This is a genomic window from Parabacteroides sp. HGS0025 (assembly GCF_000969845.1).
In the GTDB taxonomy this organism is placed as follows: Bacteria; Bacteroidota; Bacteroidia; order Bacteroidales; family Tannerellaceae; genus Parabacteroides; species Parabacteroides gordonii.
In genome coordinates this window covers 4,135,783-4,193,453 of sequence record NZ_KQ033902.1, presented here as the reverse complement: position 1 = coordinate 4,193,453, position 57,671 = coordinate 4,135,783, and the positions used below count along the sequence as shown (strand labels likewise).

50 protein-coding genes (2 of these 50 only partly in view) are annotated in these 57,671 nt (G+C 46.8%); 29 read left to right on the top strand and 21 right to left on the bottom strand.

Annotated elements, in window-relative coordinates:
- Together HMPREF1212_RS26365 and HMPREF1212_RS16295 are read right to left on the bottom strand one after the other, a co-directional pair.
- Nucleotides 1-785: the beginning of a hypothetical protein gene (locus HMPREF1212_RS26365; RefSeq protein ID WP_157317035.1), read on the bottom strand. The gene continues 3,451 nt to the left of window position 1, outside the view; 785 of the gene's 4,236 nt are visible here — the first part of the coding sequence; it begins with the start codon at nucleotides 783-785; its stop codon lies beyond the left edge, outside the window.
- Between the two features lie 161 nt (nucleotides 786-946).
- Nucleotides 947-1,702: a DNA-binding domain-containing protein gene (locus tag HMPREF1212_RS16295; RefSeq protein ID WP_046150047.1), complete on the bottom strand. Its 756-nt coding sequence runs from the start codon at nucleotides 1,700-1,702 to the stop codon at nucleotides 947-949.
- Nucleotides 1,703-2,198: 496 nt separating this feature from the next.
- On the opposite strand from HMPREF1212_RS16295, the gene HMPREF1212_RS16290 reads away from it, so the two are divergent.
- The 3 genes from HMPREF1212_RS16290 (at nucleotide 2,199) to HMPREF1212_RS16280 (ending at nucleotide 4,470) form a co-directional block, all read left to right on the top strand.
- Nucleotides 2,199-3,017 carry a peptidylprolyl isomerase gene (locus HMPREF1212_RS16290; RefSeq protein WP_046150046.1) on the top strand — a complete coding sequence of 273 codons (819 nt, stop codon included), beginning with the start codon at nucleotides 2,199-2,201 and terminating at the stop codon, nucleotides 3,015-3,017.
- 77 nt (nucleotides 3,018-3,094) lie between these two features.
- A complete protein-coding gene (locus HMPREF1212_RS16285; protein ID WP_046150045.1) occupies nucleotides 3,095-3,745 on the top strand; it encodes an NAD(P)-dependent oxidoreductase in 651 nt (216 codons plus the stop codon).
- 95 nt (nucleotides 3,746-3,840) lie between these two features.
- A complete protein-coding gene (locus HMPREF1212_RS16280) occupies nucleotides 3,841-4,470 on the top strand; it encodes an HAD family hydrolase (RefSeq protein ID WP_028728839.1) in 630 nt (209 codons plus the stop codon).
- Here the strand turns inward: HMPREF1212_RS16280 and HMPREF1212_RS16275 are convergent.
- From HMPREF1212_RS16275 to HMPREF1212_RS16225, 11 genes are all read right to left on the bottom strand, one after another.
- The gene (locus HMPREF1212_RS16275; RefSeq protein WP_046150044.1) at nucleotides 4,448-6,805 is read right to left on the bottom strand and encodes a hybrid sensor histidine kinase/response regulator; all 2,358 of its coding nucleotides are present in this window, start codon (nucleotides 6,803-6,805) and stop codon (nucleotides 4,448-4,450) included. The two genes, HMPREF1212_RS16280 and HMPREF1212_RS16275, sit on opposite strands and share 23 nt — an antisense overlap.
- A gap of 16 nt (nucleotides 6,806-6,821) precedes the next feature.
- Nucleotides 6,822-7,181 carry an Hpt domain-containing protein gene (locus HMPREF1212_RS16270; RefSeq protein ID WP_046150043.1) on the bottom strand — a complete coding sequence of 120 codons (360 nt, stop codon included), beginning with the start codon at nucleotides 7,179-7,181 and terminating at the stop codon, nucleotides 6,822-6,824.
- A 279-nt stretch (nucleotides 7,182-7,460) separates the two neighbouring features.
- A complete protein-coding gene (gene galE / locus HMPREF1212_RS16265; RefSeq protein ID WP_028728842.1) occupies nucleotides 7,461-8,501 on the bottom strand; it encodes a UDP-glucose 4-epimerase GalE in 1,041 nt (346 codons plus the stop codon).
- Nucleotides 8,502-8,522: 21 nt separating this feature from the next.
- On the bottom strand, nucleotides 8,523-9,095 hold the full coding sequence (rsxA, locus tag HMPREF1212_RS16260; protein WP_028728843.1) for an electron transport complex subunit RsxA: 573 nt from the start codon (nucleotides 9,093-9,095) through the stop codon (nucleotides 8,523-8,525).
- Between the two features lie 18 nt (nucleotides 9,096-9,113).
- Nucleotides 9,114-9,698 (bottom strand): RnfABCDGE type electron transport complex subunit E, encoded by a 585-nt coding sequence (locus HMPREF1212_RS16255; protein WP_028728844.1) that lies wholly within the window; start codon nucleotides 9,696-9,698, stop codon nucleotides 9,114-9,116.
- Entirely contained in the window at nucleotides 9,691-10,326 is a 636-nt protein-coding gene (locus HMPREF1212_RS16250) for an RnfABCDGE type electron transport complex subunit G (RefSeq protein ID WP_052349874.1), read from the bottom strand. Before HMPREF1212_RS16250 ends, HMPREF1212_RS16255 begins: the two co-directional genes overlap by 8 nt.
- 2 nt (nucleotides 10,327-10,328) lie before the next feature.
- A complete protein-coding gene (locus HMPREF1212_RS16245) occupies nucleotides 10,329-11,288 on the bottom strand; it encodes an RnfABCDGE type electron transport complex subunit D (protein ID WP_028728846.1) in 960 nt (319 codons plus the stop codon).
- Nucleotides 11,289-11,299: 11 nt separating this feature from the next.
- Nucleotides 11,300-12,631 (bottom strand): electron transport complex subunit RsxC, encoded by a 1,332-nt coding sequence (gene rsxC, locus HMPREF1212_RS16240; protein ID WP_028728847.1) that lies wholly within the window; start codon nucleotides 12,629-12,631, stop codon nucleotides 11,300-11,302.
- Between the two features lie 12 nt (nucleotides 12,632-12,643).
- Entirely contained in the window at nucleotides 12,644-13,630 is a 987-nt protein-coding gene (locus tag HMPREF1212_RS16235; RefSeq protein ID WP_046150042.1) for a Fe-S cluster domain-containing protein, read from the bottom strand.
- Nucleotides 13,631-13,639: 9 nt separating this feature from the next.
- The gene (locus HMPREF1212_RS16230; RefSeq protein ID WP_046150445.1) at nucleotides 13,640-14,059 is read right to left on the bottom strand and encodes a SoxR reducing system RseC family protein; all 420 of its coding nucleotides are present in this window, start codon (nucleotides 14,057-14,059) and stop codon (nucleotides 13,640-13,642) included.
- A 100-nt stretch (nucleotides 14,060-14,159) separates the two neighbouring features.
- The gene (locus HMPREF1212_RS16225) at nucleotides 14,160-15,698 is read right to left on the bottom strand and encodes a DUF3078 domain-containing protein (RefSeq protein ID WP_028728850.1); all 1,539 of its coding nucleotides are present in this window, start codon (nucleotides 15,696-15,698) and stop codon (nucleotides 14,160-14,162) included.
- 361 nt (nucleotides 15,699-16,059) lie between these two features.
- Here HMPREF1212_RS16225 and HMPREF1212_RS16220 point away from each other — a divergent pair, with 361 nt between their 5' ends.
- The 3 genes from HMPREF1212_RS16220 (at nucleotide 16,060) to HMPREF1212_RS16210 (ending at nucleotide 20,665) form a co-directional block, all read left to right on the top strand.
- Nucleotides 16,060-17,664, top strand: coding sequence for a CTP synthase (locus tag HMPREF1212_RS16220; protein ID WP_028728851.1), 1,605 nt, complete (start codon nucleotides 16,060-16,062; stop codon nucleotides 17,662-17,664).
- 11 nt (nucleotides 17,665-17,675) lie between these two features.
- On the top strand, nucleotides 17,676-19,574 hold the full coding sequence (gene yidC, locus HMPREF1212_RS16215; protein ID WP_046150041.1) for a membrane protein insertase YidC: 1,899 nt from the start codon (nucleotides 17,676-17,678) through the stop codon (nucleotides 19,572-19,574).
- Between the two features lie 257 nt (nucleotides 19,575-19,831).
- On the top strand, nucleotides 19,832-20,665 hold the full coding sequence (locus tag HMPREF1212_RS16210; RefSeq protein WP_046150040.1) for a DUF6057 family protein: 834 nt from the start codon (nucleotides 19,832-19,834) through the stop codon (nucleotides 20,663-20,665).
- Here HMPREF1212_RS16210 and kdsB read toward each other — a convergent pair.
- Both kdsB and HMPREF1212_RS16200 read right to left on the bottom strand, forming a co-directional pair.
- Nucleotides 20,646-21,404 carry a 3-deoxy-manno-octulosonate cytidylyltransferase gene (gene kdsB, locus HMPREF1212_RS16205; protein ID WP_046150039.1) on the bottom strand — a complete coding sequence of 253 codons (759 nt, stop codon included), beginning with the start codon at nucleotides 21,402-21,404 and terminating at the stop codon, nucleotides 20,646-20,648. The genes HMPREF1212_RS16210 and kdsB overlap by 20 nt on opposite strands.
- A 26-nt stretch (nucleotides 21,405-21,430) precedes the next feature.
- Nucleotides 21,431-23,692: a monovalent cation:proton antiporter family protein gene (locus HMPREF1212_RS16200; protein WP_046150038.1), complete on the bottom strand. Its 2,262-nt coding sequence runs from the start codon at nucleotides 23,690-23,692 to the stop codon at nucleotides 21,431-21,433.
- A 70-nt stretch (nucleotides 23,693-23,762) separates the two neighbouring features.
- On the opposite strand from HMPREF1212_RS16200, the gene HMPREF1212_RS16195 reads away from it, so the two are divergent.
- Nucleotides 23,763-24,419, top strand: coding sequence for an AlbA family DNA-binding domain-containing protein (locus HMPREF1212_RS16195; protein WP_046150037.1), 657 nt, complete (start codon nucleotides 23,763-23,765; stop codon nucleotides 24,417-24,419).
- Here HMPREF1212_RS16195 and HMPREF1212_RS16190 read toward each other — a convergent pair.
- On the bottom strand, nucleotides 24,414-25,799 hold the full coding sequence (locus HMPREF1212_RS16190) for an NfeD family protein (protein ID WP_046150036.1): 1,386 nt from the start codon (nucleotides 25,797-25,799) through the stop codon (nucleotides 24,414-24,416). The genes HMPREF1212_RS16195 and HMPREF1212_RS16190 overlap by 6 nt on opposite strands.
- A gap of 262 nt (nucleotides 25,800-26,061) precedes the next feature.
- On the opposite strand from HMPREF1212_RS16190, the gene HMPREF1212_RS16185 reads away from it, so the two are divergent.
- The 6 genes from HMPREF1212_RS16185 to HMPREF1212_RS16160 all read left to right on the top strand — a co-directional run bounded on the left by HMPREF1212_RS16185 (nucleotide 26,062) and on the right by HMPREF1212_RS16160 (nucleotide 32,032).
- Entirely contained in the window at nucleotides 26,062-26,571 is a 510-nt protein-coding gene (locus HMPREF1212_RS16185; protein ID WP_028728578.1) for an RNA polymerase sigma factor, read from the top strand.
- Between the two features lie 137 nt (nucleotides 26,572-26,708).
- A complete protein-coding gene (locus HMPREF1212_RS16180; RefSeq protein WP_046150035.1) occupies nucleotides 26,709-27,731 on the top strand; it encodes a threonine aldolase family protein in 1,023 nt (340 codons plus the stop codon).
- Between the two features lie 22 nt (nucleotides 27,732-27,753).
- On the top strand, nucleotides 27,754-29,619 hold the full coding sequence (locus HMPREF1212_RS16175) for an endonuclease/exonuclease/phosphatase family protein (RefSeq protein ID WP_046150034.1): 1,866 nt from the start codon (nucleotides 27,754-27,756) through the stop codon (nucleotides 29,617-29,619).
- A 16-nt stretch (nucleotides 29,620-29,635) separates the two neighbouring features.
- A complete protein-coding gene (locus HMPREF1212_RS16170; protein ID WP_046150033.1) occupies nucleotides 29,636-31,015 on the top strand; it encodes a nucleobase:cation symporter-2 family protein in 1,380 nt (459 codons plus the stop codon).
- A gap of 8 nt (nucleotides 31,016-31,023) precedes the next feature.
- The gene (xpt, locus tag HMPREF1212_RS16165; RefSeq protein ID WP_028728582.1) at nucleotides 31,024-31,590 is read left to right on the top strand and encodes a xanthine phosphoribosyltransferase; all 567 of its coding nucleotides are present in this window, start codon (nucleotides 31,024-31,026) and stop codon (nucleotides 31,588-31,590) included.
- A 28-nt stretch (nucleotides 31,591-31,618) separates the two neighbouring features.
- Nucleotides 31,619-32,032, top strand: a complete 414-nt coding sequence (locus tag HMPREF1212_RS16160) for a PaaI family thioesterase (protein WP_028728583.1) — start codon at nucleotides 31,619-31,621, stop codon at nucleotides 32,030-32,032.
- A 12-nt stretch (nucleotides 32,033-32,044) separates the two neighbouring features.
- Here the strand turns inward: HMPREF1212_RS16160 and HMPREF1212_RS16155 are convergent, their stop codons facing one another.
- The 4 genes from HMPREF1212_RS16155 to dnaG are packed head-to-tail and all read right to left on the bottom strand — an operon-like array spanning nucleotide 32,045 to nucleotide 36,944.
- Nucleotides 32,045-32,569 (bottom strand): histidine phosphatase family protein, encoded by a 525-nt coding sequence (locus HMPREF1212_RS16155; protein WP_046150032.1) that lies wholly within the window; start codon nucleotides 32,567-32,569, stop codon nucleotides 32,045-32,047.
- 1 nt (nucleotide 32,570) lies between these two features.
- Nucleotides 32,571-33,881, bottom strand: coding sequence for an ABC transporter permease (locus HMPREF1212_RS16150; protein ID WP_046150031.1), 1,311 nt, complete (start codon nucleotides 33,879-33,881; stop codon nucleotides 32,571-32,573).
- On the bottom strand, nucleotides 33,878-34,804 hold the full coding sequence (locus HMPREF1212_RS16145; RefSeq protein ID WP_046150030.1) for an ABC transporter ATP-binding protein: 927 nt from the start codon (nucleotides 34,802-34,804) through the stop codon (nucleotides 33,878-33,880). The genes HMPREF1212_RS16150 and HMPREF1212_RS16145 overlap by 4 nt, the downstream gene beginning before the upstream one ends.
- A gap of 16 nt (nucleotides 34,805-34,820) precedes the next feature.
- Complete coding sequence (gene dnaG, locus HMPREF1212_RS16140) at nucleotides 34,821-36,944, bottom strand: DNA primase (protein ID WP_046150029.1); 2,124 nt, start codon at nucleotides 36,942-36,944, stop codon at nucleotides 34,821-34,823.
- Nucleotides 36,945-37,611: 667 nt separating this feature from the next.
- Here dnaG and HMPREF1212_RS16135 point away from each other — a divergent pair.
- The 14 genes from HMPREF1212_RS16135 to HMPREF1212_RS16070 all read left to right on the top strand — a co-directional run bounded on the left by HMPREF1212_RS16135 (nucleotide 37,612) and on the right by HMPREF1212_RS16070 (nucleotide 53,483).
- A complete protein-coding gene (locus HMPREF1212_RS16135; RefSeq protein WP_046150028.1) occupies nucleotides 37,612-38,460 on the top strand; it encodes a DUF4469 domain-containing protein in 849 nt (282 codons plus the stop codon).
- Nucleotides 38,461-38,619: 159 nt separating this feature from the next.
- On the top strand, nucleotides 38,620-39,822 hold the full coding sequence (locus HMPREF1212_RS16130) for a hypothetical protein (protein WP_046150027.1): 1,203 nt from the start codon (nucleotides 38,620-38,622) through the stop codon (nucleotides 39,820-39,822).
- 150 nt (nucleotides 39,823-39,972) lie between these two features.
- A complete protein-coding gene (locus HMPREF1212_RS16125; RefSeq protein ID WP_046150026.1) occupies nucleotides 39,973-40,887 on the top strand; it encodes a FimB/Mfa2 family fimbrial subunit in 915 nt (304 codons plus the stop codon).
- Nucleotides 40,888-40,925: 38 nt separating this feature from the next.
- Nucleotides 40,926-42,695 (top strand): Lcl domain-containing protein, encoded by a 1,770-nt coding sequence (locus tag HMPREF1212_RS16120; protein WP_046150025.1) that lies wholly within the window; start codon nucleotides 40,926-40,928, stop codon nucleotides 42,693-42,695.
- Nucleotides 42,696-42,706: 11 nt separating this feature from the next.
- Complete coding sequence (locus tag HMPREF1212_RS16115; RefSeq protein WP_046150444.1) at nucleotides 42,707-44,395, top strand: fimbrillin family protein; 1,689 nt, start codon at nucleotides 42,707-42,709, stop codon at nucleotides 44,393-44,395.
- A 24-nt stretch (nucleotides 44,396-44,419) separates the two neighbouring features.
- Entirely contained in the window at nucleotides 44,420-46,030 is a 1,611-nt protein-coding gene (locus HMPREF1212_RS16110) for a DUF4906 domain-containing protein (protein WP_046150443.1), read from the top strand.
- 31 nt (nucleotides 46,031-46,061) lie between these two features.
- The gene (locus tag HMPREF1212_RS16105) at nucleotides 46,062-46,721 is read left to right on the top strand and encodes a DUF1566 domain-containing protein (RefSeq protein ID WP_232430117.1); all 660 of its coding nucleotides are present in this window, start codon (nucleotides 46,062-46,064) and stop codon (nucleotides 46,719-46,721) included.
- Nucleotides 46,722-46,740: 19 nt separating this feature from the next.
- On the top strand, nucleotides 46,741-47,058 hold the full coding sequence (locus tag HMPREF1212_RS16100; RefSeq protein WP_046150023.1) for a hypothetical protein: 318 nt from the start codon (nucleotides 46,741-46,743) through the stop codon (nucleotides 47,056-47,058).
- 22 nt (nucleotides 47,059-47,080) lie between these two features.
- Complete coding sequence (locus tag HMPREF1212_RS16095) at nucleotides 47,081-47,359, top strand: HU family DNA-binding protein (protein WP_046150022.1); 279 nt, start codon at nucleotides 47,081-47,083, stop codon at nucleotides 47,357-47,359.
- Nucleotides 47,356-49,965 (top strand): leucine-rich repeat protein, encoded by a 2,610-nt coding sequence (locus tag HMPREF1212_RS16090; protein ID WP_046150021.1) that lies wholly within the window; start codon nucleotides 47,356-47,358, stop codon nucleotides 49,963-49,965. The genes HMPREF1212_RS16095 and HMPREF1212_RS16090 overlap by 4 nt, the downstream gene beginning before the upstream one ends.
- An 80-nt stretch (nucleotides 49,966-50,045) precedes the next feature.
- Nucleotides 50,046-51,230, top strand: a complete 1,185-nt coding sequence (locus HMPREF1212_RS16085; protein ID WP_046150020.1) for an OmpA family protein — start codon at nucleotides 50,046-50,048, stop codon at nucleotides 51,228-51,230.
- A 40-nt stretch (nucleotides 51,231-51,270) separates the two neighbouring features.
- Nucleotides 51,271-51,567: an HU family DNA-binding protein gene (locus HMPREF1212_RS16080; protein WP_046150019.1), complete on the top strand. Its 297-nt coding sequence runs from the start codon at nucleotides 51,271-51,273 to the stop codon at nucleotides 51,565-51,567.
- A gap of 4 nt (nucleotides 51,568-51,571) precedes the next feature.
- A complete protein-coding gene (locus HMPREF1212_RS16075) occupies nucleotides 51,572-52,342 on the top strand; it encodes a hypothetical protein (protein WP_046150018.1) in 771 nt (256 codons plus the stop codon).
- Nucleotides 52,343-52,376: 34 nt separating this feature from the next.
- Nucleotides 52,377-53,483: a DUF3575 domain-containing protein gene (locus HMPREF1212_RS16070; protein WP_046150017.1), complete on the top strand. Its 1,107-nt coding sequence runs from the start codon at nucleotides 52,377-52,379 to the stop codon at nucleotides 53,481-53,483.
- Nucleotides 53,484-53,495: 12 nt separating this feature from the next.
- Here HMPREF1212_RS16070 and HMPREF1212_RS16065 read toward each other — a convergent pair whose 3' ends face one another.
- Nucleotides 53,496-55,088 (bottom strand): DUF6377 domain-containing protein, encoded by a 1,593-nt coding sequence (locus HMPREF1212_RS16065; RefSeq protein ID WP_046150442.1) that lies wholly within the window; start codon nucleotides 55,086-55,088, stop codon nucleotides 53,496-53,498.
- A 206-nt stretch (nucleotides 55,089-55,294) separates the two neighbouring features.
- Between HMPREF1212_RS16065 and HMPREF1212_RS16060 the strand changes: the two genes are divergently transcribed.
- Both HMPREF1212_RS16060 and HMPREF1212_RS16055 read left to right on the top strand, forming a co-directional pair.
- Entirely contained in the window at nucleotides 55,295-57,151 is a 1,857-nt protein-coding gene (locus HMPREF1212_RS16060; protein ID WP_046150016.1) for a glycoside hydrolase family 13 protein, read from the top strand.
- A gap of 16 nt (nucleotides 57,152-57,167) precedes the next feature.
- Nucleotides 57,168-57,671, top strand: partial view of a glycoside hydrolase family 97 protein gene (locus HMPREF1212_RS16055; RefSeq protein ID WP_046150015.1) — the 5' portion only. Its footprint extends 1,707 nt past the window's final position; only the first 504 of its 2,211 coding nucleotides appear in the window; it begins with the start codon at nucleotides 57,168-57,170; its stop codon lies off the right edge, out of view.

Below are 57,671 nucleotides of genomic sequence, written 5' to 3'. Positions count from 1 at the left end.
AGATTATTGATTTTTGCACCATCTTTCAGAGAAAGAGTACCATCTTTCATAGTTAATGATGCAAGGGTTGCGTTTTTCCCTTCCAATGTTAGTGAACCAGAGTTCATTTCGATAGAAGGCAAAAAATAACCGGTATGCTTTTCTTGTTTAAAAGTGAGATCTCCCCCGTTCAGATTTATATCAAAATTGGATATACGACTATTAGCATTCATCTGATGTATGATAATAGGTCCACTTTGGGGTATAAAATTAAGTTTCATGGGATTAACAGAACTACCCGGACCTGGTCCATTTATAGCTTGACTTACTTCTAAGGTATTGGCATCAGTTTGTGATAGTACTGTGGAGTTGGGAGCATAATAATTGAATATGCTTTTCAGATCATTCAGGTCTTCAATATCAGAAAAGGTATATTGGGCTTTAAAAGAGATATTTACACCACCATTTGTATAAGAATCATACATAGTAGTATTTATCTTCTTTGTATAAGTAATATAATCACCGTTCTTACTTCCTGATTCTATAGATCCCAAAAACGTGTTATTTAGATATAATTGTTCAATTTTAAAACCTTGTCGCATTTTAATTGTGAGGTAAGTCAGAAGGGGAACTTCTGTTGTTTGGGTTATTGTAACCTCCGCTATATCATTAAGTGTTCCACCAGTATAATAATTAGAAACGGGATACGTTGAACCACTTTGTCCTTTTGCCATCACAGACGTTAACAGGAGAAATATCCCTATCCAACACGTTGTTATCCATTTTCGTAGTAAATGTTCTTTCATAAACTTTATATCTTTAAATTAATATTCTTCATATTTATGTTTCGCTATTATTGCCTCCTGCACCTTTGTCTGTTTATGCAAAGCATCTTTGCCCGCCCACGCAAAAGGTCTTTGCCTTACCGCGCAAAGGGTCTTTGCGTGATAAGGCAAAGAGGGCTTGCCTATTCGATGACGGGACGGTCGTCTTCACCGCCACCGGAGGGAGTACCTACTACGATGGTAGTGCTGACGCTGCGCGGTTCTTTTAATAATTGTGCACTTTGGCTGTATTGAGTGCAAACTGTCAAGGTATATGTATCGTCTTTCAGGCCGGCCGGTAGCAATAGGGTAAGTTCCGAAGGCTTGTTGATACTTAATTCGTCATCCACTAATTTGGTTACATTTCCTGTGCTATCGGTGAGTGTAACACCAACGGCAGGGTTGGAACCGACTACTTTCAGGTGCGAACCGCGTACAAAGAAGTTGCGTCCCGGAGTAGCGGTGCCGTCTTTTAAACCCGTTTTGCGATCTTCTACTTCGAGGATATACATTACATTTGCTTTTGTACCGAGTATCTCCACTTTTGTTTTGGCAATCTCTTCGCGCAGGAGTTTTTCTTGGGTAAACGATACGTAAACGGAGTTTGTAGCCGGATTCCATTGCCCTTTCTCTACTACTCCGACAAACTGTGCTACCGCACGGAAAATCCCGGTGTTTACACTGTAACCGTTTAATATCAGTCGCATAACTACGCGCAGAAAGAGTGTTACCACATGAACGATTGTTTCCATTCGGAGGCCGGTGTCTTCCTCCTTCATTTCTTTGTAGATTTGTTCAAGACCAGCTTTGCCGGATGATTCGAGCAGAAGGATTTTGTCGTCTTTGTTGTCGGTGGTCACGCTATTGTCGGCCAGCCAACCTTTTAATGTGTTAAGCATGCTATTAAATTTATATTGTTAATAATAGAGATATCGGTATTAAATAGGTAGAATTATGGTAGAAATAAGCCTCTATTTTACCTATTTTGGTGGAAATGGTCTGAGTTACCCTGTTTTTGTATCTTCTGATATATAACACTTTAATATTCATTGTTTATAATGCATTAGTTTTAGTAGAACTAATGCTAAAATTAGGAACACAGACGACACAGAGTACGCGGAGAAGCACGGATGGTTAAATCGAATATCCGCGTGTTTCGCGTCATCCGTGTTCTCTAATATTTTATGAATTAATTGAATATAAAGGTTTGGCTGTAACAAATAATTTATATCTTTGTTATCATTATTAACGTAGTTCTACTAAGACTATTTCATTTTTCATCTTTTAACGATCTGGTCAAATCGTCTAATAATTAAAACTTGGTAGCGATTCTCTTCGTAGCTATATAAAATAGCTATCTTTGCAGTATAGTTATTTATTAAATTCTAATCGAAAATGAAACGACACCTATTCTCCCTTTTACTTGTTTTGTTTACCCTGGCTTCCTGTGCCGATAAACCGCTCGATCCCTCTAAACCCGTTTATGTGACGGTAAAAACAACGATGGGAGACGTCACTGTCATGTTGTATGACGATACTCCGCTGCATCGTGATAATTTTATCAAACTATGCCAGTCCGGAGAGTATGAAGGAATGCTGTTCCATCGTATCATTAAAGACTTTGTCGTACAGGGTGGAGATCCGGCGAGCAAAGCGCACGAACCCGATGTTTTGTATGGCGACGGTGACGGGGGATATACTGTTCCGGCCGAAATACTTCCCAACCATTTTAATAAACGCGGTGCCTTGATCGATGCCAAGGAAAGCGACGATGTAAATATTGAACGGGCATCAGCCGGTACGCAGTTTTGTTTCGTACAGGGGAAAAAACATACCGATGCCGAACTGGACGAGAAAGAGGCACGGATTAACCAGATCCGCCGCAACTGGTTGTATTATAAATTCCTGGATCAGTTGAAGAAAGAAGATCCTTCTCTGGCTGTCGACTCGATGGAAACAGAACTGACCAACCGTGCGTTGATCATGGTTGAAGATACATTGGCAGAACTCGGCCCGTACGTGATCCCGGCTGAACACCGCGAAGTATATAAGACAGTAGGGGGAGTGCCTCACCTGGATAGTTCTGTGACCATCTTCGGAGAGGTGGTAGACGGCTTCGACATTGTAGAAAAGATGTCGCTGGTAAAGACCGATAAGAACGACCGTCCCCTTCGTGATGTAATGATCAAATCGACAAAAGTATTTCAGAAGTAACCTGTCTTTGTGCCGGGGTGGGAACAGTTGGCTACTGTATGTTGTTCTATATAAAGTAATCAAACATACATTTAGTCATGAAGAAAATAGTTATCATAGGCGCAACCGGTTATGTCGGTTCAGCCATTCTGAAAGAAGCATTAGGGAGAGGACATCAGGTTAAAGCAATTGTGCGGAATCCATCGAAACTAACGATTGTAAATCCGCGACTGACAGTGGTAGGAGGTGATGTCACCGACACCGATTTCCTGTCCCGTGAACTGGCCAAGGCGGATGCTGTGATCAGTGCATTCAATCCCGGCTGGTCTAATCCGAATATTTATGATGAAACGATAGAAGGGTACGGTTCCATTCTTTGTGCCGTAAGAAATTCCGGTGTGCACCGTTTCTTGATGGTAGGTGGTGCCGGAAGCCTGTTTGTCGCTCCGGGACGTTTGCTGATGGATGAGCCGGATGTTCCGAAGAAACTTTTACCCGGCATACGCAGCCTGGCAAAAGTATATACCGACCTTTTACTTCCGGAAAAGTCGGTCGATTGGGTATTCCTGAGTCCGGCGGCTAATATGGCTCCGGGGGAACGTACCGGTAAATTCCGTTTGGGTAAGGATGATTTGATTGTCGACGAGAGTGGCGACAGTAATATCTCCGTTGAAGATTTTGCTGTGGCTATGATCGACGAACTGGAACAGGAGAAACATCATAAGGAACGGTTTACGCTCGGGTATTGACTTGCTGTGGCGTAAGGACTGTTGTTTACACTTATTATTAGTATCTTTGTTCGGCATTACGATAGAGACAAGATAGATGTAAAAAGCACATAATTATGGCAAAGATTAAAAACATTGTATTTGATTTGGGAGGAGTCCTTATCGATCTGGATCATGGTCAGGCAGTCCGTCGTTTTAAAGAGATTGGCGTGGCAGATGCTGAACAGTTGCTGGATCCTTATGAGCAAAAAGGTATCTTCCTGGAAGTGGAGAACGGAACGATCACAGCTGAAGAGTATTGTGAAAAGCTTCGTAAGCATGCAGGAAAAGATATTCCTTATGAGGATATAAAGCATGCCTGGCTCGGATTTATTTCCGATACGCCCCAGTATAAGCTCGACTACCTGTTGAAACTCCGCGAACACTACAATGTTTATCTGTTGAGCAATACCAATCCCATCATCCAGGAAGGCTGGGCGAGGACGGATCAATTTACTCCGGCGGGTCGTCCGATCGGTGCTTATTTTGATAAAATGTACACCTCCTATGAAGTCGGAGCAACGAAGCCCGACCGCCGTATCTTTGACTATATGATCAAAGACACCGGCCTGATCCCTTCGGAAACACTCTTTGTGGATGATGGCAGCAGTAATATCGAAGTAGGACAGGCGCTTGGCTTCGTTACCTACCAACCCAAAAACGGGGAGGATTGGCGTGAAGCTGTCAATGAAACCATTTCCCCATGACACTGTAGAGTTTATCGATCTCTATAGGCTTGGGGATATGTTCGTTCATACCCGCATCCAGACTTAATTGTACATCTTCGGCGAAAGCATTGGCCGACATGGCGACGATCGGCATGTCTTTTATGTCCTTCCGGTCGAGTCGGCGGATGGCTTTTGTCGCTTCAAGGCCGTTCATCACAGGCATTTGAATATCCATGATAATCAGATCGTAGTATCCTTCCGGGGAAGCGGATACCTTATCTAACGCATCCTGTCCGTCGACGGCTGTTTCTACTACGGCTTTGGTTTCCTGTAGTAGCTCGTAGGCTATCTCACGGTTCAGTTCGTTGTCTTCCACCACCAGTATTCGTTTACCGGGGAAAGAGGTGATATCGGCAGGAACAATGCTCTGCTGTTCTTCCTCCTTCTTGTCTGTAACAAACTTTTTCATCAGATGGAATAACTTCGATTTCATGATGGGCTTGGTAATAAAGCCGTTGACTCCGGCTCTCAGGGCTTCGTTTTCGTAACCGGAGTAATCGTAAGCCGATATGATGATGATAGGAATATCCGGGCCTACACATTCCCGTATTTTCATTGTCGTTTCGATACCGTTCATTCCGGGCATCATCAGGTCTATGATAATGGCGAAATAGTTGTTGCCTTCGGTTACTTTCTGTACGGCCTCCTTACCGGAAAAGACAGAGTCAGGTTTCATACCCAGTTCCAGTAAGTTCTCGCAGGCTATTTCGCAGGAGATATCATCGTCATCCACCACCAATACCGGCAGGTCTACCAACATTTCTTTGTCGTATTCATCCAAACCTCCCAGTTTAACATGGAATGTCATGGTGAATTTGGAGCCTTTTCCGTATTCGCTTTCCACCAGGATATCGCCGTTCATCATTTGGGCGATATGGCGGCTGATAGCCATACCGAGGCCTGTTCCCTGAATATTGCGGACAGACACATCTTCCGAACGTTCGAACGGCTCGAACACTTTGTGTAAAAACTCCGGTTTCATGCCTATGCCGTTGTCTTCGACTACTATCTCGAACCGGGCGTAACCGTTATAAACGGAAGGTTTTTCTTCTACTTCTATTCGGATCTGCCCTCCTTCCGGCGTATATTTGATCGCATTTGTCAGCATGTTCATCAATGCCTGTTGTATGCGTTGTACGTCACCGATCAGGCATTCGTGTTTTACCTTGGTGTGTATGAGTAGTTTTTGTTCTTTCGTCTCAAAAGAGGATTGTACCATCACGAAGAGACTTTCCAGCAGCTCATCGAGTCTGAAACTTTCTTCCGCCAGCATGATATGTCCGCTTTCCAGTTTCGACATATCCAGCACTTCGTTGATCAGGTTCAGCAGGAGCTTGGAAGAAATGGTTATTTTCTTCAGGCAGTCGGCTATACGCTTCTGGTCGTCCATATGCAGGCTGGCTATGGCCGTCATGCCGACGATGGCGTTGATAGGGGTACGTACGTCGTGGCTCATACGGGACAGAAAGTCGGATTTGGCACGGTTGGCAGCTGTTGCGCTTTGCAAAGCTTCCTGTAAGAGTTGCCTCTGTCTTCTTTCCTCTTTGATTTCCGTTATGTCGGTTCTGGTCATTAACCAGATATTCTTTTCTTTGTCGAAATAGCTGAATCGCATTTTCTTATCGCGATGCTCGCCGTTTTCTATCATAGTACCGTATAGAATGTATTCTCCGTGCTTCCGGAGTATCGGATCGACATGAGCTATACGCATTTTCTCGGTCATTGCCTCGCTAAGCTCCGGATCCATATATTGCCGGTTGTACTCGGCAACTACGGCTTCAAAATTGCTGCTGGCGATAGGAGGAGGGGTTTCGCTTGCCGAACCGGCCGTGTACATAACGTAGCTGTTCTTCGAGGCTTCTATATAAATCACATAGTCGTACTCTGATTTAACGGCTGCTTCTATGATTTGTGATTTCCTGAAATCATTGACATTGCGGCTGGATAGAACTACCTTGTCCGGTTTACCTTCCTTGTCGAAAAGGATATCGATAAAGGCTTCGTGCCATTCAAAACCGAAATGATCGTTGCAGAAACGCATATCGAATGTTTTATGGAAACATCCTTCAGCGATCATTTTATGAAAAGCTTCAAGCGAAACGGTTTCATCCCATAAACTATGGTCGGGAGGATAGACATCGTTTTTTATGATGTTATTGAGACTGATATAATCATGCTTTGTGTTTGCAAGCTCCGGATTCATGGAGTCTTTTTGTATTTCAACACATCCGTCTTCCAGATAGATCGTCCAGATAGTATCCATGAGATACCGGTAGTCAGCCAACGATCCGTTTGGCTCAAGTCTATTTTCCATGCTGTTCGCTTTTATATCAGGCTTTATGTTCGATAATTAGTTCGCAGATCTGCTCGTATTCCACCTTCAGTTGGGCAAACAGTTCCTGTATGCCTTCCGTCTCACCGGCTCTGAGTTGTTCTGTTATGGGATTCAATATCGTTGACAGATTGGTCAGGTCGAGTGTTGCCGCCAATCCTTTTAGTGTATGGGCATGTCTGAATGCTTGGGAAATATTATTCTCTTTGAGACTTTTTTCCATCAGAGCGAAGTTTTCATCCATTGGAAATTTGGAAAGTATCCTTTCGTAAAACTGTTCATTTTCCATGAACCGGTTTAAAGCACTGTCCAGGTTAACTCCGTATGCTTGTAATTTTTCTTTATATTCGCTTGTCATGTTTTATGTAACCCTCTTTTTTGCAACGAATCTTTGGCCGGTGGCCAAATGAATTTTACAAAAGTAGATAAAAAATGAATATAGCAACTGAAAAAGCGTTATAATTCAATAGGAATAGCTTGTTTTTTCATTATTTCGCAGTTTTGACCTTCCAAAAGGACTGTTTTATTTGTTAATCTTGGTTTTTAAGCGCTGTATGTGAAAAAATAAAGGCATGAAGCTTTATATGCTCCATGCCTTTTATCGCTCGATTTTTTGTATGTAAATACGTTTGTCTTATTATTGAATACCGCGTTCACGCAGTCTTTCCTGCCACTTCCAGGCAGAGGCCAATGTGTCGGCTAATGTTTCTTTAGCAGTCCAGCCCAATACTTTGTTTGCACGTTCCGGGTTAGCCCAAACCTTTTCAATATCACCTTCGCGGCGGCCAACGATCTTATGGGGAACTTTTACGCCGGTAGCTTGTTCGAATGTGTTGATCAGTTCCAATACGGTTACACCGTTGCCGGTTCCGAGATTGAAATATTCAACATTTTCTTCCGTCTTGCCACCCAGCATACGATCCATAGCGATCACGTGTGCTTTAGCCAGGTCGACTACATTGATATAGTCGCGGATGCAGGACCCGTCGGGAGTATCGTAATCGTTGCCGAATACGCTCAATTCCTTACGGATACCCATCGCAGTCTGAGTCAGATACGGGATCAGGTTCTGAGGAACACCGTTAGGCAATTCGCCGATCTCTGCAGTCGGATGAGCACCGATCGGGTTGAAGTAGCGCAGGATGATGCTCTTGAACGGAGCATTTGCATGAATAGTATCACGGATGATCTCTTCGTTGATCTGTTTGGTATTACCATATGGTGAAGTAGCCGGTTTGATCGGAGCATCTTCCGTTACAGGCAGATTTTCCGGATCAGGCTGTCCGTAAACGGTACAGGAAGAAGAGAACACGATACCGTCGATATTGAATTCCGGCATCAGTTCCAGCAGGTTGACCAGCGTAACGACATTGTTGCGGTAGTACTTCAGCGGCTGTTGAACCGATTCGCCTACCGCCTTGCTGGCTGCGAAAAGGATGATACCGTTGATACCCGGATGTGCTTTCAATGCTTCGCGGGTTCCTTCTTTATCTTTCAAATCCAGTTTGATGAATTCAGGACGGATACCGGTGATCTTTTCAATGCCATCCAATACTTCGATATTGGAGTTCGACAGGTCGTCGATGATGACTACATCATAACCTGCATTCTGCAACTCAACTGTAGTGTGTGAGCCAATATATCCGGTTCCACCTGCTACTAAGATTTTCTTTTTCATGCTAGTCTCTATTTAGATTAATTATACGATTCCAGAGAATCCCATAAACGCCATAGCCAGCAAACCGGCTGTAATAAGCGCGATAGGGGTACCTTTCATACCTTCGGGAACACGTGTCAATGCCAACTGTTCTCTAATCCCTGCAAAGATAACTAAAGCTAGCGCAAATCCAATAGCTGTGGAGATCGCATATACAACAGATTCCAACAAATTATACTCTTTTTGTATGACAAGGATAGCCACACCTAAGATACAACAGTTCGTGGTAATCAACGGAAGGAACACACCCAATGCCTGGTAAAGAGCCGGAGAAACTTTTTTAAGAATAATTTCTACCATCTGTACCAGTGCGGCAATGATCAGGATGAAGCTGATCGTCTGCATGAACCCGAGCCCGAACCTATCCAGGATATATTTCTGAACGAGGAAGGTTACGATGGTTGCAATAGTAAGAACGAATGTTACTGCTGCCCCCATACCGGCCGCTGTCTCTACCTTTTTGGAAACACCCAGGAACGGGCAGATTCCGAGGAACTGCGCTAATACAACGTTGTTAACGAATACGGCTGCGATAAATATTAATATATATTCCATATCTTTCGTTTTTTAATATCAGGCTTTACGCAATTTGTTTACAATAGCAATCAGGTAACCCAGCGCGATGAAGGCACCCGGTGCCAATACGAAGATCAGCGAACCATATTGTTCGGGCATCAGTGTCAGGCCGAACAGTTTACCTGTCCCAAGCAGTTCGCGGGTAGCTCCCAGCAAGGTCAGTGCCAGTGTAAAGCCCAGTCCCATACCCAGTCCGTCGAATGCGGAAGGGATCACGCCGTTTTTAGCGGCGAATGCTTCTGCACGTCCCAGTACGATACAGTTTACAACGATCAACGGGATGAACAATCCCAGGCTGGCGTAGAGAGCCGGAACGAATGCTTCCATACACATCTGCACCACGGTCACGAAGGTGGCGATCACAACAATAAAAGCAGGAATACGTACCATGTCGGGGATCAGGTTCTTCAAGGCTGAAATAACCATATTGGAACAGATCAGGACGAACATGGTTGCCAGTCCCATACTCATACCGTTCAGTGCTGAGGAAGTGGTTCCCAGAGTTGGACACATACCCAGCAATAAGACAAATGTCGGGTTCTCTTTGATGATACCGTTCATCAATACTTTCATATTACTCATTGTCGTTTCCTCCCTCATTAGTGTTAGCGGTTGTTGCACCGGTTACTCCGTCAGTTCCGGCAAATGCGCTGTAAGCGCGATTCACCGCGTCCAGGAATGCACGGCTGGTGATGGTTGCTGCTGTAATAGCATCTATATCGCCACCGTCTTTAGTTACTTTTAATGCACCTCCGGCCAGGCTGCGTCCGAGAACGCTCTGTTTGTTCTTGTCCGTACTGAACCATTCCTGCATCTTGGCTCCCAGGCCGGGAGTTTCTGCGTGTTGCAATACGGAATAGTTCAACAGCTTGCCTTCCTTATCGAATCCGACGATTACTTTGATCTCGCCGCTGAATCCTTTCTTGGTGTTGCTTTCGACAGCCGCACCGACGAACTCGCCGCCTTTGGTGGCCGGATAGATCTTCAGCGAATCACCATCGGCTGTAATAGCCATATAAGCATCTTCCGACGGTTTGTTATCGAATTCCGGCGTAACAGCTTTGATAGCTGCTTCCAATGCCGCAGCTTTGGAGGCTGCAATCGGGCCGGTGGTGTACATATTTACTCCGGCTAATATCGCTCCCGCAACCAAACAGATGATGGTAAGCGACAAGAGCATGTTGGGTAATGTTGATTTTAGTTTTGCCATGCTTATTTCCCTCCAAAATGTTTAGGTTTGATATAACTGTTGATCAGCGGAGTAAATGCATTCATAATAAGAATAGCAAACGACATACCTTCCGGATAAGAACCGAACAGACGGATCACCGTAGTCAGGATACCGATACCGACACCGTAAACCAGCATGCCGTTCTTACTCATCGGCGAAGTCACATAGTCGGTTGCCATGAAGATAGCTCCCAGCATCAAACCTCCCGACAGCAGGTGAACGAACGGACTTGCATATTGTACCGGGTTAACCAGGTGCATAATGCCTGTGAATACGAATACAGTCAGCAGGATAGAAACCGGGATCTGCCAGGTGATGATCTTTCTCCATAACATGAAGGCAAGTCCCAGCAACAGAGCCAGTGCACTTACTTCACCGAGGCTACCGCCCATCTTTCCTAGCAACATATCCACCAGTGTAGGCAGTTTATCCAATGCCCCCTCATTCATCAGAGACAAAACAGTCGCACCGGTGGTTGCATCGGTGTAGGCTGTCAGCTGTCCGACTTCCGGCCAGGTTGTCATCTGTGCCGGGAAAGAGATCAGGAGGAATACACGTCCGACCAGTGCCGGGTTGAAGATATTGTTACCCAGCCCGCCAAACGACATCTTACCGATACCGATAGCCGCCAGTGCACCGATCAGGATGATCCATACAGGCAGGTTCGACGGCAGGTTGAATGCCAGCAGCACACCGGTCAGGATGGCCGAACCATCACATACGGTCGGTTCCTTTTTCATCAGGAACTTCTGGATCAGATATTCAAAGAGGACGCAGGCTACGACCGATGTTGCAGTAACGATCAGCGCACCCAGCCCGAAGTAGTAGAGGGATACCAGGAAAGCCGGAACAAGGGCAATCAGTACACCATACATATTTTTGCTTATGCTATCGCCGCCGTGGATATGGGGCGAAGGAGATACTATTAAATTATTTTCCATATTGCTCTTTATTATGACTTTCGTGCCCGTATGATACCCATTACTTTTCCTTTACCTGAACGGATATAATCCAGCAACGGACGGTTGGCCGGGCAGGTATAACTACAAGAACCGCATTCGATACAGTCGGTGATATAATTCTTTTCAGCCAGATCCCACTCTGTGAATTCAGTTGCATTCATCAGCAGGGTAGGGTTGAGGCCCATCGGACAGACGCTGACACATTTGGCACAACGTATGCAATCATATACCGGTTTACGTACGGATTCTTCTTTTGTCATTAGCAATACGCCTGAACTACCTTTGGTAACCGGTACTTCCGGACTGATCAGCGCCTTACCCATCATCGGGCCGCCACCGATTACTTTTCCTGTATTTTCAGGAACACCTCCGGCCGCTTCGATCAGTGCACTGATCGGAGTTCCCATGCGCACCAGGAAGTTGGAAGGAGTAGTAACCGCTTTACCGGTAACTGTCACGACACGTTCGAACAAAGGTTTGTTCTTCATCACCGCTTCATATACAGCGAAAGCCGTACCGACATTCTGTACCACAGCTCCGGCGGAGATAGGCAGTGCCCCACTCTTTACCTGGCGGCGTATCACAGCATCGATCAACTGTTTTTCACCTCCCTGCGGATATTGTACTTTCAGCGGCATGATCTCTATGCCTTTATAATCTTTTGCCAGTTTACCCAGATGAGCAATGGCGTCAGGCTTGTTGTTTTCAATACCGATCACAGCTTTGGTCACGTTGACTGCTTTCATCAGCAAGGTCACACCGACCAGGATCTGTTCGGCCTTTTCCATCATCAGCGAATGGTCGGAAGTCAGATACGGCTCGCATTCGACCGCATTGATGATAATGATCTCGGCTTTGCTTCCGGGAGGCGGCATCAGTTTCACCTGTGTCGGGAAAGTGGCACCACCCAGACCTACGATGCCTGCTGCGGCAATCTTGTCTACGATCTCTTTGGAAGGAAGCGGGCACTCTTTTACAAGTGTTTCGCTACGGTCGATTGTTTCTTCCCATTCGTCACCTTCTACATCGATATAGATAGCGGGACGTTTGTATCCGCTTGCGTCGAGAGCGTTATCTATCTTGTTAACCTTACCGGATACCGACGAGTGAATGTTTGCCGATACAAAACCTCCGGCCTTAGCCAGCAGTGTACCTACCTTAACCGGATCACCTTTCTTCACCACAGCCTGGGCAGGAGCCCCGATATGCTGGCTTAACGGTATAATGACCTGTTTGGGTATAGCCAGTCCGGTGATCTTTTTTCCGGCAGACAATTTATTTTCGGGTGGATGTATACCGCCGATTCGAAATGTCCTTAGCATACTATTAGATTTTTATTCGTTTAATTTATTTCTTAATGAAATCACATCTGAATCATCTTTTGCTAAATCTGATGATGTTTTTGCCTGGGATGCTGTTGTTGGCATAGCTTCGGCTTTCGGGGCCGGTGTTGCTTTAGGCGTTACAGGCTTTACTTTGTCGGCGTCCACAGTTGGAGCAGCTTCTTTACGCGGCGGGAAGTTCAGTTCGTGAATAGCACCGGTAGGACATACGGCTACACATTTGCGACACAGGCGGCATTTGCGATAGTCGATGTAAGCTACATTGTTTTCGAGCGTGATCGCTTCGAACGGGCATTCCTTCACACACTTACCGCAACCGATACAAGCATTGGCGCAGGCTTTGCGGGCGGCAGCTCCTTTGTCTTTGTTTACGCAGCTAACGAAAATACGGCGTGATTTCGGGCCTTTCTTACGCAGTTCGATAATGTTTTTCGGACAAGCTTTTACACAGGCACCGCATGAAGTACATTTATCTTCCACTACTTCCGGCAGTCCGGTAGCAGGGTTGACGTGGATCGCGTCGAAGGCACAAGCTGTTACACAATCACCATAACCCAGGCAACCGAACGTACAGTTCGTTTCGCCACCGTACAGTGAAGATGCAATGGCACAACTCTGCACGCCGTCGTAACGGTTGGTACGCGGACGGGCTTCGCAGGTTCCGTTACAGCGTACAACGGCTACCATCGGTTCGGCAGTAGCGGCTTCCATACCCAGGATAGATGCGACTTTCCCCATTGTATCGGCTCCGCCTACCGGACATAACAGTCCTTCCAGCGAATCAGCTTTTACACAGGCCGCAGCAAAACCACCGCAACCGGGATATCCGCAACCACCGCAGTTGGCTCCGGGAAGTGCCTCCTGAACCTGTGCGATACGAGGATCTTCGTATACTTCAAACTTCTTGGAGGCGGCGTAGAGGAATACTGCACCGATGGCTCCAATGGCTCCTAATGAAATAACGGCAATTAAAATCATGATATTTAATCAATTAAGTTTTTTCAAGGTAAATATAAATTTTCTTTTTAGTTTCTCGCGTAAAAAGTATAGTATGCAGTAGTAGGGAACTAATAATAATAGACCGGTTAACCCGCTGGTTGTTTCGTCCCATTGCAAGTAGTTTCCTGCTACAATGGCTGCGACTACAATGATCAACGGAAGAATAAAGGCCAGTAATACCGCTTGTAGTCCGAGCGAACTCTGACCGCATAGCGTAACTTCTTCGTTTATATGGAATCTGCCGGAATCGGGATCGTTCACTTCAATAATCTTCTCTTTCTGATCAGATGCACTGCACATACCCTTTGCGTGGCAACCGGAGCAGGCCGATTGTTGAATGATCCTGACAAAGATCGTATCGCCTTCGATCTTTTCGATTCTACCGTTGTGATTGATACTTTCGCTCATGTTTGTAATCTCGACATTGCAAAACCAGGGCAAAAGTAAGGATTATTTAGATAATATGTCACGATTAACAAAGTTTATTACAGAAATAATTGAGCTTTACTTACCATTTGTAATTAAAACCAAAGCTCAAGAGTTCGTTGATCTGTAAATAACTGTCGAAGTCTTCGTTTTTCGCGATTCCGTCGTCATAACGTAAGTTGAGTGAAATGATGGTTGAGAAGAATCGACTGATCGCCATATTCAGTCGGTTTTCAAACTCACCCTGGATACGTTGATAGTTAGTTGTATAGTTCAGACGCGAATACCAGCTAATATTCCGGCTGAACTGGAATGTCATTGTTGCATTCACAGTTGAACCGAACAAGCTTTGTTTGTACGGATAATTTTCTTCGTTATCTTTCTTCTGGAAGTGGCGTGCCAAATCAATGTCTTTATCTATGGTTCGTATGTACGTATAAGATATAGGGGCGATGTTAGCTGAAAGGGCAACTTTTTTATGCTTTGACGATGCGAACGTTTTATTCAGGTCGTACTGCATACCGAGACCGATATTGATACTGAATGGAGAAAGTAATCCAGCCAGTTTAACATCTTGATTCTCTGCATAACTGCTGAATAACTGGGTTTTGAAATCGACTTCCAGTGTATAATACCATTTATTGAAAGCCTTATAACCTAAGTTGCTGTAGATACGGAATACATCATCTCCAACCTTGTAGTCACGTAAAGTATCTTTAGGCGCTGTATATAAATTATTCTTTATTTCGAGCGAGTTCGTAAACTTTACTTTATCCTTGTTATAATTAAAGGTAAACAGTTCACGGTTTGTCAGGTTTAGCGTGCTTACACCTCCCTTATGCCAGTTGGGGGAGATATAGTTTTGTGCAAACTGAATAGCACTTTCAAAATGAGAAGTCCAGTAACGTATTTCCGGAATGAACTTTACCGGTGCATCCACATCGCTGAAATCCGCTTCGCTTTCCACCTTGATAAGTTCCGGTTTGTAATTCGTTTTCTTGATCACCTTCGCTATCACCTTGTCTTGAGGAAGATCCCTTGTCGAATAGCGGAAATAATCCGGATAATTGGACTGTACATATTTATATGCCTTGTCTTCTACCTCTTTTTTCAACTCTTCTTCTTTAAATAATGTATCAGGAGTGAACGGCAAAGGCAACTGGTCGTTTTTCTCCCAGAAGTTTTCTTTATAGAAGGTAAGATCCTTAGGCAATAGTTCACCTTTAAATACGATCGGCAGGAACAAAGGACTTACAATCACGGTATCACGGAAAGTCAGATTGTTGTCGAATATGGTAGAGGCATCCCGTACCAGGCGTGCCCAATACATGGCTTCGTCGGATATTTCCACTTCATCTTTCTTCAGGAAACGGAGCAGATTTTCAGTCGGTTTGGCCGGTGCGGAGTACGACCGGTTCTGTTTTTCAAATTGCGCCCGCAGACTTATGATATTATCCAGATCCGGATCTTCGATTTCAATCATGGGGATAGTGTCCGGCACGTCTCTCTCTGCTGCCTTATTGACATTAGCTCCAGTAATGACAGTACCCTCCTGTGCATTTGCCAGGCTTGTCAGTGATGTAAGTATAGAAAATAGAATGAAGTACCTCTTGATAACCATAATACCTTATAATTTACACTCTTTAAGTATCTAGAGTGCGAAATTAGATAAAAAGTATGAGATGTGCTAATCTTTTACATCATATAACAATCTTAACGATTCGAATAGTAAGACAGGCACGATAGTGAACGAACTAGTCTTTTTCTGGGAGGTTGTCTGTGTTTTATCATAGTGAAACACTTGTTTCATATAGGTGGAACAACTGTTTCATATAGGTGAAACAAAAGGTAGCATGGTAACTTTTCATTTCGATATCCGCTTGAAAAAATATCCCATACCCTTGCTGTCTGAACGAAAATGACTAACTTTGCAGTTTTGAAATGCGAGTGAGCAATTATAAGATAATTAAAATATTACTATCGTGGCAGATACAAAGTACATCTTCGTTACGGGCGGCGTAGTCTCTTCATTAGGTAAGGGAATTATTGCTGCATCATTGGGTAAACTCCTTCAGGCAAGAGGCTATAAGGTTACTATCCAAAAGTTTGACCCCTACATTAATATCGACCCGGGTACATTGAACCCCTATGAGCACGGTGAATGTTATGTAACCGTAGACGGACATGAAGCAGACTTGGACTTAGGACACTACGAACGTTTCCTGAATGTCCCGACTACACGGTCGAACAACATTACGACCGGCCGTATTTATCAGAGCGTAATAAATAAAGAACGTAAAGGTGATTACCTGGGTAAAACAGTACAGGTAGTTCCTCATATTACCGATGAGATCAAACGTAACGTAAAACTGTTGGGATCGAAGTATAAGTTCGATTTTGTGATCACGGAGATCGGTGGTACGGTGGGTGATATCGAGTCGCTGCCTTTCATCGAAAGCGTACGTCAGCTGAAATGGGAGTTGGGTAAGAACTGTATGTGCGTACATCTTACTTATGTACCTTACATTGCAGCTGCAAAAGAATTTAAGACTAAACCGACACAGCATTCTGTAAAACAATTGCAGGAACTGGGTATTCAGCCGGATGTGCTGGTATTGAGAACGGAACATTTGCTGAGCAACGATATTACACGCAAAGTCGCTTTGTTCTGTAATGTGGATGCCGATGCGGTTGTTCAGTCTGTAGACGTTCCGACCATTTACGAGGTTCCTTTGGTGCTTCAGCGTCAGAACATGGATGTTACCATCCTGAAGAAAATGGGACTGGAAGTGGGTCCGACTCCCGAAATGAAGCCGTGGAACGAGTTCCTTCAGAAGAAAACGAATGCAACTGAAACCGTTAAGATCGGTTTGGTTGGTAAATACGTGGAATTACAGGATGCTTATAAGTCGATCGACGAATCCTTATTGCAGGCTGCTATTTACAACGACCGCAAACTGGATCTGCATCTTTTCCATTCTGAAAAACTGAATGAGAACAATGCAGCCGAACTGTTGAAAGATATGGATGGTATCTTGATCGCTCCGGGATTCGGACAGCGGGGTATCGAAGGTAAGTTTGCCGCTTTGAAATATGCCCGCGAACATGATGTGCCTTGCCTGGGTATCTGTCTGGGTATGCAGTGTATGGTTATTGAATATGCCCGCGATGTGCTGGGTATGACGGATGCCAACTCTACGGAGATGGAACCGAATACGGAATATAAAGTGATCGACCTGATGGAAGAGCAGAAGAATGTTACCAATATGGGTGGTTCCATGCGTTTGGGTGCTTACGACTGTGTTTTGAAGAAAGGTTCGAAATCTTATGAAGCGTATGGAAAAGAACATATCCAGGAACGCCATCGTCACCGTTTCGAGTTCAATAGCCAGTATCGCGACCAGTTTGAAGCTGCCGGGATGAAATGTGTCGGTGAGAACCCGGAAACAGGATTGGTTGAAGTTGTTGAAATACCTTCACTGAAATGGTTTGTAGGTGTACAGTTCCATCCGGAATACAACAGTACGGTAGTTAATCCGAACCCGCTCTTTGTCAGCTTTGTAAAAGCCGCTATTGATAATAAATAAGAACGTTATAGATGGATAAAAACACATTATTAGGTTTTCTGCTTATTGGTATTGTTTTATTTGCATTCAGCTGGTTAAACAAACCGACGCCTGAGCAGTTGGAAGCGCAGCGCCGTTATCAGGACTCGATCGCACAGATCGAACTGGCTAAACAGCTTGATATGCAAAAAGAGGATAGCAAGAGCATTGCCGATAACTCTTTTGATAATCTGCCGGACTCTGTGAGAGAAGCCCGGCTGAAAAGTAATTTCGGGGTATTGGCCGATGCCATGACAGGTACTGACGATATTACTGTATTGGAAAATAGCCTGATCGAACTTCATGTCAGCAATAAAGGGGGACGTATCTCTTATGCCCGCCTGAAAGATTATACAACGTACGACGACAAACCGCTGATCCTTTTCGAAGGAAAAGATGCATCGCTCGACTTTACGTTGGTAACGGCAACCAACCGTGTGCTGAATACCGGTGAAATGTATTTTACTCCGGTAAAGACACAGGATCCGAATCAATTGATCATGCGCCTGAACACGGGTGAAGGCAGTTCGCTGGACTTTATCTATACGATCAAGCCGGACGATTATATGGTTCAGTTCGATATTAAGGGTTCCGGCCTGAACGGTGTATTGGCACCGAGTACAACGGCGTTGGATATGGTCTGGAAACAGAAGATCCGCCAGCAGGAGCAGGGTATTAAATATGAAAACAGATATACTGCCTTGTATTATAAATTCCTGGCTGATGGCGTTGAACAGTTGAGCGAAAGCAAAAGTGAGGATAAGAAGGTGTCAGGCCGTCTGAAATGGATCGGTTATAAGGATAAGTTCTTCTCATCCGTTATGATCTCCGGTGAAGGTTTCGAGAGTGCTACTTTCGACTCGAAGATGGTTGAGGCCGACGGTATCGTCAAAGAATTCAAGGCTGCTACGGCGGTTCCTTTCGACCTAAGAGGAAACGAACCTACAACTTTCCGTTATTTCTTCGGGCCGAATAGCTATACCTTGCTGAAATCATTCGATAAAGGGGTTCCTACCGACGATCAGTTGGATCTGGAACGTCTGGTTCCGCTGGGTGCAAGCGTATTCCGCTGGGTGAACCAGTATTTTGTTATTCCGATGTTCGACTTTCTGGGAAAATATATCAGCAGCTATGGTCTGATCATCTTCCTGATGACCATCATTGTGAAGTTGATCTTATTCCCGCTGACGTATAAATCTTATATGTCGTCTGCCAAGATGCGTGTACTTCGTCCGCAGGTAGAAGAGTTGAATGCGAAGTATCCGGGACAGGATAAGGCAGTGGAACGTCAGCGTGCGACAATGGAGCTGTATAGCAGGGCCGGGGCGAGTCCGATGGCCGGATGTATCCCGATGTTGTTGCAGATGCCGGTGTTGATCGCCTTGTTTATGTTCTTCCCGTCGGCTATCGAGCTGCGTCAGCAGAGTTTCCTTTGGGCGCATGACTTGTCTACCTATGATGCGATCTTCAGTTGGAATAAATATATTCCTATTATTACTCCGTATTTCGGTAACCATATCAGTCTGTTCTGTGTGCTGATGACGGCAACCAACATTGTATATACGAAGTATAATATGGAAATGACCAATACCGGACAACAGCAGATGCCTGGTATGAAGGCGATGATGTATATGATGCCGCTGATGTTCCTGGTGTTCTTTAACCAGTATGCATCCGGTCTTACTTACTACTACTTTATCTCCACTTTGTTTACGATCGTCCAGACACTGGTGTTCCGTTATACGATCAATGAAGATAAGTTGCTGGCTAAGTTGGAAGCAAACAAGAAGAAACCGCAGAAGAAATCCGGTTTCATGAAACGTTTGGAAGAAGCACAGCGTGCACAGCAGGAACAGTTGAAGAAGCAACAGGAGCAAAAAAAGAGAAGATAATATCTCCTCTGATATAGCAATAAATGCAAAAGGTGTGCCGGCCCTACAGGGTGCAGGCACACCTTTTGTGTTTCTAAAAAGTTGAACTTACTGATAAAAAGCTTGCATATTTTGATCGGATAATTGAATTTGAATGGGGGGGAGATCATTTTATTATATAATATTTATATATTTGCAACACTAGGCAGTAAGTCATTTTATGGTTGTTAGGTTGATGTTGACGACTTTTTTGATTGGATTCTAAATAATTAACCAAGATGAATAAGAGGGAAAGACTTTTACAAGGAGTTATAACTGGGATCTTTGTATTGTCATGTATCGTTTTTTTCCAGTTTTTCGATTCGAATCATTTGTTTGATAAAGAGCAGGTGGTGGGGTTATCATTCCTGTCGGATGCTGTGTCGGAATGTATGGATAAACCGGCATGGCTGGCTTGCGCTTTGGCGAAAACTCTTTTGTCACTGCTGGTGCCTGTTGGAGGAGGAGCTTTACTGCTTACTATTATATTGTTATTGGAGTGGTGGGTATTAACAGTCATTCTGAAGCGGTTTAATGTAGGGGAGATGGCTTTCTTATATGCTTTATTTCCTGTCGCCCTGGAATGGGGTACTTATTGCAGTCCGAGCTATCATCTGGCTTCTATCCTGTCTTTGGTTCTTGTCCTGTTGGTGTTTTGCGGTTATACACTCATTAAAAATAAATGGCTGTCGATGTTGTCGGGGTTTGCCTTGTTGTTTATTGTGTACAGCCTGGTGGGTAGCAGGTTGTTTATCTTTGTTATCCTGGTGTTGCTGTATGAGGCAGAGATTGGAGAAAAACGATGGGTTTACTGGGCTTTACTGTTGATAACGGGAACTGTATTACCCGAATTCCTGAAAAGCGTGTATTCTCTTTCTGAGGCACAGGCTTATCAATATCCGCATCCGTGGCTTCCGGCATTCTTTCCGGGTATAGCGGTCGCCGGTATATTGGTCGTTATTCAATTCAAGGCAATCCGGAACATGCGTGCCAACGTATGGTCGGTATCCGTTATGTCCGGACTGCTGATATTAATTGTGATATCTTCTGTGCTTAGCCATGCTGTTTCTTAAGGAAAGCCAGGGCTTTCTCCATATCTTCAGGTGTGTCGATACCGATTGTTTCCTGTGAGGTGATGCCGACTTTTATCTTATAGCCGTTTTCAAGCCACCGGAGTTGTTCGAGGCTTTCGGCCAATTCGAGCGATGATTGGGGCAGGCGGGTGATCTCTTTTAATGTATCGGCACGGTAGGCATATAAACCGATGTGCTTATAATAGGTATGGTTGGGCAACCATTCCCGGTAATTCTTACCTCTTAGATACGGTATGATCGATCGGCTGAAGTACATGGCTTCACTGTTTTTATTCAGAACGACTTTCGGGGAATTCGCATTGAACAGCGTTGTCTCGAAATCATCGTCCGAACGGAACGGTTTTACCAATGTGGCTATCTGTGTGCCGGCATCGGTAAAGCAGGCCTTCAGTGTTTCTATTTGTTCCGGCTGGATAAAAGGTTCGTCTCCTTGGATGTTGACAACGACATCATATCCCAGGCCTACTTTGGTATAAGCTTCGTAGCAACGGTCGGTTCCGCTCCGGTGCTGATCGGATGTCATAACGACTTCACCGCCGAAGGCTTTTACCGCAGCTTCTATGCGGGTATCGTCAGTCGCAACACATACAGCATCCAGAACATCTTTTACCTGCTCATAAACGCGTTGTATCATGGGTTTTCCGGCCATGTCGGCCAAAGGCTTCCCGGGGAAGCGGGTCGAGGCATATCTTGCCGGTATAATTCCGATAAATTTCATACTCCGTTTGTTTATATATTTATTTACTATTTCACTGTTTTTCCTTCACTGAGGCGTACTACTTTCTCATGTTCACCTACGATCCATACGATGTCGCCTTGTTCGAATACGGTCGTAGGAGGAGGGTTTTTGATGGAACGGGCGTCCCGCTCGATACCGATCACCAGGCAACCCGAATTGTCGCGTATCCCGGATGCGAGAATGGTTCGTCCGATCAGTCCGGAGCCTTCGCTGATAAAGAATTGCTCCATATTGACCTCTTTCGTTTCCTGACGGTTATTCAACGATTCCTTATAACGTTCTTCTATATAGTGCCGGAAATGGTTCAAGTCGTCGTCTGCACCGACTACGATCAATTTGTCGAACGGGTAAAGCCGCTCGTTACCGCCCGGTATATTGATACGGCGGTCGCCCCGGATAATGGTAACGATATTGACGTTGCATTTTTGCCGGAAGTTCAGTTCCATCAGGGTTTTGCCCATACTGGGTGAGTTTTGTTTCACCTCGAAGTCCGCCAGGTGAAGGTCGCGCTCCAGCAAGTGGCTGGCAAATTTCTGTTTGATGGGGGCATTACGTTCGCTTTCCATTTCCCGGGCTGTCAGATTGGTGAAGAAATGACGTTCCATCAGGATCGATTGCTTTTTAAGCCATTTGGAAAGGATCACGAGCGTTATTACTGTGGCGGCGATGGCAATCGCTATTCCTGCGGCAGCGTTCAGCAAACGTGCTATGGGGAGCATCACAAGACCTATGCATAATACAATACGTAATACGATCAGGGAAACCAACGGGCCGCGGTTGTATTTGCTGTCGTGCCAGAGTTGCTGGTATTCGGTGGAATGATTCTTTTTCATCATGATAGCCCTGAGCATCGGAGATATCATGATAAGGATCAAGACTAATGAAATCACTTCTCCCCGTATGCCAGGCAATTTGCTGATGATGAACGGTGCGACGAATTGCAGCCAGATAAAGATCAGCACCAGTGTTACGGCTGTATAAGTTCCGACAATGCGCATTAATGCTTTCAGCAGTTTATTCCAGGCACTTTTCTGCCGGATGGTATTCGAGCCGGAGGAGTAACGTTCCAGGAAGCTCATCCAGTTGGCCGGAATGGTACGTTCGGCTATTTTATAGGCAGGGCCGGCCATCCGTATCATATAAGGGGTAAAGAAAGTCGTGATGACGGAGACGGCGACAACGATCGGATAAAGGAAATTATCGGTCACGCCTAATGTCAACCCCAGGGAGGCGATGATAAAGGCGAACTCACCGATCTGTGCCAGCGAGAAACCGGATTGGATGGCCACCTTCACTGTCTGTCCGGATAACAGCACTCCGAAGCTACCGAATAATATCTGTCCGACCATCACGACGATTGTCAGTATCAGGATCGGTATTTTATATTCCCAGAGCAATACCGGATCTATCAGCATACCGACCGAAACGAAGAAGATGGCTCCGAAAAGGTCTTTTACCGGTTTGACAATATGTTCGATATGTTCCGCATCGATTGTTTCAGCCAGGATCGATCCCATCACAAAGGCTCCCAGTGCGGAGGAGAAACCGGCTTTAGTGGCGATCATCACCATGCCGAGACAAAGACCGAGACTGACGATCAGTAATGTTTCGTCGTTAAGGAATGTCCTGGCTTTTTTCAGGAAAGAAGGGATCAGGTAAATTCCCACGACAAAGCAGAAGAGCAGGAAAACGCCCAGTTTGACCACGCTGTCCAATAGCTCCATACCTTCGACGTGCTTACTGACAGCCAGGGTGGAAAGTAGCACCATCAATAAGACGGCGAAGAGGTCTTCCACCACCAGTATACCGAAGACAACGCCGGCAAACCGTTGGTTGCGTAACCCCATATCATCGAATGCCTTGAATATGATTGTAGTAGACGACATCGAGAGCATCCCGCCCAGGAAAAGGCTGTTCATGTGTCCCCAGCCCAGCGACATACCGGTGATATATCCGAACGTCATCATGCCGATCACGACCGTTATCGCTCCGATAACAGCAGTACCGCCTACCTTCATCAGTTTCTTGAAACTGAAATCCAGTCCCAGTGCGAAAAGCAGGAACACGACGCCTATATCCGCCCAGATACGGATACTTTCTACATCGGAAACTGTGGGGATTTCTTTTATAGCCGGTCCGGCCAGAATTCCGGCAACAATATAACCTAATACGACCGGTTGCTTTAATCTCTTGAAAAGCAAAGTGACAAACCCTGCAGAAATCAATATTACTGCCAGGTCAGAAATTAATGGAGGAATCTGCGACATGCTTTCATTCTTTTTCCGTTGGCAAAGTTAGACATTTATTTTAATTTTGCCGGTCAAACAGTATGCCAAAATGAAGAAGAAACATCCGATAGAAGCATTGATTGAACAGGGCGAGCATCAACAACTCGATTTTAAGTTTGAAGTAAGCGACAGCAAGAAAATTGCCCGTACTTTGTCTGCTTTTGCCAATACCGATGGCGGTCGGTTGCTGATAGGAGTGAAGGATAACGGAAATATATCCGGTGTCCGGAGTGAAGAAGAATATTATATGATAGAGGCTGCTTCGAAGATGTACACCCGTCCGGAAGTCCCTTTCGAGGCTACCCGTTGGGAGATAAACGGGAAGACGGTGCTGGAGGTTTATATAGCGCCGAGCAGTGAGAAGCCCCATCTGGCCCCTGACAAAGAAGATAAATACAAAGCCTATATCCGTGTGGCGGATGAAAATATCCTGGCTAATGAAGTACTCATGCTATCCTGGGAGAAGAAGCGTAAGCCGGACGGTACTTTGCTGAAGATCAGCAAGCCCGTCGAACGTTTGTTTGTCTATCTGGATGAACACCCATATATAAATGTAAGCCAGCTTTGCCGGATTGGCCGCGTAAATTACTACACGGCCAAGAATATTCTGAGCGATCTGTTGGCGATCGATGCCCTGCGGTATGTAGTGGTGGATAAACGCATCCTCTATCAGCGCATACCGGGAGAGGATAAGCTTTCCTTATAAATGCAGTGTTTCTACATATACCTGGGCATTCTCAAAACGCACGACTTTCACCTTCGTCCCTTTTTCGATAAAACCGGAATCGGATACCCCGTCGTATAATTCGCCGTCGATCATTACTTTCCCGGAAGGGCGGAGCACCGTAAAGGCTGTCCCTTCCTTTCCGATAAGCGGAGCGAGGGAAGGAGAGGAGTGGGCTTCCTCCAGGTCTTTGTGGAGTGCCACTTTTCGCATCAGCCCTTTGGTTCCGATCTTATTGGAAAGCCAGATCATCAGGACGAATCCGAGGCCGAGACCAACCAGTACTGTCAGGCAGGCTTCCCCGATCTCTTTGGTAGAAACACCATCAAAGTTGAAATCCGTGTTATTGAGTAAGCTGAGGGTCAGGCCGGCAATCAGGAAAATAATTCCGCTGATCCCGGCTATTCCAAAGCCGGGGATAACGAATATCTCCGCGGCTATCAGCAGCAAGCCGATGACAAATACCAGTATTTCCCAGTTCTGGGCCAGCCCGTCCAGATACAACGGGGCGAAGTAGAGGATGGCGGCGACAAGGGCAGCGGCCGACGGGAACCCTAATCCCGGCGTTTGCATTTCGAAGTAGATCCCTCCTATAATAATAATGATAAGAAGTGATTGCAACATCGGGTTCATCAGGAATCCTTTCAGGTCATCGAACCAGGATGGCTTGTATGTTTTCAGCTCATAGGTATCGTATCCGAGATATTGGGTGATCACTTCATCCGGTGTTTCTGCGATCCCGTCGCAATAATGCCATTGCAGGGCTTCGTCGGCGGTGAAGGTGAGCACTTTCCCCGTATCGATCAGGTTGGGGATAACCACGCGCTCGTCTACCATTGCTTCGGCAATCAGCGGATCTCTTTTCCATTTATAGATGGTGTCGTTCCCCTGGATGATGGTGTCTTTTCCATGTGCTTCCGCGGTAGAGCGGATCATGGAGCGCATATACGACTGATATTTATCAGGCAAAGCGGCTCCGGTTTGGTTGACGACCGTCGCAGCACCGATATTGGCCCCCTTTCTCATAAAGATTTTTTTACACGCGATTGAGATAAGAGCTCCGGCCGAAGCTGCGTTATTATCGATAAAAACGTAGACGGGAACAGGGTTGTACAGAATGGCGGTACGCATTGAATCTGCCGCTTCGAGTAATCCTCCATACGTATTCATATGGATCAGGATGGCATCGGCACCCAGTGAGTTGGCCTCTGATAAACCGTTACTAAGATAAATACGGGTTGTATTATCTATCTCCTTCTTTATATCGATCTGATAAATGAGCGGAGTGTCTTTAGCCACTGATTTAAAAGCTGTTGTCAGTAGTAAAAATAGTATCCATAAGAATCCTGAATTTTTCATCATTTTGTCTAATTGTCTATATTTTTTATACATTGTTGAAAATTGTAACTCGTAACTTGTAAATTTTGTAATTCTGCAAGTCTTAAACTTGCAAATACTGTTCATTCTCAGCGACATTTACTATAAATATATTAAGTTACGGTTTTTAATATTAATATTCCTCAAAGGGCTATTTATTTCAGGAAAAATACCTATATTTGTGCTGCCGCTCGATAGTGAGAGGCAATACTTAACCGGTATTAACCTTTTATAAATAAGTAATAATATGAATGCGTTGCAATTTCAGAAAAAATTACTGAGCATGCAAGAAAACATGATGAATTTTGCACTGATGCTCACTGCAAATCGGGATGACGCCCAAGATTTGATGCAAGACACAACGCTGAAGGTTTTAGACAATCAGGAGAAGTTTGTTGACAATATTAATTTCAAAGGATGGGTCCTGACCGTCATGCGTAACATTTTCATTAATAATTATCATAAGATAGTACGTACGCAAACAGTTGTAGACCAAGGTGTCGACTTGTATAATTTGGACGTCGTAAATGATTCGGGATTTGACTCTCCGGACGGAGCATATCAAATTCAAGAGATCACAAAGGCCATTAATGGATTGAATGATGAACTGAAAGTTCCTTTCTCAATGTTTTTGAGTGGTTATAAATATAACGAGATCGCAGACAAATTGAATGTACCACTGGGAACGGTAAAGAGCCGTATATTCTTTGCCCGCCAGGAATTACAAAAAGTTTTGAAGGATTTTCGCTTGGGATAATGGTTAATATTCTAACAAACAAGTTAATAAAAAGAAGGAGTGTCCAAACGGATACTCCTTCTTTTTTAATATATAGATCCTAAAAATGACATATTAATGAATAAATCCGTACTTTTGCCGCAAAAATCAGGAATATAATGAGAAGTTTTGCAAGTGATAACAACTCCGGCGTCCATCCGTTGATCATGGAAGCCGTGATTAAGGCAAATGAGGATCACGCAGTAGGATATGGTGATGACCCCTGGACAGCAGCCGCTGTAGCGAAGATTAAAAGTGTATTTGGTGAAGAGGTTTCTCCTTTTTTTGTTTTTAACGGAACTGGAGCCAATTCGGTCGCTTTGCAAGCTGTTACACGTCCTTTCAATAGTATATTGTGTGCTGAAACGGCACATATCAATGTCGATGAGTGTGGAGCTCCGGCAAGGATGACCGGATGTGCCGTCGTGACCATTCCGACGACAGACGGTAAACTGACTCCTGAACTCATCAAACCCCGTTTACACAATTTTGGTGTATGCCATCATTCGCAACCTAAAGCGGTCTATATTTCGCAGGTATCCGAATTGGGAACCGTTTACACGATAGAGGAGGTGAAGGCTATAGCTGATCTGTTGCATGCCCATAATATGTATCTGCATATGGATGGTGCCCGTCTGGCAAATGCCTGTGCTTATCTGAAATGTACGATGAAGCAGGTTACGGTAGACGCAGGTGTGGATATCCTGAGCTTTGGCGGAACAAAGAACGGTATGATGATGGGAGAAGCTGTCATTTCATTCCGTCCTGAGATTACGGAGAATTTGCAGTATTACAGAAAGCAGTCAGCCCAACTGGCTTCCAAGCTCCGCTATCTGTCAGCCCAGTTCATTCCCTATCTGGAGAATAACCTATGGCTTGAAAACGCCATGAAAGCTAATATCAGTGCTGCAAAACTGGCGGAAGCCCTTAAGCAATATCCTCAGATACAGTTTACGCAAAAGGTGGAAACCAACCAGATATTCTTTACAATTCCTTCCGAGCCCTTGAAGAAGCTATTGGAGCGTTATTTCTTCTATATGTGGAATGAGGAAAACAACGAGGCGCGCCTGGTAACTTCCTGGGATACGACCGGAGAAGATATCGCGCAGTTTGAACAGGACTTGAAAGAAGTGATGAAATAATAAACCACTAAAATCAAATATCATGAAACACAGTAACAGGTTAATGGCAATACTTTTTATGTTACTGCCATTATGCAGCCTTCATTCACAGGAGAATGGAGCAAGGGAGGATAATACCTTACGTATTATGAGTTATAACATCCGCAACGGAAAAGGGATGGATGATGTTACCAACTATCAGCGTACAGCTGATGTGATCAATAAAGTGCGTCCGAATGTTGTTGCCTTGCAGGAAGTGGATAGTGTGACAGGCAGGAGCGGACAGACCGATGTGTTGCGTATCCTGGGTGAAAAGACTTTGATGTACCCTACTTATGCGCCGGCCATCGATTATGATGGAGGTAAATACGGGATCGGTATGTTAAGTAAAGAAAAGCCGCTCGCTACCCGTTACCTGGCTCTGCCGGGGAGGGAAGAAGAGCGTGCCCTGTTGATCGTTGAATTTGAGAATTATATCTATTGTTGTACCCATCTTTCCCTGGCAGGGGAAGATCGTCTGGCTTCTCTGGATATCATCCGTAAGGAAGCGGCTAAAGCCAATAAACCGTTATTTATTGCCGGAGACCTGAATGCACATCCCGACTCGGAGGTAATCAAGGGAATGCAAAACGATTTCGTTATTCTTTCCAATATCAAGCAACCGACTTTCCCGGCTGATAAACCGACAGAAACAATCGACTATATTGCTGCTTATGCAAAAGATACTACCGCATTCACCCGTCTTTCCTCCTGGGTGGTAGACGAACCGGTTGCTTCGGATCACCGTCCGATCGTTACGGATATTGTTTTTGTGCAACCTGCCGCTAAGATATTCCGTACAGAACCTTATCTGCAGAATCCGGTAGGAAACGGTATCACTGTTATGTGGCAGACAACCGTACCTACTTACAGTTGGGTAGAATATGGCACGGACAAGAACCAACTAAAGAAAGCCCGTACGATTGTAGACGGACAGGTAATTTGTAATGACCTGCAAAATAAAATAAGACTGGATAATCTGGAACCGGGTAAAACCTATTATTACCGTATCTGTTCACAGGAGATCATGCTTTATCAGGCATATAAGAAAGTGTTCGGTGAAACAGCCGTTTCGGATTTCCATACATTCACGTTGCCTACCTCTTCAGAGGCTGATTTCACTGCTGTCATCTTCAATGACCTGCACAAACACTCTGAAACATTACAGGCCTTGTATAAACAGGTAAAGGATGTAGATTATGATTTCGTGATCTTCAACGGCGACTGCATCGATGATCCGGCCAACCATGACGAAGCGACTCATTTCCTTTCAGAGCTGAATGAAACAGTAGGTGCAGCTAATAAGCCTGTCTTCTATCTGCGTGGAAACCACGAGATCAGAAATGCTTATTCGATCGGACTGCGCAACCTGTTTGACTATGTAGGAGATAAAACATATGGTTCCTTTAACTGGGGAGATACCCGTATCGTTATGCTCGATTGCGGCGAAGATAAACCCGATGATCATTGGGTGTATTACGGACTGAACGACTTTTCTGCTTTGCGTGAAGCACAGGTCGGCTTCCTGAAAGAGGAAATGGCATCCAAGCCTTTCAAACAAGCGGCTAAGCGCGTCCTGATCCACCATGTGCCTATTTATGGAAAAGATGTAGACCGTTATAATCCTTGTCTGGAATTGTGGGGCGGTTTACTGGCTAAGGCTCCGTTCAATGTTTGTATCAATGCACATACGCATCGTCATGCTTACTATCCGAAAGGGGAAGCCAATAATAACAACTTTCCGGTTGTTGTAGGCGGCGGTTACCGGATGGACGGAGCAACGGTTATGGTACTTCAGAAAAAAGGAAAGGAAATGACGTTACGGGTATTGAATGCTAAAGGCGAAACCCTCCAGGATTTAAAATTGTAATATATAAAAAGTAAATATGAAGATTAACACTGAAGAGTTAGAAGAGACTATCATTCCGGTAAAAGAAACAGATCTGATTTATGGTATAGATGACCGCCCGCCTTTGAAAGAGGCTTTGTTTGCCGCTTTGCAGCATCTGCTGGCCATTTTTGTCGCCATCATCACTCCGCCTCTTATTATCGCCGGAGCATTAAAACTCGATCTCGAAACGACCGGTTTCCTGGTGTCGATGGCGCTCTTCGCCTCGGGTGTGTCAACCTTCGTGCAATGTAAGCGGATTGGCCCGGTGGGAGCCGGGCTGCTCTGTATACAAGGTACCAGTTTCTCCTTTATCGGCCCGATCATATCGGCCGGGCTGGCAGGCGGTTTGCCGCTTATCTTTGGTGTTTGTATGGCGGCTGCTCCGGTTGAAATGATTATCAGCCGTACGTTTAAGTATATGCGTTCTATCATCACCCCGCTTGTTTCGGGTATTGTGGTATTGCTGATCGGGTTGAGCCTGATCAAAGTAGGCGTGGTATCCTGTGGCGGTGGTTTTGCCGCTATGGATAACGGTACGTTCGGAAGTCTGAAGAATATAGGTGTTGCGGCAACTGTGCTGTTAAGCGTATTGTTCTTTAACCGTTGTAAGAATAAATACCTGCGCATGAGCTCCATCGTGTTGGGGTTGTGTATCGGTTACGGACTTTCTTTCGCGTTGGGAATGGTCGATATGAGTGCCGCCGCTTCCCAGAACCTGGCCGGATTCAATATCCCGATGCCTTTTAAATACGGACTGGATTTTAATATATCTTCTTTTATTGCCATCGGCCTGGTCTACCTGATCACAGCCATTGAAGCGACTGGGGATGTTACTGCCAATTCAATGATTTCCGGTAAATCCATTGAAGGAGAGGGATATCTGAAACGTGTTTCGGGCGGTGTCCTGGCAGACGGTGTAAATTCTTTTATCGCCGGTATCTTTAATTCGTTTCCAAACTCTATCTTTGCACAGAATAACGGAATTATTCAGCTTACGGGGGTAGCCAGCCGCTATGTAGGTTACTATATAGCCGGAATGCTTATCCTGTTGGGATTGTTCCCGATCGTGGGCGTAGTGTTCTCGCTGATGCCCGATCCGGTTCTGGGAGGTGCGACCCTGCTGATGTTCGGTACTGTGGCTGCGGCAGGTATCCGTATCATCGCTTCACAGGAGATCAACCGGAAGGCGACGCTGGTTCTGGCTGTCAGCCTGTCGTTGGGACTGGGAGTGGAGCTGATGCCCGATATCCTGAAAACAGCTCCGGATGCTATAAAAGGTATTTTTGCATCCGGCATTACGACCGGTGGCCTGACGGCTATTGTTGCCAATATATTCATCCGGGTGAAGGAAGATAAAGAAGATAAAACACAATAAAAAAGCAAATGGAATTACTTAAACAGCGTATTCTGCAAGACGGCAGATGTTATCCGGGAGGTATCCTGAAAGTGGATAGTTTTATTAATCACCAGATGGACCCGATGCTTCTGTATAAGGTTGCCGAAGAATTTATCAATCGATTTAAAGGAGAGCATATCAATAAGATCGTAACGATCGAAGCAAGTGGTATCGCCCCGGCTATCATGGTCGGATATATCCTGCAACTGCCTGTGGTATTTGTGAAGAAGAAGCAACCCAAGACAATGGAGAATATGCTGAGCACGGTAGTTCATTCTTTCACCAAAGACCGTGATTATTCTGTTTGTATCAGCAATAATTTTCTGACGGCAGACGACCATATCCTGTTTATCGACGACTTCCTCGCATTCGGTAATGCCGCTATGGGAATGATCGACCTGGCCGGGCAGGCAGGCGCGACGATCGCCGGTATGGGTTTTATTATCGAAAAGGCATTTCAGGATGGAGGAAAAGCTTTGCGGGAATCAGGTATCCATGTGGAAAGCTTGGCTATTATCGACAGTTTGGACGACTGCAAGATCACCATCCGCTAGAATGAGACCAACTAATTGAGTAAAAATAATGAATACAGAAGTAAAAGAAAGATTGCTTGACAGAGTGAAGACCAATCCCTATGTAAATCATCTGGGAGTACAATTCACCACTGTCGAAGACGGGATCGTTGAGGCGCGTATGCCCCTGCATGACGAACAACGCCAATACAGCGGTGTTATCCACGGTGGTGTGTTGGCTGCTCTGGCGGATACGATCGCAGGTTTTGCCGCTTATACGATGACCCCGCTGGACAAGGATGTGCTGACAGCAGAACTGAAAGTTTCTTTCCTGCGGGCAGCCTGGGGAAAAGAACTGATTGCCAGAGGCACGGTTATCAAACCCGGACGGCATGTACATTTCAGCGAGTGCGAGATTTACTGCGACGATAAGCTCGTCAGCAAAGCATCCGGCACATTCAGTGTCGTACAACCGCAGGTATAAACTAATTTGGTTTTATATCGAAAAACGCAGGCAAGCTGTGTTTTTCATAATCGGCAGCAAGAGGATATCCTCTTGCTGCCTTTTTTCTATCCGTACGATAATGGCCCGGTTGAACCCGCCGTGTCCGATGGCCAGGATACGTTTACCGGGAAATTCCGTTTGCAGGAATTGCAGAAACTCTCCGGCTCTTTTGTACAACGCCTCCACGCTTTCCACGCTTTCCGGCAGATTCTTGAAATCCATTTCATTGGCCACTTTTCCGGTATAGATTCCCCAATCCATTTCGCGGAGAAGGGGAGTCTGGACTGGCTCCAGTCCCTTGCGCCGGGCAACAGCCATAGCGGTGTCGTAACTGCGGGCCAGGTCGCTGCTGACAATTACATCTATTTCTTCCTCTTCCAACAGCTCGGCCAGTTGTTCCGCCTGCTGTTTACCCAGTTCAGACAGATGGCCGGGCATTTGTCCCTGCATGATATGCAATTTATTTTCTTCCGTCTCTCCGTGACGGCTTAATATGAGTGATATCGTTGAGTCCATCTTATTTATATTTAATCCATTTCACCATTTCTTTGATACTCGGTTTCTTTCCATACATCAGGATACCTACACGGTATATCTTGGCGGATAACCAGACAATACCGATAGCAGAAGCATATAATAAGGAAACGGATAGCAGCTTCTCCCATAAAGGTATTTCAAACGGAATACGTACCATCATAACGATCGGTGACGTGAATGGGATCATCGAACACCAGAAAGCCAACGGGCCATCCGGATTTTCCATACTGTAAATACCGGCGTACAGCGCAAAGATCATAAAGATCGTAACAGGCGCCATAAACTGCTGTGTATCTTCCTGGCTGTCTACAGCCGAACCGATAGCCGCGAATATGGATGCATACAACATATAGCCGCCAATGAAGTAGATAATAAAGGAAATACCGATCTCTGCGATATTGATCGAATTGATAATCCCCATAATCTCATTGCCTGAAGAAGACGCCAGCGCATTCGCATCCATCATCCCCATTTGAGGGCCGGCTTGCAGGGATGCCACATCGACTCCACCGGAGAACATAAAACCTCCTACGCTAACCAGTATGGTCGTGATAATCCCCCATAGGAACACTTGTGTCAGGCCGACAAAGCCTATCCCGATGATCTTTCCCATCATCAGGTCGAATGGCCGTACGGAAGAGATCATCACCTCGATGATACGGTTCGTCTTTTCCTCCATGACGCCCTGCATCACCATCGCCCCGTACATCATAATAAACATATAGATAATGAAGGTAAACACCATTCCGATCACAGAAGCTACGGTGGCCGACGAGGTACTTTCCTGCCCGTCTTCACTCCACTTGATAGTCTGTACGTTAAAGTTGATCTTGCTTTCTTTGATAATCTCTTTCAGATTGGGAATATTGAACGAAGCAAGCTTTTCGCTTTCCAGTTGTTTGCTTAATGTCTGGTTGACCAGCCGGCTCAGTTCGACAGGTACCTGCTTTTCCGAATAAAGGGTTGCTGCCTTGGGGTTGTTCAGCAGGTCATCTGTAATACTCAGGAAGGCGAATATTTCCTTGTCACTGTTCCGGCGGTAGTCGTCTAACGTCTTGTCGCTATGGACGAAGTGGAAACTTTCGTTGTTCTCAAACAGTTGGGCATATTTCCCGGTCGTATCGATAATGGCAATGTTGCGTACTTCGTCTCCTTTGATCGTGGATAACCATAACGGTACGAATACCAGTGCGGCAAACAGGAACGGAGTCAGTAACGTAAGCAGGATAAACGACTTTTTACTTACCCGGCGCAAATACTCTCTTTTGATTATAAGTCCTATTTTATTCATGCCTGTGTCGTGTTTGTACCTGATACGGTGTTAATAAATATATCGTTCATGGAAGGTAGCTCTTCTGCAAATGAAAGGATCTCAGCCTGTTCCGACAGGGCGGATAATAAGGTAGAATTGCTGATGCCTTCGGCCTTGTGTATCTGAAGTTCGCGTATCCCGCTCTGTTCCTTTTCGGAAAGTAACGTGAAGATATGTGTCTGGTCGTCCTGCAGGGAACTGTCGGAAGTGATACGCAGGGTAAACGTATTGTTGCGGAAACGGTTCCTTACTTCCGTTACATTCCCCGAAAGTACGACCTGCGACCGGTTGATCAGGGCGATATTATCGCATATCTCTTCGACCGAAGCCATATTGTGGGTAGAGAAAATAATGGTATGGCCTTTCTCCTTCAGTTCCAGGATCTCCTGTTTCAGCCGTTCTGCATTCACCGGATCGAAGCCGCTGAACGGCTCGTCGAAGATAAGCAATGCCGGTTCGTGGATAACCGTAATGATGAACTGGACTTTCTGCTGCATCCCTTTCGACAACTCTTCCAGCTTCTTGTTCCACCAGGGCATGATGTCGAACTTCTCGAACCAACGGGTAAGGCGTTTGCGGGCTTCGGGATACGATAACCCTTTCAGTTGTGCCAGGTAGATTGCCTGTTCGCCGACTTTCATCTTTTTATACAGTCCGCGTTCTTCCGGCAGGTATCCGATCTGATAGATATCTTCCGGCTGCGACTCACGTCCGTTGAAACGGACGAGCCCACTGTCGGGAGCGGTGATGCGGTTGATTATACGAATAAGGGTGGTTTTGCCGGCACCGTTAGGCCCGAGTAACCCGAATATCTTTCCTTCGGGAACCTGTATACTAACCTTGTTCAATGCAAGATGGTTGGCATACTGTTTTACCACATCTTCCGTTTCCAAAAAGTTCATAGGCTATAAGTTGTTGTTACATTTTTAATACGATACGTTCTCCCAGTTCTTTACTTAATACATTCTTTATCTCGTTCAGGTGAGTCAGCTTTTTCATCAGCTCGAATACCTGGTCTTCGTTCCCTTTCAGATGCGCTTCCTTGATCGCCAGTTGGGTTTCCTTTATCTGGTGGATGATATAAGCATCCTTGATGGCATATATTTCACGGATCACCAGCTGATCCAGTTTGTCCTCCTCCTGTTCCAGTTCGCGGTACTTGCTATGGTATTTGCTCAGCTGATACTTCTCGCTTATCAGGTTGGCGGCCAAACGGCTTACGTTCGGATCGGGATGGGCAAGGAAGTAACGGTTGGCAATGAATCCCTCGTTCTTGCATTTCTCGGCGGCTTCGTCGAGCATGCTCTTGAAGATCGGGGTATAGAAAGTCAGGTCGTCACGCTCCAGGTCGTAACGGATATAATCGGCGACATGCATAACGATATGCTCGTTCGTTTCCTCATCCACATAGTCGAACAATACCTTTTCACCATACCGCACGATATATTTCATCAATGTCACCTCATACGCCTCATAAGGCGAACGTTTCGGCTGCGGAGGCATCTGTGGCTGGGGAGGAGGCGGAGCCATCGGTGGAACCTCCATAGGGCCTGTCTCTTCCGTTGGATATTCTTCGGGTGGAGGAGGAGGCGGTATGTTATCGTCCGGCGGAAGGAAGCTCTCTGCTTCTCCCGCAACCTCTCCCGTGTATGGTTGATAGCCGGGAATATCGGTGTATTCCGGGATCGGGCTGATGTTTGCCTGTGGGGGAGGAGCCTGGGGACTTTGTCTTTCGTCTTTGCTTAACCGGATCTTATTAACCTCGTTCAGCAACACCTGTTCGTCTATTTCCATCATGCTGCTGCATTCGCGGATATAGATGGAACGGGCTATATTATCGGGGATGATGGCTACCGTGCGGATAATATCCGTGATCAGCGACGAGCGCTTGATCGGGTCGTTTCCTGCATCATCCAGTAATAAACGGGTTTTGAAGCGGATGAAGTCCGTTTCGTTTTGTTTGATAAACTCTGCAAACTGGCTCGCGTTGTGTTTACGGGCGAACGAGTCGGGGTCTTCACCGTCCGGCAAAAGAACCACTTTGACGTTCATGCCGTCTTCCAGCAGCAGGTCGATACCGCGCAGGGCAGCTTTGATACCGGCGGCATCACCGTCATACAATACGGTTATATTACTGGTGAAACGGTGTATAAGCCGTATCTGTCCCTGCGTAAGAGCCGTACCGGAAGAGGCGACTACGTTCTCTATACCTGCCTGGTGCATGGATATCACATCCGTATACCCTTCCACCAGGAAGCAACAGTCGGCTTTGACTATGGCCTGCTTGGCAAAGAAAATACCGTAGAGCTCGTTACTCTTGTGGTAAATCTCACTCTCGGGGGAGTTGACGTATTTGGCCGTCTTTTCATCCTTTTTGAGTACACGTCCGCCAAAGGCGACCACTTTACCGCTCAACGTATGAACCGGGAAAATCACACGGCCACGAAAGCGGTCGTTCACCCCTCCGTTATCGTAAGCGATTACTAGCCCGGTCTTTTCCAGAAATTCTTTTTTGTATCCGTTCTTTTTCGCTTCTTTGTAAAGGGCATCCCGTTGGTCGAGGCTGTAACCCAACTGGAATTTACGGATGGTGTCTTCGCGGAATCCTCGTTCGGCAAAGTAGCGCAGTCCGACCGTTTTCCCTTCTATGTGTTCGTATAGTTGGGTGGTAAAGTATTGCTGCGCCCAGCTATTGACGATCAGCATACTTTCGCGGTCGCTTTTCCTTTGCTTCTCCTTGTCGGTCAGTTCCCGTTCCTGTATCTCGATGTTATATTTCTTGGCCAGGTAACGCAGGGCGTCGAAATAGTTCAACTGTTCATGCTTCATAATGAAGTGGACAGCCGTACCGCCTTCGCCGCAGGCAAAACACTTACAGATATTTTTGGCCGGAGAGACGTAGAAAGAGGGTGTTTTATCCGTATGAAACGGACATAATCCTACATAGTTTACCCCTCGTTTGCGTAGGGTAACGAATTCTGAAACAACATCCACAATGTTTGCAGCGTCAAGTATCCGGTCTATGGTAGGTTGATCGATCATTTAATTTATTTCCTTCCTTATATAATGGGTCACAAATGTAGCGAATTTATTTGGAACGGTATCATGTTAAATATTCAATTTAGGAGATGATAATATATTATATACTATATATGGAAGAGACATATTTCCCGTTAAAAGGCTTTATCCTGTATTTCATGCTATGGAGAGAAATTGCCATAGTTCATTAAAAACTGTGTCAAGATTGCGCAAAGATATATAAAAAATTTGATTATCATACAAACTGGCAATTAAAATTCATCGCGTGAGAGTAATTAGTGAGCAAATATGACCTTATTTGTTTATTTTTTTCATACTTAGAGGGTACCAAAAGGAGTTTTTTTAGCTATTGTCTATCTCCCGATTTTCTATCTAACTTATCTGTGGTTAATAATATATGATTGTTTGTGGACTTTGATTTTCAGTTGTTTTACCATAGTTTTTAATGGACTAAGTCATTTTATTTATGTTATGTTCAAGCACTAGGACATACGAGGTTACGTTTTACGACAGACCATCCTGATAGCAAAAAAAGGGAAAGAATCCGGTTGTTTTTCACCAGCTTTTCTACTCAGGAGCTACTGATATAAACGTATTATCCTCTAAATCCCGGCTAATTCGTAAACCGGAAATATAAAAAAAGATATCAGTAATTAAAAAACAGACAGTTATGGCAAAAGACCCGACACAGAAGGCGAAGCTCACGCTCAAAGCCCTCGACCTGACATTTACTCAGGACGTCACAAACGATCGTTACCTGCAACCCAAGTTGCAAAAATGTCTGAAAATGCGCGACTTGGCCAGCGAAGTAGCGGCCCTCAGTACCCGCCAGGAAGACGTGGACGAAATTACCCGCACGGGTAACCTGCTGATGGAGCGCATGATGTGGTACCTCTCTTCCGGTTATAGCGTCAGTACCTTGCTGGGCTATTTCCGCCCCACCTCCCAGGGTGTTTTCCTCGAAAGCGAACTCATGTCGGCTCCCGACCGTAAACGTATTAAGCTCGGCGTGGCCTACTCCATGAGCCAGGAAATGCGTCAGGCGTTCGACGAAGCCGAGATAGATGTCGATATACAGATGTCTGTGGCCGGTCCGCAACTGTTTATGGTGGTCAGTGCACAAGACGCACAAAATCCCGCAGCCGCCGCCCGTGGCGAAGGCATGCCGATCAGCGCCGGGCAGACCTGCGTTATTAAAGGCAAACATATCAAGGTGGGCGGTGAAGGCAGCCAGATCGGTGTCACCATCCGGCGCACCGACGGCGATTCGGGCGAAACATTCTTCTTCCCCGTTTCGAAACTTTATCCCAACACCCCTACGCAGGTAGGCTTCGTGCTGCCCGCCACCGTTCCTGATGGCTCTGTCTGGAGCGTTATGCTCTGCACACAGCTAGGCGGCAACGGCTCTTCCCTGGTGAAAGAGCCCCGTACGGCAACGATGTCGGACAATTTTGTGGTAGGCGATGTGGCCGATACCCCTGGTGGAGGCGGTGAAGACGACAGACCGGTAATCGAATAACGCAAGGAAAATCGAGCGCGCTTCTCTAGCCGGGGAGAGCACACATCTCTAGCTAGGGAGAGCGAGTCGCTCTAACCAGAGGGAGCGCTCCACTCAAAAATAATCGAACATTTTTAAGTTACACTATTATTAATATCAAGCAAAGTAAAACAAATGAAAATGAAAACAGTTTTTCTGTCGATGCTGGCGATAGCGGCATTGGCTAGTTGTTCAAAACAAGATTTTATCGACCCGCCCAGTCCTAACCCGCAGGAGGGTGAAAAAATGCTGGTAAACATCACCCTTAGCAGCGGAGAGATAACAAAGGCTTCAGGAGCTGCTACAACAGCTGAAGACAAGACTATCAGCAATGTCACCGTATTCTTCCTGAATGCAACGGACCAGATCGTTTCCAGACAATATGTGACAGGAGCCAGTTTAACGGACGATCCGGATAATGCGGGAGTAAAAAAGGCAACTGTAGAAACAAGAACTACGGCTACTAAAATGATGGTAATTGCAAATATCGGAGAAGATCGTACAGCGACTGGCGGAACTCTTAACGTAGCTACCAGAAGCCAACTGGTCAATGTGGTACAAGACTTGGTGAATACCGATAATCCGCCGCTTCCGGTTCAGGTAAAAGGTGATGTTCTTATGTCGGGTGAAGGAAACGTTTCAGAGATGGTAGCCGATCCGGCAGGGGGTGCTTCCACTGCAACAGCAGCAGTTACTTTAGATTACATCGCAGCTAAAATCACATTGTCAAAGATCGAATTAGGAGCTCAAGTACTGGGAGTGTATGGTACGGATTTCAAATTCACACGTGCTTTTTTGTTGAATGTGCAGACCAAATCTCATTATTTCCCTACTGCTAACAGCTATATCCCCGATCCGAAAGCGTATGCAAACGGAGTCGCATGGGAGGCTGCCTGGGGTACAGATCCCGGTTATCCTGTTGTTGCAGACTTCAATCAGGCTCTTAATTTTCCTGATATGACCACAGCCAAAACAGACATTGCTCACTGGTATGTTTTTGAAAATGATCCGGCTACAGTTGCTCCGACAGAGCATCCGACAATCCTTGCGGTAGAGGTAGAATGGACAAAAACAAAGGCTGACGATGTTGCTGGTGTAGCAGAGGAAAAAGTAATGAAAATGTTCAACGTTATCTTTGCACCTGGTGATAAAGGCGTAATTAAAGCGGGACAAGCTTATAATGTAGCCTTGACATTCAATGGCGACTTCCGTCCGGAAAGTGACGGTGGTAACGGTGGTGGTGGTGACGATAACCCGGATCAGCCGAACATCAGTGCGAATGTGTCTATCAGTGTGACTCCGGCGGACTGGACAGACACACCTACAGAGAAACCATTTGAGTAATCTCCTCTAAAAGAAGATCTGTTAAAAGCACGTACTGTCATGGCGGCTTTTGCAGATCTTCCTCTCTCACCCCCTCCGCGCATACTATTTGCTCAGGGCGGAATATCCTTGGCATCATAGCCGGTACATGATCTGTAATTAAATAATAAAATGAACGAAAACAAACACACATATCCCGGTTCCCCCCTATGGCGGTTGCAATATCTGTTGCTGCTACTCTTTGCCGTGCTGTTCCTCACGGTCACAGGTTGTTGGAGGGATAGTTTGCCCGGTAAAAGACAATTGAAATTCAATTTTCACAGCGCTTCGCAGGCCGGTAACGACGCTATCCGCGAGATAGAACTGTTTGTATTCGACGATCAACAGCAATTGATCAACCGTGCCACCGGTACGATCGGCGAGACCATCTCGCTCGACTGTCCCTCCACCCGGTCCCTCCACTGCATAGCATGGGGCAACAGCAACGATAAAAGCCTCAGGCTTCCGGCGCTGCAACCAGGCGACCTGCTCGACGGAGCATACCTCGCCCTCACACCGCTTTCGTCCGTAAAGGCTGAAACGCAATACCTCAATACGCCCCCCGACCTGTTTAGGGGAGCCATCGACACAGACAACAAAACGATCGCCCGCGGAGCGTCCTTCACGATGGAAATGCGACCCGCCACGGCGTCGATACATATAACGATCAGCGGACTGTCCAGAGCCACCGGCACAACAGACGGCAACTACACCGTCGAGGTGAGCCGAACGGCCGCCCGCATCGACTTCGAAGGAACCCCCGGAGGCACCGCCGTCCATCAGGTTACGGGCTCTTTCAATTCCCAAAAAGAATACATCGTCCCATCCTTCCGTGTCTTCCCGCCACCCGATGGCAAAGGAATAAAGATCGCCGTCTTTCACAACGGGAAACTGCTGAAAGAATTCACGCAGACAAGCAACCGACAACCGCTTGTCCCCGTGGCAGGCCAGGAGCTGATGCTACCGATCGCTTTCAATGCCGACGGCAGCGCAGAGATAAAACCGCCCGGCTGGGTATCGAGCGACGTCGATGTAACTTACCAGTAAGATATAGAAGAATCATTCAGATAAAAAACAAACAAGATATGCACACGACACATTCACACCTGTTGAAACTAGGAAAGGCAGCCGCTCTGTGCGCCGCCCTCTTCTTATGCGCTTGCAGCTATGAGCGAATACCGGATGTCGAAGAAGGTGAACTCATGACGGTCACCCTCTCGGCAGGTCCTGCCGCAGGCGAGCAAAACCTCACCTCCAAAGCAGGGTTGACCGACACGCAGGAGAACTCTATCCATGACCTATATATACTTGCATTCCAACCGGATGCGACTGGAGCCTTTTTTCTGAAGTACTATGCAACCGGGAGATCGGTAAGCGGCGGTGGCGGTGGGCAATTCAGCTTCACTCTCCGCCGCAGCGTATCAGGAGCAGCCGATACGAAGCTGCTCCTGGTCGCTAACCAAAACCCTTATCCACTGGTAAATATTGGCATGACATACGAGGGGGTACAAGCAGCTTTGACTAGTGGGGAGTTGGCTGCACCGGCATTTGTCGAACACGGGATACCTATGTTTGGCTTTGCCGGTAACAGCTCCGACACACCGCTGGAAATAACGGAAGGTATGCCACCACTCTCCGCCAACCTGCTGCGTGCCGTAGCCCGGGTGGATGTGGGAGTAGGAACTTATAGTGAACAAACTGGTGAATGGAACAAAGGGGGTGTCAATTTCGATTTGCAAAAAATCTACGTATTCAAACCTCAAAATAAGTATACGCTCATACCGGTTTTAAGCAATCTTGAATACGATGTAAATGGCATCCCCTCCGTCACCGCCCCTTCGCAGGTTGGGGATCAGAGTGCTAATATGGAATACACTATAACAAACAATACCTCTTGCAAAGCCGAAATATACCTCCCCGAAGTCGCTCTCAAAGGAGGAACCGTCTACGACGCAAACCATGAGAACCGCATGGCACTCGTTATCGGTGGCATATATCAGGGTAAACTCAACTATTACCGTATCGACTTTACTACCGAGAAGTACAACGCGGCAAATGTGCCCTTACACGATGTCTTGCGTAACCATATCTACCGCTATTCCATCACCAACGTAAGCCAATCCGGATATGCAACTCCCCAGGCAGCCTACAAGGGCAGGTCGGTCGGACTGGATTTCACGGCCGATATTGTCGACTGGCAAACTGAAGACCTCGATTCGCCCGCTCCGGATATGTTCGTGCGATTGAATTTCCAAGGGATAAACGGGACCGTAGTAAAAGATAATATGTCTGAAAATGGAGTTAGCAAACCATTTACGATCCTCAAGAAAAAAGACCATTTTAAAACGGATGATGGCAATATAAAGTATACTTCCCTAAATTATAGCAGCATGATGGGGGAAGCCCTTGACAATAGCTTCAATGGAGTAACGAACGGCGGTACTTATGAGGATGTGAACGATGCGCTCGATAGGGAAGGCCCCTACCCAACACTGATTATTGCCCCCGACAACGCATCTGAAGGTGTTGTATGGCGAAGCACACTGGCGGGCACTCCTACAAAAGACCGTATCCTCGATGCCAAAAAAGTCTGCTGGGACTACCGCGGACAGGGACAGTCCGACTGGCGATTGCCCCGGCTCTCGGAACTGATGCTCCTTTGGATGAACAAAGCAACGATTAACAGCTCCAAAGGCTTTACCTCGCTCGGCGAGTCAGGCGAAACTTATTGGACCGGCTCCGAGGGAAAAAACGACAAGGTTTATACTGTCAACCGGAATGGGGAAATAAAGCTGGTGTCTAAATCGGAGTCTTATAAAGTAAGATGCGTCCGTCAAGTAAGAAAACAGAACTAACTACCGTAAATATGCAAACAGATATGACCATAAAAGAAAAAGCAACCCGGCTATGCGCCATGATCGGCGTATCCTTGTCGGGAATATACCTCGTCGCCTGCGACAATGGCGAGCTGCCTGCAGGCGGGGAAGGTGTGGCAAAAGTCGAACTCCGCTTTTCCGCCTCCATCTCCGACAGCCCCTCTACCAAAGCAGGGCAGCCACCCCAGCCGACGATTACGGAGGGAATCGCCTTCGCTGAGGGTGAGCATCTATTCGGTATGTTCGTCACCCACGAGGACGGAACCGCCCTGAGTGATGGCTCCGGAGATAACGATAATATGAAGTCGACACTTACGGTGTCCGGCAGCACACAAACGTGGAGCCATACCGATAAAACGGGTACGACCCCCATCTCCCTGGCTGCAAACAACGGAGAAAGCATCATCATAAAAGGCTATTATCCGTGGACAGCGGATGCCACCGCCACCGCCGTCCCTTTCGACCTAAGCAGCACGAACCCGAAGGATTGGACAGACCTGCTTTATTTATCATCCCCCACCGGTCTGCAGAACATAACCGATGGAATGGGGCCTATTCCCTTGAAATTCTCCCACGCTTTCTGCTGGGTGACGATCAATTTGTTGCAATTGTCATCGAACAACACGGTGAAAGTGAAAGCCGTAAACATCGGAAACGCCTATGCCGGGCAGGGTACGATTGTAAATAAGGGAACTCTGAATCTAAAAACAGGTGAGATAGTCAATAGCATTTCCGGACTACTGAAGATAGATCTGGGTTCGCAGCCTATTACTTTAGATACGGAAGGTGCACCGGGTGCCTCAGCTGCTGTATTCAATTTCCTTGTTCCGCCTGTTATGAGTCCGGATATAAAGAACTCCGATATCGTGATCGAAGTTACGACCCTCGAAAGCGCCGGCGCCGGTGCTCCCGAGGTTGAAAAAGTGCTCACCTTCCCTTTATCGCTTACGCATCTGAATCGGGATGACTCTAGCGGTACCACTCTCTACGGCTTCCGGAAAGGTATGCACAACACCTATCACATCGTTTACAACAACTCGGCCATGAACCTCTCGCTATCCGGTTGGCAGACAATCTCCATTAATGAAGCAAAACTGGGAGAAGGGACGGTGGGTGAGAAGTATAAGACGCGGAGTTTCAATGGTAGTGACAAGACTGTTTTGGGTTTTGGCAACCTAGCTACTAATCTTTATCTGTTAACTGCAGGTAATCATATATACCATACCTATCTGGGAGAAGTGGCAGAAAATAATAATGGGAAGTACGTTGCCGAGCCTTCCGGCAATGATAAAAATCAACAATGGAAGAGCGTTATATTAAGTGAACCTATCTATCCGTCTATACATATTGCTGGCAACTTAGCAGCAGGGGGAGCACAAATCCCGTGGAAGGATAAAGAAACAGGAACTCTTCTGGCCAAACAAGCATGTGTCGAGTTCAGGGATGGAGGATTTTCTGACTGGCGATTACCCAGAATAGGTGAGTGCTTTATGATGGATTATCAAGCTGTAACTCTGGAGGGTAAAGATTATTGGAGTGCAACAGAAGCTAGTACTACGGCTTCTTATGCTGTAGTAAAAAATGGTGGCACGAATTATTATCCAAAGTCATATTCTAAACAAGAATCATTTTATGTGCGTTGCGTAAGAGACGCCGATAAAAATAAACCCACCAAGTAACCCCTTCATACAAACATGATAAATATGAAACATATCCTATATACAATAAGCCTGTTCCTCCTGCTAGGAGCCTGTACGGACGAAACCTATACCGACACGCTTTCCGCTAATGGCGGTAAGTCCGGCAAACCCGTACCTGTCAACCTTTCGCTCAACATACACCCCCTGCAATCTCCTCTCACTGCCGGCACCAAAGCTGGCGGCGAGACCGTTAGCTCTACGGAGGTATGCAAGGGTATGGAGATAAGCCTGGTGAAAACTCCGGTAACTCCGGAAACGCGGGCAGACGGTATGAGCGATGTTCAGAATTTCTGGGTGTTTCAGTTTAACGGTACGGAAGCTGTCAGCACGCTTATTCAGAAACGGTATTATTCCGGTCATTCCGTAAAAGATGTTACCCTGAAAACATCTTCCGTGAAGAACAGGATTATCGTAATAGCAAATGCGGATTTGAATACTTTTACTGGTTTGCAGACCGATGGGAGTTGCAGCCTGGAGAGTTTTAACAATATGGGAATCAACTTTAGTCAACCGAACTTTCCATTGTTCAGTCCTTCCGACGGTAGCTCCCGTCCCGTTCTTTCCGGAAGTACCGACATTATTGTAACGGAAAATGCACAGGCCGACATCATGCTCTATCGAGCGATAGCCAAGGTGACGGTTAATCTTAAGCTGGGAAATAATATGCAAGGTAAAGGTTATGCTGTATGGAACTACCAGTTTATGGGTATCCCTAAGACGAGTTTTTATTATTCGATAGGGCACACACCGGATTTTCCCGGAGATGCTGTCGAGTATGACAAGTATGCATTGGGTAATATATCGTTTTCTACCTCATCATCGTACGCAACAACCATCACCGCGAATTTGCCGGTCAACCTCCGCCATCCGGTTCCGTTTACAACCCCGGAGAAGCGGGTAACCAACGCCCCTTTCAATTCGACCTATCTGCAGATTATGGGAATCGAACCGACTGCTAGCGGTACAATCAGTAAATCCGTGGTCTACCAGATCCATCTGGGAAGTAATTTTACCGACGATTACAGCGTCTCACCCAACTATGCATACACCTACAACATTACCATAACCGGCGAAAACGACGACGACTCGCGCGTTATTAAGTTCATCCCCGGTTACTTTAGTGGTATCCTTAAAATGTATAGTGCGGATGGTAGCACAATATCAAACGCAAGTAAAGCTTCCACTTGGCGATACGAAAATCGCATCGAAGTCTATATATCGGATGTAGGTGGAAACGGAGTATGGCTGGCCAGCGGTGCATCCATGCCCTCAGCCAATAGCCTTATGGACGGAAAGAAGAATACGACGGACCTGTTTGATAAAAAAGCTGACTATCCGGCAATACAAAAATGTATCGACCTGAACGGAACAGGGGTAACTTCTACTAACCTGGAATGGTATACGCCTTCATTCGGCCAGGCGCTCGGCATCTACGTATCCGGTTCGAGCACACTCAAAACATTGCATAATGCAACTTACTGGACATCTTCTACCGATGCTACGAATGCATGGGCAACAAAGATATGGACCGGTCGAAGTAAGGGAGAATCTCCATCTGGTTTGTATTACCTGAGATGTGTTAAAGATTTACTCCCCGGAAACACCGCCAAATAAAAGTATCGATATGAACCTTAAAGCAGAATATATGATAAATAGATTATTCATAGCAGCAGTTATACTTTGCCTGCTTCCGGCCGCAACCGCCTTCGGACAGGAATTAAGAAAAGAAAAGCTGATAGGGACCAACCCTGGCAATTCCGGCAGCAATTACGCCGTATTCTACTCTTACGGTATGTCCGAAAGTGCCGTCTGGCCCCTGGGCATGAAGTTACTGGTAAAGAATGCAGACGGTACAAACGGCTCTACCATACGCCATACTCATGGCGGAGGCAACGGAGAGAATATCGCCGTAAACGACAAAGTGCCTTTCCGCTTTATCATCGCTCCGGCAGATGGGCCAAGCGGAGGGGTAAGCTGGGCAGCGGCCATGGGAATCGATGCATCGGCAAATAGTAATCTCGACCAGGACGGAACAGTAACCACAAGTGGATGTGTTGGCTATTCCACCACCGAATTTCCCAGTGGCTGGCGCTTGCCTACGCAGCGGGAGATGATGCTGATGTGGTTGTTCAAGGCAGGGATCGATGTTATTTATTCCAGTGGACAGTTAAGCGCAAGCCCGTATTGGACCGCCACGGAGAATACGGCGGTTGAGGCTTGGTATCTGGATTTCACAGCTGCACCGCAATCGAATTCCGCAGCAAAGACCTCTTCTTATAAATATAGATGCGTTAGAGACTATTAACCTCAAAAAGACAAACAATATGAACCGAATAGACACCATCCTGGAAAGGGAACGAACCAATACGGACAGGATCTTTTTATACCTGAAAGAAGATCGACTGATGGCTTTTGGCTACTCAGCTTATTTTGCTACCTGGCTTTTTCCCGAACTGGAAGTGGTGCGTGGCAGTAATTCCGAAGGTGTGAAGTTTGTCTACACCTATTTCCCGTCGGCTAGCCTGTTCTCGCTTTCCGGTCGGATGACCGCATTGGTTGGAGACGAATATATAGAAATAACCGTACCCGAAGAAATAAACAGCTATCGGGAACAGTTCGAAGCCTGGATGAACAATATTTAAAAATAGCATAAAATATAAAGTTATGAACAAGACGGAATTTATTAGTGAGCTGGCAAAGCGTACCGACCGGCCGGTAACTGAAATGTACAAACTCGTAAATGATTTTTTAACACTCACCACCGAAGTCCTGGAACGTGAAGAAGATATTTTATTTGTTGGTTTCGGCCGCTTATCTCCCCGTAAACAAAATGCACGCCTGGTACGTAACCCTAAGACCGGTGCCCCGGCTATGTTCTACGGGCGCACAACGGTTAGCTTTAAACCCGGTAAGGACCTTCTCAAAACGATCAATCGGAAATGAAACATATAAAACGACTAATAACGATCCTCCTGACCGCCTTGTCGCTGGCAGGGTGCCAGGAGGAATTACCTCACTCGGCACGCATTGAAGCGGGAAAGGAAAACCTGTCGTTTGCACAGGTCACCGGAGCGCAGACGGTAAAGGTTACGACAAGCCATGCCTGGACCGCTGTTTCGTCGGGTTCCTGGCTGACTGTCTCGCCGGATAACGGCGGAGCAGGCACCTACGAACTGACATTGACGGCGGCAGCCAATACGTCGACGGTGGCACGCACAGCCCAAGTAGATGTACAGGTTGGCCATAAAATCAGTACGATCAAAGTGTCGCAGGCACAGCAGGATGTACTGGGACTGGACCGCAACTCGGCTGTCGTGGCCTGGCCGGCAGGCTCTGTGGAGTTCACCCTTGCCACCAACATGGCGGACTATGAAGTCGTAAGCGATGCCGCATGGCTGAAACTTTCCGCCACGAAGGCGGTGAAGGAAGAGACGCTGCTGCTGGCCTACGATGAGAATCCGACCTATGATGCACGTACCGCGACGGTGACCGTCAGCAGCGGCACGCTCTCCTCAAAAGTAACGGTTACCCAGGGGGGACGCGGAGCCTTGTATTTCGTGATTAGTCGCGACACGGTGGGAGCCGCCGATACACAGTACGAACTCTCCTTGATGAAGAATACGGCATCGAACGGGTTGCGTCTGCTCGACAAAGCCCCGTGGATCACCATGCCACCCCGTAGCAAGGCGGTGCCGACGGAAGAACGTATCCGGTTGACGCTTCAACCGAACACAAAGACGGAGCCGCGCAAGGCACGCCTGGTAATAAACGATTCAAGTACAGGTGCCCTGTTGACCGATACCTTTACACTGGTACAGCGGGGACGGGAGAATGTACTTCTGCCCGAAATAAAGTCGTACGAAGCGGCGGTAGCAGGCGAGACATTCGATATTCCGGTGGTAGCCAGCGGCCCTTTTGAAGTGGAGTTGCCGAAAGACGCTCCCTGGTTGACCGGGTCGACCGGTGTACAACTGGGTGGTACCTTGCGGTTCAAGGTCGAAGAGAACACCCGGCCGGAAGCGCGTACGGCTGTGATCGTCCTGCGCTTGCAGAGCGACATACCTGTCGAAGCGACCATTACCGTTACGCAGGCGGCAGCCAAAGTAACGGACACGGAGCTTATTCCCCGCCTGTATAACCTGCTGGAAGGAAGTGTGGTTATAGAAACCGTACCGGTGAATCTGGGTGCTTTCCGGGCAACGATAGACTATGATGCCGGAGAGCCTTCAAATTGGGTACACGATATTTATTCCAGTGGCGGAAAACTTCATTTCCGGGTGGATGACAATAGTGCAACCGGCAAGCGTAGCGCCGTGATCCACCTGACACCTGAAGATAAGGAGCCGGTGGAGATCCGGATCAACCAGAGTGGTACCGAAGGAGCCTATATCGAACTGAACAGGCCGGGAACACTGGCTTCGTTCATCGATTTCTCAAAGATGGATAGGTATAAGTCTATCCGTTTGGTCTCGCAGAACGGGATCAATGCGGATGATATCAATACGTTGCGCAATAAGGCGCTGGCAGTCGAGGAGATAAACCTGGCCGGCGTCGCTATGGTGAATCTGCCGGAGAGTGCGTTTGAAGGAAACCGTACATTGCAGAAGATCACATTACCCGAAGGACTGTTGTCGGTAGGAAATGCGGCCTTTGCAGGTAGCCGTTTGAAGATGCTCGAATACTCGGGGCCACGGGTGTTGCAGGTTATCGGCGACCGGGCTTTCGAAGGATGTTCCGGGTTGAAGATGGATGGTGTTTTTATCTCCAGCCTGCAATCGATCGGTGAGCGTGCCTTTGCCGGTGCATTCACCGAGAGCGAATCGAACGATTTGGATCTGGTAGGGGCTTCCGGCCTGCGAACGATTGGTAAGGATGCTTTCCGGGCATGTAATACATTGACAAAACTAACATTACCGATGAATTTGTCGCAGATAGGAGAAGGGGCTTTTAGCGAATGTTATAATCTGGCGGGTACACTTGATTTACCGGAGTCGCTGACAACGATCGGTGCGGAGGCTTTCTATAATTGCAAAAACCTGACGGGAATGCTGGTGCTGCCGGTTTCCCTGAGAGAGTTGGGCGATCGTGCCTTTATGAGGTGTGCGGCGCTGGGGGGACTGGACTTGTCGAACTGCCGTTTGACGGAAATCGGTGCGGAGGTGTTCAAAGAGAGCCTGTCGAGTTTGTCGACCGCCGCTGATAAGTTGGAGCTTCCTTCGGGTATGACGTTTATTGCTGCCAGCGCCTTTGAAGATACGGGCTTTAGGGAAGTCGAATTGCCAGCGACGCTGGCGAAAATCGGTCGGAGGGCCTTCTATAATTGCCGGCAACTGTCGACAGTAACTTGTCTCCGTAGGGCACCGGTACCGGCACTGGATCCCGACTATCCTGCGGAAACGTTCGGCGGGGTGGAGATCAATACAAGTCGGCGCACCTTGAAGGTTCCTTCTCAATCATTGGAAGCCTACAGGATAGACCCGTCATGGATGAAAGCGACACCAACAACCGGCGGAAGTTTCGTGTGGACGATCGCGGGAATTGACAATTAGGCTTCGCGATCGAAGTTGTCAAGAACAGAAACACTCACTGTCAACATAAGAATAAACAGATAAAGATTTATTATAATAAAATGAACAAACAACGACTATTACAAGGATGCCTGGGTCTGGGCCTTGCACTGACATCCTGTGCCGGACAGCGGCAACTGACGATGACGGTGGAGGATATAATCCCCGGTCAGGCCATTACCCCTCTCGAACAGGAACCGGCGAAGGCTAGTCAACCATCCGACCCAGACATACGGAACCTCCAAATTCCGCAGCTGAGGGTCGATGCCGCTTCGGTTTACCGCGAAATGCTGGTTTATACCGACCCGGAAGAAGGGAGTGCACCCCAAAATATCACCGAGCATCTGACGGCTTTTATCGATTATCCGGCAGGCAGTATCACACTAACCCCCCAATACGGGAATAACCGTGCCGAACTGGAAATATTGGGAGATCACCTTCGCCCGCTGCTGGCTTCCCCGAAAGGGCTACATATCAAGCTGACGGGCTATGCTTCGCCGGATGGCAGCACGAAAGAGAACGAACGACTGGCGGGTAACCGTACGATCCAGTTTAAGAACTATCTGCTGAAACAGTATAAACTCCCCAACAATGGCACGGTGTCGGTAGACTGGGCCGGAGAAGACTGGGAAGGGCTGCGTCGCGAAGTGGCCGCGTCAGACAAAGCGTATGCACCCCAGGTACTCGCTATTCTGGACGGAACGGCCAATGCCGACAGCCGCCGCAAACAATTGCGTGGCCTGGCGAAAGGTGCAGTTTACAAAGATTTGGAGAAAACCTTCTTCGCCCGCCTGCGCCGCATCGAGTTAACCGTAACGGGTGAAACACCTGCAGTAAACGCAGTCGGACAAGGTTCTGTCGAATTGGACGAACTGGCCGCCCGCCTGTACACAGCTCCTAAAACCTTGTCGCAGGAAGAATTTCTCCAGATCGCTGCGGTATACCGTCCGGGCACGGAGCAATACCGGGAAGTATACGAGTTGATGGCCTACCGTTTTCCCGATTGCCGGGTGGCACAACTGAATGCGATGGCGGCGGCATTGTCGTTGGGAGATAAAGAGTCGGCCCGTATTTTCGGTCAGCGATGCGCAGAAGATCCCCGTTCGTATATCAATCAGGGTGTTTTGCTGCTGATGGATGGCGATGTGAACAGCGCCTGCGATTATTTCCGGAAAGCTATGCCCGAAAACCCGCGCCAGGCAAGGAAGAATCTAGCGGTGGCACAGGAACTGATGGGACAGCGTTGACCGGAGGTTTTATGAATAAACATATATAAATGAATAGACTATGAATAAGAAAGAACTCTCTCACGCCATACGGAAGGCGCGGGGTTGCACAATGGTGGAAGCGAAAGGGTTGCTGAATATGTTTATGGAGGTATTCACGGAACAACTGGTAAACGACAACTCCATCAACCTGCAAGGTTTCGGAATCTTGGAACCCTGGCATCAGACTCCTCGCCGTGCACGCAACCCGCATACCGGCAAAGCGGTCACGATCCAGGCCCGTACCAGTGTCAAATTCCGACCCGGGAAGCTTTTGTTGGAAGCTCTCAATAAAAAGATTAACAACAAAATAGCCTGAACAGATGGGGGACGAAGATAATAATCTGGATATCATCCGGAAAGTAAACAAGGAACTGAGTGAAATCCGGAAAGAGCGACAGATAATAAGGCGCTGGGGTATTATATTGCTGTTTGCCAGCCTGTTGTTGCTGATCGGAATCCTGTGTATGTGGGAGATGGAAATAACAGGGTCTGCACGGGAAGAAACCGCCTTCGAGTACCCCATGCCTGCTATGCCCACCGAAGAGGATAGCAGCATCTGGATAACCGATAAGATATCGGACGATGTGAGTAACACGGATAACGCGGACAACACAGATGAGGCGGATAATATATATGCAGACACGGCTGCCGACAGTGCGGATTACAGTGCGGACAACACGGAGGAATGGCCATTGCAAACGGAATCTCCTTCACCATCCGCCCCTGTCGTTGTTAGCCCGGTAATCACTCGTCCGGTCACCATCCACCCGACCGCTGCAAGGACAGTCAAAAAAGTCGTGCAGCCTCGTCGTAAAAAGACTGCGACAGTCATTCCGGCCTCAATCATTACACGTCCGGGGATGACCCTACGCTCGCTGGCACGGCTTTATTATGGCAGAGAAGTGTTTTGGGTCTATATCTACGACCGGAATAGAAGGGTACTGTCGTCGCTCGATACGTCATCATCCGATGCTCTTCCCTCGGGTATCGAGCTGGAACTACCCCGCCCGGCCGACTACGGGATAGATGCCACCGAACCCATATCATTGCAGCGAGCTTGCAATCTGGCGAAAAGCCTGTCGAAACAATGAAAAGAAACAACAATCAATCAAATAACATACGGAAATGAAACAACGTACACGATTCTCCGGACTGCTGGCCATACTCTGTTTGTTGGCCTTCACAGCTGCCGGACAGAGCTACACCATCCATTTTATCAAAGGAACGGAACGTATCAATCACCAACGGCTGCAAACGGCCAATAACCTGGAAGAGCTGATCACGCTGCTGTCGGACTGCCGCCACCAACTGGCAACAGGCGAATATACCGTTTCACTGACGGCGCTTCAGAGTGTCTCAAAACGCTACGACCCTGCCGCCCGCGAGTTGGCGATGAGACAGGCCACCTTTTTGCAGGAATATCTGACGGGAAGCTGCTGCCTGGACGACCCCGACCTGTTTGAACTCGATGTCGATGCCCGTACCGACCTGGATAACCGCGTGATTGTTGAAGTAAAGAAACATCCGGTCGTAACGAAGCGGCAGTCGGTTGTTTCAAGTTCTTCCGAAGAAGATATAGAGCCGTCCGGCAAGCAGAAGGCTACAGCAGGGCAACCCCGAACGAAGAAGGTGAAAACTGTGGCTGAACCGGCGCCGAAGTCTGTCTCAAAATCTGTACCAGCCAACCATTTCCTTTTGGGGACTGTCGGGCTGGGGATAAAGACGAATGCATTGTTGTTTGCCGGTTTGTTGCCCGACGGGTCGATGTATTCGCCGGTTGCGAATGTGGCAGCGGAGGTGTACTTTATGGATCGTTTCTCGGCGCAGGTGTCGTTTGCCTATGCAATGCCTTACAATAAAGGGGATCAGTATAATCTATTCAGCATGACCTGTCTGGAGGTAGAACCGCGCTGGTGGTTGTGGGGCGACAGCCGTTTCCGTGGACTGTATGCCGGCGTGTACGGGCAGTACGGGAGTTTCAATGTACGTATAAAGGAGGAGCTGGAGGATAACAGTACCGGTTTGTTCTATGGCGCCGGGATCTCCGTGGGCTGGCTTCAACCGGTTTGGAAGGGTTTCTATGTCGAAGCCGGGCTACAGGCAGGCTATCGTAACGATGCCGTCGATGTCTACGAATTAATCCCCGGCAGCGGTACCAAGAAACTGGCAACCTATTCCCTTAACAGCTTTACCCTGCAGGGAATGAATTTGTCACTGGGCTATCGGTTTTAAATTACTTCAAACTTAAAGCAAAGCAACCAGATCTTCAAACTTCTCTTTGTCGAGCGCTTTGCTTCTCACTTTGCTGCGGTACGAATAAACGGTAGCCAGCGAATAACCCAGGAAATGGGCGATATTGCTGCTGTCGTTGATTCCCAGGCGGATCAGGGCGAAGATGCGGAGTTCCGTAGATAATATCTCTCCTGATTTTGGGCATAACTTTCCTTCCTCAGTCATCAGGTCGTTAAACGATTTGATGAAATGGGGGAATAGCTTCAGGAACGATTTATCGAACTCATTGTAGAAATTCTTCCGTTCATCGCGTATGAATTGTTCGGACTTGATTGTTTTGAATAAGTCATCCAGTTTGGAAGCCATAGCCAGTTTCGCTAAAGAACGGCGGTATGTATCCAGTTTATCCAGATAGATGACACATTGGTTCAGGTAAAGGGCAATGTACTCTTCCTTTATTTTGCTGGCCTGGCTCAACTCTTTATTGATCTCCTGTAATTGCTCATTGGAGGCACTGACTGCTTTTCGCATGAGGGAAAGTTTCTTCATCTGACGGTACAGGTAGATGATCGTTACCAATAATAAGAAAGATAAAAAGCTCACACTGCTCAGTAACGTGCGCGATATCTGTTTCTCTTTCTCGATTTTCAGTTTATACACTTTATCCACGATCGGGAAAAACTCTGTTACTTCTACCGAACGGAGACGGGCATTACAGGCAACGGCATCTTCCATTGAGCAACTCAGGTATTTGTAGGCCCGTTCGATATCTCCCTTTTCAAACATCAGCAACGCCAGTTTTTGCAGGGATATATATTCACGTTTGGCGGCTTTCAGGTCGGCTATGGCTGTTTGTGCCAGGTAATAGATTTGTTTTTCGGTGTCGCCTTTCTGGGCATAGGCCTGCGACAGGTTATATAACAGATAGACCATTGACTCCTGGTTGTCCAAACCTTCCATTTCTTTATTGATCAGTTCGATTGCCTTATCCGGTTGTCCCTCTACGATCATTTTATCAGCCAGTACCACACTGTGGTCGAGTTGGTTGGTGGTGAGGGATAAGATGGAGTCGCGGTAGGCATTCGTTTTCTCGATATACTTGTGTCGCTCGTCGGTACGGGTGTAGTCTGCTATCCAACCGTAGTAAGTACGGCAGGTATAATAGTAGTAAAGCAGGGTCTGGTTGTCCAGTTGATCCCGGCGTACCTGTTCCAGTTGGGCGGCCACCTCATTGTAAAGTCCCATGATTCCCAGTACTTCGGCTCTTGCGATCCATAAGTCATTCTCGTACTGTGGATTTTGGAGGGATGGAAGGAGTGCTTTCCTTTTTTCCAGATAATGCAGTGCCGAGTCGGCCTGGTAATGTAGGTAGATTCCGTACAGGGAACTGTACAGGTGGTATTTTTTTTCCGGCGAAGGAGTGGCATGTGCCAGTTTCCGGATACTGTCTATCTCGTGTTCCCGCTGTTTGTGAAAGTCGGCTTTCATAGCGATAGTACGATCCAGCTCTTTGAGCAGGGATTTGATCGTCGGCTTATCGCCGGATGCATGTGCCGGCAATATCGACAAAAGGAGTAGAAAAAGAGAATATATCGTGTTTTTCATGTTGTTGATTTGATTCATCTAGCGCAAAGGTAGTGAAATACATTTGAAATACCTTTTAATGCGTTTTGATTTTTTGCCTGGTTGAAATATGTTATTATGTTGTATTACAGGTGAAAAGGAGTTTTAAGGGTTTTGATTTTTTTTCTAATGCGTTTTCCCGGTAATCCATCCCGCTACATTTGCATCGTTCACCAACAAATCATTCCATGAAAAAGATAATTGTAACCTTTGTATTATGTCTGGGCTTTTGCCTGCCTGTTTTGTCAGGCGTAAAAATACAGAAAGTGGAACCTGCTTTCTGGTGGTCGGGTATGAAGAATCCCGAACTGCAAATCCTATTATACGGTACGGATATCGCGACCGATAGCGTATCGATAACTGCTTCCGATATTCGCGTGAAAGAGATCGTGAAGCTACAAAATCCGAATTATTTACTGCTTTATCTGGATATGTCGGAAACTGCTCCGCAGCAATTCGACATTCAACTGACAAAGAACGGAGAACAAACGATCATTCCTTATCAGATAAAAGAACGCGAGAAGGACTCGTCTGCCCGGGAAGGTTTCCATGCTTCAGACGTTTTATACCTGATCATGCCCGATCGTTTCGCCAACGGTGATCCGAAGAATGATGTCGTTCCCGGAATGCGCGAGTCGAAAGTGGATCGTACGGATATGTATGCCCGCCACGGAGGTGACCTGAAAGGGATAGCCGATCATCTGGATTATTTCTCCGACCTGGGCGTTACCGCTATTTGGCTGAATCCTATCCTGAAGAACGATATGGCCGAAGGCTCCTATCACGGGTATGCCATTACGGATTATTATGAAGTCGATCCTCGCTTCGGTGATAATGAAGAGTTTCGCCAACTGGTTAGTGCTGCTCAAGATAAGGGTTTGAAGATCGTAATGGATATGATCTTTAATCACTGCGGAAGCGAACATTTCTTCTTTACCGACAAACCGTCCGACAACTGGTTTAACTTCCAGGATCATTTCGTGCAGACCGGTTACCAGACGATGCCGCAGGCCGACGTTTACCGTTCTGATTACGACAAAGTGAAAAATATAGACGGCTGGTTCACCCAGTCGATGCCCGACCTGAACCAACGTAACCAACACGTGGCTTCTTACCTGATCCAGAACAGTATCTGGTGGATTGAATATGCAGGGATCAACGGTATCCGACAAGATACGCATCCGTATGCCGATTTTGATATGATGGCACGCTGGTGCAGGGCTGTCAATGCTGAATATCCCGATTTCAATATCGTAGGAGAGACGTGGATCGGAAATAATGTAGGTGTCTCTTTCTGGCAGAAGGACAGCAAAGTGGCTTATCCCCGGAACTCTTACCTGCCTACGGTAATGGATTTCCCTTTGATGAATATCATGTCGTCGGCATTCGATGAAGAGACGAACAGTTGGGATAGGGGACTGGCACGTATTTATGATTACCTGACACAGGATATCGTGTATACCGACCCGATGAATCTGTTGGTATTCCTCGATAACCACGATACCTCCCGTTTTTATAAAGTACCGCCTACAGGCGACCTGAACCGTTACAAACAGGCTTTGGCTTTCCTGCTGACCATTCGTGGTATCCCGCAGATTTATTATGGCACCGAAATACTGATGGCTGCCGATAAAGCCGAAGGCGATGGTGTTCTGCGTCGTGACTTTCCTGGCGGATGGGCAGGTGACAAGCAAAACGCATTTACTCCGGCCTGTCGCACCCCTCAGCAGAACGAAGCCTATACATATATAAGTAAGCTACTCAACTGGCGAAAAGGCAATGATGCGATAGCTAAAGGCTCGTTTAAACATTTTATTACGCAGAACGAAGTATACGTTTACGAACGTAAGTACGGAAATCATTCCGTTGTCGTTTTCCTGAACGGTTCTGATGCCGACCGCACGGTCGATCTGGCTCCTTATCGGGAAGTGCTTCCCGCCCGACGGGCTTACGACCTGTTGAACGACCGGCAGATCGATTTGCAGACCTCTTTATCGCTGAAAGGTAAAGGCGTGTTGATCCTTGAATTCGGAAAAGTTAATTAAATCATATAATAACACCATGAGAAGTAAAGTATTAATATGGATCGCCCTGCTCGGATGCAGCACGATCAGTTATGCACAACAATTGTTGTCGCCTGACGGAAATTTGGAAATGAACTTCCGGTTGGATGAAAAGGGCGCACCGGTTTATGATCTGAGTTATAAACAAAAAGAGGTGATCAAACCCAGCCATCTGGGCTTGGAACTGAAGAAAGAAGATGCGGATGCCGCCGTCGACTTTGAGTTTAAGCAACGCAAGGATGTGGATGCACTGGATAAGAAAACGAATCTGTATGACGGTTTCCGGATAAAGGACACCCGTACTTCCAGCTTCAATGAAACCTGGCAACCGGTCTGGGGCGAGGAAAAAGAGATCCGTAATAACTACAACGAACTGGCTGTAACGCTGGAACAACCTTCCAACGACCGTTCTATCGTGGTTCGCTTCCGCCTGTTCAACGACGGACTGGGTTTCCGTTATGAATTCCCTCAACAGAAAGAGTTGAATTACTTTGTGATCAAG

Coding starts and splice junctions, on each gene's coding strand:
- HMPREF1212_RS16295 (WP_046150047.1), bottom strand. CDS start 1,702: ATGCTTAACACATTAAAAGGTTGGCTGGCCGACAATAGCGTGACCACC.
- HMPREF1212_RS16290 (WP_046150046.1), top strand. CDS start 2,199: ATGAAACGACACCTATTCTCCCTTTTACTTGTTTTGTTTACCCTGGCT.
- HMPREF1212_RS16285 (WP_046150045.1), top strand. CDS start 3,095: ATGAAGAAAATAGTTATCATAGGCGCAACCGGTTATGTCGGTTCAGCC.
- HMPREF1212_RS16280 (WP_028728839.1), top strand. CDS start 3,841: ATGGCAAAGATTAAAAACATTGTATTTGATTTGGGAGGAGTCCTTATC.
- HMPREF1212_RS16275 (WP_046150044.1), bottom strand. CDS start 6,805: ATGGAAAATAGACTTGAGCCAAACGGATCGTTGGCTGACTACCGGTAT.
- HMPREF1212_RS16270 (WP_046150043.1), bottom strand. CDS start 7,181: ATGACAAGCGAATATAAAGAAAAATTACAAGCATACGGAGTTAACCTG.
- galE (WP_028728842.1), bottom strand. CDS start 8,501: ATGAAAAAGAAAATCTTAGTAGCAGGTGGAACCGGATATATTGGCTCA.
- rsxA (WP_028728843.1), bottom strand. CDS start 9,095: ATGGAATATATATTAATATTTATCGCAGCCGTATTCGTTAACAACGTT.
- HMPREF1212_RS16255 (WP_028728844.1), bottom strand. CDS start 9,698: ATGAGTAATATGAAAGTATTGATGAACGGTATCATCAAAGAGAACCCG.
- HMPREF1212_RS16250 (WP_052349874.1), bottom strand. CDS start 10,326: ATGGCAAAACTAAAATCAACATTACCCAACATGCTCTTGTCGCTTACC.
- HMPREF1212_RS16245 (WP_028728846.1), bottom strand. CDS start 11,288: ATGGAAAATAATTTAATAGTATCTCCTTCGCCCCATATCCACGGCGGC.
- rsxC (WP_028728847.1), bottom strand. CDS start 12,631: ATGCTAAGGACATTTCGAATCGGCGGTATACATCCACCCGAAAATAAA.
- HMPREF1212_RS16235 (WP_046150042.1), bottom strand. CDS start 13,630: ATGATTTTAATTGCCGTTATTTCATTAGGAGCCATTGGAGCCATCGGT.
- HMPREF1212_RS16230 (WP_046150445.1), bottom strand. CDS start 14,059: ATGAGCGAAAGTATCAATCACAACGGTAGAATCGAAAAGATCGAAGGC.
- HMPREF1212_RS16225 (WP_028728850.1), bottom strand. CDS start 15,698: ATGGTTATCAAGAGGTACTTCATTCTATTTTCTATACTTACATCACTG.
- yidC (WP_046150041.1), top strand. CDS start 17,676: ATGGATAAAAACACATTATTAGGTTTTCTGCTTATTGGTATTGTTTTA.
- HMPREF1212_RS16210 (WP_046150040.1), top strand. CDS start 19,832: ATGAATAAGAGGGAAAGACTTTTACAAGGAGTTATAACTGGGATCTTT.
- kdsB (WP_046150039.1), bottom strand. CDS start 21,404: ATGAAATTTATCGGAATTATACCGGCAAGATATGCCTCGACCCGCTTC.
- HMPREF1212_RS16200 (WP_046150038.1), bottom strand. CDS start 23,692: ATGTCGCAGATTCCTCCATTAATTTCTGACCTGGCAGTAATATTGATT.
- HMPREF1212_RS16195 (WP_046150037.1), top strand. CDS start 23,763: ATGAAGAAGAAACATCCGATAGAAGCATTGATTGAACAGGGCGAGCAT.
- HMPREF1212_RS16190 (WP_046150036.1), bottom strand. CDS start 25,799: ATGATGAAAAATTCAGGATTCTTATGGATACTATTTTTACTACTGACA.
- HMPREF1212_RS16185 (WP_028728578.1), top strand. CDS start 26,062: ATGAATGCGTTGCAATTTCAGAAAAAATTACTGAGCATGCAAGAAAAC.
- HMPREF1212_RS16180 (WP_046150035.1), top strand. CDS start 26,709: ATGAGAAGTTTTGCAAGTGATAACAACTCCGGCGTCCATCCGTTGATC.
- HMPREF1212_RS16175 (WP_046150034.1), top strand. CDS start 27,754: ATGAAACACAGTAACAGGTTAATGGCAATACTTTTTATGTTACTGCCA.
- HMPREF1212_RS16170 (WP_046150033.1), top strand. CDS start 29,636: ATGAAGATTAACACTGAAGAGTTAGAAGAGACTATCATTCCGGTAAAA.
- xpt (WP_028728582.1), top strand. CDS start 31,024: ATGGAATTACTTAAACAGCGTATTCTGCAAGACGGCAGATGTTATCCG.
- HMPREF1212_RS16160 (WP_028728583.1), top strand. CDS start 31,619: ATGAATACAGAAGTAAAAGAAAGATTGCTTGACAGAGTGAAGACCAAT.
- HMPREF1212_RS16155 (WP_046150032.1), bottom strand. CDS start 32,569: ATGGACTCAACGATATCACTCATATTAAGCCGTCACGGAGAGACGGAA.
- HMPREF1212_RS16150 (WP_046150031.1), bottom strand. CDS start 33,881: ATGAATAAAATAGGACTTATAATCAAAAGAGAGTATTTGCGCCGGGTA.
- HMPREF1212_RS16145 (WP_046150030.1), bottom strand. CDS start 34,804: ATGAACTTTTTGGAAACGGAAGATGTGGTAAAACAGTATGCCAACCAT.
- dnaG (WP_046150029.1), bottom strand. CDS start 36,944: ATGATCGATCAACCTACCATAGACCGGATACTTGACGCTGCAAACATT.
- HMPREF1212_RS16135 (WP_046150028.1), top strand. CDS start 37,612: ATGGCAAAAGACCCGACACAGAAGGCGAAGCTCACGCTCAAAGCCCTC.
- HMPREF1212_RS16130 (WP_046150027.1), top strand. CDS start 38,620: ATGAAAACAGTTTTTCTGTCGATGCTGGCGATAGCGGCATTGGCTAGT.
- HMPREF1212_RS16125 (WP_046150026.1), top strand. CDS start 39,973: ATGAACGAAAACAAACACACATATCCCGGTTCCCCCCTATGGCGGTTG.
- HMPREF1212_RS16120 (WP_046150025.1), top strand. CDS start 40,926: ATGCACACGACACATTCACACCTGTTGAAACTAGGAAAGGCAGCCGCT.
- HMPREF1212_RS16115 (WP_046150444.1), top strand. CDS start 42,707: ATGCAAACAGATATGACCATAAAAGAAAAAGCAACCCGGCTATGCGCC.
- HMPREF1212_RS16110 (WP_046150443.1), top strand. CDS start 44,420: ATGAAACATATCCTATATACAATAAGCCTGTTCCTCCTGCTAGGAGCC.
- HMPREF1212_RS16105 (WP_232430117.1), top strand. CDS start 46,062: ATGATAAATAGATTATTCATAGCAGCAGTTATACTTTGCCTGCTTCCG.
- HMPREF1212_RS16100 (WP_046150023.1), top strand. CDS start 46,741: ATGAACCGAATAGACACCATCCTGGAAAGGGAACGAACCAATACGGAC.
- HMPREF1212_RS16095 (WP_046150022.1), top strand. CDS start 47,081: ATGAACAAGACGGAATTTATTAGTGAGCTGGCAAAGCGTACCGACCGG.
- HMPREF1212_RS16090 (WP_046150021.1), top strand. CDS start 47,356: ATGAAACATATAAAACGACTAATAACGATCCTCCTGACCGCCTTGTCG.
- HMPREF1212_RS16085 (WP_046150020.1), top strand. CDS start 50,046: ATGAACAAACAACGACTATTACAAGGATGCCTGGGTCTGGGCCTTGCA.
- HMPREF1212_RS16080 (WP_046150019.1), top strand. CDS start 51,271: ATGAATAAGAAAGAACTCTCTCACGCCATACGGAAGGCGCGGGGTTGC.
- HMPREF1212_RS16075 (WP_046150018.1), top strand. CDS start 51,572: ATGGGGGACGAAGATAATAATCTGGATATCATCCGGAAAGTAAACAAG.
- HMPREF1212_RS16070 (WP_046150017.1), top strand. CDS start 52,377: ATGAAACAACGTACACGATTCTCCGGACTGCTGGCCATACTCTGTTTG.
- HMPREF1212_RS16065 (WP_046150442.1), bottom strand. CDS start 55,088: ATGAAAAACACGATATATTCTCTTTTTCTACTCCTTTTGTCGATATTG.
- HMPREF1212_RS16060 (WP_046150016.1), top strand. CDS start 55,295: ATGAAAAAGATAATTGTAACCTTTGTATTATGTCTGGGCTTTTGCCTG.